This is a genomic window from Bacillus sp. LUNF1 (assembly GCF_011008975.1).
GTDB classification, from domain to species: Bacteria; Bacillota; Bacilli; order Bacillales; family Bacillaceae; genus Bacillus; species Bacillus velezensis.
On sequence record NZ_CP048876.1, the window covers coordinates 3318942 to 3376612 of the forward strand.

Here is a 57671-nt window from a genome sequence, read left to right on the forward strand (position 1 = left end):
ACATAAGGAAGATGCGTACGGGAGCTCCTTGTATTCGTCATATCCGCCGAGAAGAGGCGATAAGACGGCGCCGATCGGACCCGAATAGATGGACCCGTACGAGTGTCCGCCGACATGCCGGTACACGGGACAGACGTTGATGCAGGCGGCGCAGCGGATACATTGCAGCACCGATTGGAATTCCGTGCCGAGTATGCGGGAACGCCCGTTGTCCACAACCACGAGGTGGAATTCCTCAGGCCCGTCAGCTTCTCCTTGCTGACGAGGTCCCGTCAGCGCCGTAATGTAACTTGTAAGCCGCTGGCCGACGGCGCTTCTCGTCAGCATGCTGACAAGCACTTCAAACTCAGAAAATGAAGGAACGATCCGCTCCATTCCCATCACGGTGATCTGCGTCTTCGGCAGCGCGGACACAAGGCGGCCGTTTCCTTCGTTCGTCACGAGACTGACCGATCCGGTATCCGCGATTGCAAAGTTGCAGCCTGTAATGCCGACATCCGCTTCGAGAAATTTTTTCCGGAGAACGCTGCGCGCGTGCATAACGAGCTCTTCCGGTTTTTCCGTCTGTTTATATTCGAGTCTCTCTTTAAACACGTCACGGATCTGCTCTTTGTTTTTGTGAAGAGCGGGAGCAACGATATGTGACGGCGGATCGTGGTCGTCAATCTGGAGAATGTATTCGCCGAGATCCGTTTCTGTGACTTCACAGCCCTCTTCCTCAAGCACTTCGTTCATATTGATTTCTTCTGTCACCATGGATTTGGATTTTACGATTTTTTTGGCGTTTTTCTGCCGGATGACATCGCGGATATAGGAGGACGCTTCTTCCGCCGTTTCGGCGAAAAAGACATGTCCGCCTCTGTTGGCGACGTTTTCGGCGAGCTGTTCCAAATAGAAATCAAGATTGTCCAGCACATGCTGTCTGATTTCTTCCGCATGGGAACGCCAATCCTCCCAGTTTCCCAATTCTTCGGCCGCCTGAAGCCTTCTTGTCCTGAGCCGTTCCTGCGCTCCGGAGACGGCTCCTCTCATAAACTCATTATCTATTCCTTCTGATACCCGCTCTTTAAAAGCGGCGGTACCGATTTTCATCGCCATGATTTTCCCCCCTTGTTGTTTCTCGTCTTATCTGCTGTTCAGCACTTCGGCGATGTGCATGACTCTGACGTTTTTATCCTTACGGTCAAGACGCCCTCCGATATTCATCAGACATCCGCAATCCGCCCCGATCAGCACCTCGGCCTCCGTGTCTTCCACGCAGGCGACCTTCTCATCCACCATTTGTTCAGAGATTTGCGCCATTTTCACAGAAAACGTTCCTCCGAATCCGCAGCATTGATGTTTTCCGGGAAGCGCGGTCAGCTCGAGCCCCTTGACATGGCGCAAAAGCTTCATCGGCTCCTCCGACACGCCGAGCAGCCTCGTCATGTGGCACGATGTATGGACTGTCGCTTTTTTTTGCAGCACCGCCCCGACATCCTCCACCCCGAGAACGTTGACGATAAAATCTGTTAACTCATATGTTTTGTCCGCAAGCTGCTGCGCTTTTGCCGCCCACTTCGGATCGTCCTGAAACAGATGCGGATATTCACGGAACATCGTCGTACAGGAACCTGACGGACTGACGACGTACTCCGCTTCTTCAAACGCGGCAATCATCCGCTTCATCGCTTTTTTCGCATCCGTCACATACCCGCTGTTGTATGCGGGCTGCCCGCAGCAGATCTGCCCCTCGGGAAAATCCACCTCACACCCGAGCCGTTCCAGCACCTCAACCGTCGCCTTTCCGACATTGGTCTGGAACATATCCACAAGGCACGTGACAAATAATGAGACTTTCATGATGAACCCCTCTTTCATCCTCAATATGTGATCCGGTCATCTGATGACCTGTTTTTAGGAAAAGCTCTATGAATATCCTACACTATTCTGAATATGGATTGGAAGGTTTTTCTGAAAAATCCTTTCGTCCGATGCGCTGAAGGGGACAAAAAAAAGAGAAGCCCGAAAGCTCCTCAAGCTGCTCTACATCCCGTTTTCCAGCAGACGTCCCAGTTTTTGCACACCCTCTTTTATCGCGGCTTTACCGGCATAACTGAACGACAGGCGGAGATATTCCGCACCGTCTTCATGATGCAGAAAAAAATATTTACCGGGTACATAGGAAACGCCGTGAGAAAGAGCCCTCGCCAGCATTGCGGATGTATCCGCTCCCGGCGCTTTCACCCATACAAAGTAACCGCCTTCAGGCACGTGCCAGGATGCGGATTTCGGAAGATATCTCTCTGATGCGGCGAGCAAAACGTCACGTTTGCTTTGATATGCTTCCCGCAAGACGGCGAGCCGTTTTTCAACATTCGTTTGTTCCAGATAGACGGCGGTCACCGCTTGGGAAAACGGGTGGCCTAAGTCTTTTTTTAACCATGACAATGCCGTGATGAATGCGGCGTCCCCTGCAATCCAGCCGATCCTCATACCCGGGGCGATGACTTTTGATAATGAACCGGCGTACAGCACCCGGCCGTTTTGATCCATGGCTTTTAAGGGCGGCGGAATATCGGTGAATCCGAGCTCGCCGTATGCATCATCCTCCAAGATGAGAAAATCATACGCTTCGGCAAGCTGAAGCAGGCGGGTTCTCCGCTTCGCTGACATTACGGTTCCCGCAGGATTCTGAAAAGCGGGTATCGTGTAGAGAAGACGGGGAAGCAGAAGCCCTTTTCGTTTTCTTTCCTCAAGCATGAGCGCTAATGTTTCTGTTTGCAGGCCCTCTTGATCTGTCGGAATGCTCATGATATGCGGTGTGTAATTTTTAAAAATCTCGAGCGCTTCCATGTAGACCGGAGCTTCAACGGCAGCGGCGGTTTGTTCATCGAGGAAAACCCGTGCAGCCAGATCTATCGCCTGACAGGCGCCTGACGTCACGAGCAGCTCATCGTCCCGACAGTGAATGCCACGGGTGGCTGCCCGTTCTTGAATCTGCTTTTTTAAAACGGCCGTCCTCGGGCTTCCCATATAATGCAGCGGCAGATCGCGCTCCTCATCCAGAAGGCGGGCGGCGGCTTCTTTCAGCTCCTTATCAGGAACGAGTGCGGGATTGGGATAGCCGGAATGCAGGGGGATGCACGCTTTCGGAACTGCCGGCATCCATTCCCCGGGAGGATCGTTTGTCAGAGCTTTCTTTACATGGTCAGAAAAAAAAGATTCGGCCTGCATGTGATGTTATCCCCTTTCACAAGTCAGCTTCTATACATTTTCTTCAAAATAAGCCCCCAGCACTTCTTCCACATTCGTCAGGTGCGCGGTCATCGCGGCTTCCGCTTCATCCGCGTCTCCGGCGGCGACGGCGCTGTAAATGCGTTCATGCTCTTCATACAATCGCTGCACGCTCGTTCGTTTAGAAAACAGCCAAATTTTTCTCGTTTCTCTCATCGTTTCCAAAAGAAGCGCGGAGACATGATTCATGAGATGCTTGAGCAGCCCGTTTTGTGATGCTTCCGCCAGCGCCATGTGAAAGGAGAAATCAGCTTTTTCGCCCAATTCTTCGTCTCCGTCAATGTCTTTCATCTCCATGAGAGCTTGGCGGATTTTTTGTAAATCATCTTCGGTGCGTTTTTCAGCGGCCATGGCGGCGACGCCGAGTTCAAGCAGCTTTCTGACTTCGAGCAGCTGTTTGACATCCTCTTTTTTCATCAAGAGGGCGGAAGAAAGCGGCTGGGAAACATGAGACGGCTCAAATTCTCTTATGTATGTGCCTTCTCCCTGCTTCATGTCGACGAGCCCCATCGCTTTCAAAGCCGACAGCGCTTCTCTGACCGCCGAGCGGCTGACCTGAAAACTCTCAGAAAGCGCCTGAACGGAATCAAGCTTTTCACCCGGCTTAAGCTCGCCCGCTTTTATCTTCTCCAGCAATGCGTCAGCGACTTCCTCGTAGATTTTTTTCGTTTTAATTTGTTTATATTTCAACGCGATCACCCCGTCACTTGTGAATCTTGATGTTTATCGTCTATTATACTTCTTTTTTTGTATTGCCGACAGGTTCAGACAATTTGTTCAAGAAAAGTATTGTACTTTCAAAACTTTCAAAATATAATGCTAATTAACCCGGTCATCAGATGACCTTATCATAAAAAGTAATCGCTTACATGACATAAGGAGGGGTTTTTTAGGGATGCAATGGACACAGGGGTACGCTCCTTTAGGGGGAAATTTGCTTTTATCGGCAGCTTGCGCGCTCGTGCCGATTATCTTCTTTTTTTGGGCGCTTGCGGTGAAACGGATGAAGGGGTACATAGCGGGGCTTTTAACATTAGCCGTTTCACTTTTAATCGCTGTATTTGTTTACGGCATGCCGGCGGAAAAAGCGGTGATGTCGGCTTCTCAAGGAGCGGTGTACGGGCTGCTTCCGATCGGCTGGATTATCGTCACATCGGTCTTTCTGTATAAAATCACCGTGAAAACGGGACAGTTTGAGATTATCCGGAGTTCGGTGCTGTCAATTACAGATGACCGGCGTTTGCAGGCGCTGCTCATCGCCTTTTCATTCGGGGCGTTTTTAGAAGGCGCCGCCGGTTTCGGCGCTCCCGTCGCGATCTCGGCTGCTTTGCTCGTCGGACTTGGTTTTCAGCCGCTGTATGCGGCGGGAATTTGCCTGATTGCCAATACGGCGCCCGTTGCCTTCGGCGCGATCGGCATTCCGATTACCGCCGTCGAAGGTCCGACCGGGATACCGGCAATGGAAATTTCTCAAATGGTCGGCCGGCAGCTTCCGTTTTTATCCGTCTTTATTCCGCTGTACTTAATCATTTTGATGAGCGGGTTTAAAAAGGCTTTTGAGATATGGCCGGCCATTCTTGTTTCCGGCGTCTCCTTTGCGGCCGTGCAGTACGCAAGCTCGAATTTTTTAGGGCCTGAGCTTCCGGATGTGCTGTCGGCGCTAGTTTCCATGGCCGCGCTCGCTGTGTTTTTGAAATTTTGGAAACCGAAAACGGCCTTTCGTTTCGCGGCAGAACGGGAATCAGCAGCGGCCGCTGACCGGGCGCCGATCAAGTACGGGGGCGCCGCGGTGTTTAAAGCGTGGTCTCCTTTCCTTCTTCTGACGGCCATGATATCCGTCTGGGGGATTCCCGGCGTGAAGGCTGCCTTAACCGGTCATTACGAAGGAACGTCAATGTGGCTTTCCTGGCTGAATGCAGCCGGGCGTGCATTGACCTTCACGCCTCCCGTCCCATTTGTAAATCAGCAGATTCTTCAGGCGGACGGCACGCCTATTGAAGCCGTGTACAAACTTGAGCTTTTCGGTTCAGCGGGGACGGCGATTCTGATTGCCGCCGTCATCTCCAAGTTCGCCCTCGGCATGTCGTGGAAGACTTGGGGCGAAGCGTTTATAGAAACGGTGAAAGAATTAACGCTTCCGGTCGTGACCATTGTTTCTGTTGTCGGCTTTGCTTATGTGACGAATGCTTCCGGCATGAGCACGACACTCGGTCTTGCGCTTGCCATGACGGGCGCGATGTTTACCTTTTTTTCGCCGGTGCTCGGCTGGCTCGGCGTATTTATTACCGGCTCTGATACGTCGGCCAACCTATTGTTCGGCGGATTGCAAAAGGTAACGGCGCTCTCTGTCGGGATGGACCCGGTTCTCTCCGTCGCCGCCAATTCTTCAGGCGGTGTCACCGGAAAAATGATTTCTCCGCAATCCATTGCGGTTGCCTGTGCCGCTGTCGGTCTGGCGGGCAAGGAAGCCGACCTTTTCCGCTTTACGATTAAGCACAGTCTGTTTTTGCTTCTGCTCGTCTGTCTCATTACATTTTTACAGCATCATCTGTTTTCATGGATGATCCCGTAACACGGAGAACCTCCCCGGGGTTTGGCTCGGGGAGGTTTCAGCTGTACCGTTTTCTCGCCGATGACGGCGGAATATTTAATTGGTCACGGTACTTGGCGACGGTGCGCCTTGAGATTCGGATGTCATATTGTTCATGCAGCAGATCGGCAAGCTTTTGGTCTGAAAAAGGTTTCTTTTTATCTTCTTTACCGACCAATGCCTCCAGATGCGCTTTCACGGCATAATTGGAGGCACCGCCGTCCCCCGATGATTCAGCTTTCGCCGAGAAAAATGTTTTCATTTCATACAGTCCGTACGGCGTCTGAACGTACTTCCCTTTGATTGCCCGGCTGATCGTTGATTCGTGGAGCTCCAGCGTTTCCGCCACCTCTCTTAAGGTCAGCGGCTGCATTCCGCTTTTTCCTGTGAGAAAAAAGGATTCCTGCCGTTCAGTCAGGACGCCGATAATTCTCGTGATCGTTTGTTTTCTTTGCGACAAAGCCCGGTTCAGCCAGCGCCATTCCTGATATTTTGCCGACAGATAATTTTTCGTGTCACGGCACCCGGCAGCTGACAGCAGCGGCTGATAATGGGTATGAAGCTGGATGTCAGGAAACGAACGGCTGTTGAGCCGCGCTTGAATGATGCCGTTTTTCACTGTGATGAAAATATCCGGTTCCACGTAAAAACCCGGCTCCTCATGCGCATAACAGAGCCCCGGCCTCGGATCAAGCGCGCTGATCATGTCAGCGATGTCCTGAATGTCTTTAAGCGGAATGCCCGTTTTTAGTGTAAGCGCTTTCCAGTTCTTTCTTGCAAATAGCTCAAAATAGGCTTCGGCAATCCATTCCGCCTGTTCGTTCCGCTCGGGCAAGCGGCGGAGCTGAAGAAGGATGCATTCCTGCAAAGACCGGGCGCCGATTCCCGCGGGCTCAAGGGATTGAAGCTTTTTCAGAACCGCTTCCGTCTCCTCTTGTGAAGCGGATACATGGTCGGCGGCGGCTGGTATATCCTCTTTTAAATATCCGTTTGAATCCAATGAATGTATCAGATAATTGAAAATTTTTTTCTCATCATCGGACAGCTTCATGTCTAAGGCTTGCTGTTTGAGCGAATCCTGAAGCGTTTTGCGGGTAAGTCTGATCTGCTGGCTTCCGTCCCGTTCTTTCATCCTGTTTTTATTTGTTTTATGGTAAGATAGTAGCGGCGTGTCTGTTTCCTTTCGTTCAATCAGAGGGTTTTCCAGTGAGAGCTCATCAATATATCCGGCCAGTTCCGCGGAATTGTATCCGAGTAATGTGATAGCCTGTTTAAGCTCTTGCGTTAATTGAGGCTTTAACATTTGTGTTTGCTGAAGTTTGATATCCATCATGCTCACTCCCCTTTTTTCATTGTACATGATTGGTTTCATACCGTATATACTTATTAAAAGGAGTTGCTTTATAGATGTCAGAACTTTTTTCTGTTCCTTATTTTATTGAAAACTTTACACAGCACATTGAAATGAATCCGAATGAAGACCGAATTCATGCGATGAACAGCTATTACCGTTCCGTCGTTTCAACCCTTGTTCAGGATCAGCTGACAAAAAACTCGGTTGTGCTCAAAAGAATTCAGCATTTGGATGAGGCGTACAACAAAGTAAAACGCGGTGAAACAAAATAAACCTTCCGCTCATTCAAAGCGGAAGGTTTTCCTTCGTGCCGGCGGTTTCCCCGATCAGACGGACATCCGGCGCTTCGTGCATCCAGGTGTAATAATAGTTGGCGTTTTTCCCGTATGAATTATCAATGACGGTATTAGGTTTCCCGAGAAGCGAGGACAGAATGTGACCGTGAAGCCTTGACGTTTCCACCGATTCGTATCTGCTGAAAAACAGGACCGCTTTCTTCGTTAAGAAATCGGAATAGCGTTTCCAAAACCGCGCAATCGACAGCGGGTTTCCCGCTTTTTTATTCAAAACATTCAGTGTTTGGAAAAAAGCGATTCCCCTGCGGTCGCTTGCTGACAGCACATCCTGCCAGTCGCAGCTTTTAACGGAAGAATTGGTTTGCAGCTTCGGATTGATTTCCCCATCCGTGCGGATAAAATGAAGCCTGCCGCGTGACGGAGCCGCTGACGCCGCCATCGGATACAGCTGATGGGCCATATCAGGCATAAGCCCGATATGATTCGCCGAAAAAAAGCGTTTCGCGGTCTCGTATGACACATGATCCCTCGTAAACAGATGGAGATCCTTGTGCTCCGCAAAAAGCGCCGCTGTCTTTTGCAGCCGTGTCTCATCCTGATAATAAATGGATTGCGGCAGGATGACGATCCTGTTTTCCGGGAAGGATTTGACGATTTTTTCCCTGAACGTCTGATAGTACGGATAGAGATCCCCGAAATTCCCGCCACCCTGACAGACGATGATTGTCTTTTTGTCCGCCCGGCGCCCGAATGGAAAATTGTCGGGATTCCAGCGCTGTTTCACGCGGATGCCGTGCGCTTTAAAAAACGCCTCCGTCCCCTTCATAATCAATAAATCCCCTACATTTCCGTAGAGGGGATAGTCGGCATATATGATGTCAGATTGCGGCGGTATAACGCTGAGCAGCCCCGTCAACGTTTCTTTTAATCGGCTCATAACATGGCGGTTGTCCATGTTTTCTCCCCTTTCGTTTCAAACAGTTGCGCAAGTGCGTCAATGACACGCTGCTGCTCCTCAGAAGACAAGTCAGACCCGGACGGCAGACAGATGCCCCGGCTGAAAAGATTTTCAGAGACCCGTTCATGTTCGCTGTGAGGATAAAAGACGGAAGATGAGAAAAGCGGCTGCGTATGCAGCGGTTTCCACAGCGGCCGGGCCTCAATATTCTGTTCCGCAAGACAGGCGACTGCTTCTTCCGGCGTCACGCCGTTATCAAGCGTCAGAGCCGTCAGCCAGCGGTTTGAAACCGTTCCTTCAAGCTCCGGCATCATGCGGATGCCCGGATACGTTTCCAGCGCTTCCCGATACCTGTGAAAGATTTCTCTCCTCGCCCGGACGCGATCTTCGAGCACTTCCAGCTGCGATATCCCCACGCCCGCGAGAATGTTGCTGAGCCTGTAGTTATACCCGAGCTCGCTGTGCTGGTAATGAACGGCGGCATCTCTCGCCTGTGACGCAAGAAACCTCGCTTTTTCAATCGCGGCTTCATCGTCAGACACGAGCATGCCGCCTCCCGATGTTGTAATGATTTTGTTGCCGTTAAAGGAATAAATGCCGAAACGGCCGAACGTGCCGCTCTGCCTGCCTTTATATGTTGATCCTAAGGACTCGGCAGCGTCTTCAATCAGACAGACGCCGTATGCGTCACAAAGGCTCATTAATTCATCCATTTTCGCGCTTTGGCCGTAAAGATTGACGGCGATCACCGCTTTCGGGAGTCTGCCGCGCCGCTTTGCATCCCGCAGCGCCCGCTCAAGCGCATCGGGCGACATATTCCACGTCTCCCATTCCGAATCAATAAAAACGGGCTCAGCCTGCTCATACACAATCGGATTCGCCGTGGCGACAAACGTAAAGGAAGGACAAAATACAGCGTCTCCTTTTTTCACACCCGCAAGCCGCAGGGCAAGATGGATGGCGGCCGTTCCCGAGCTTACGGCCGCCGCGCTTTTCACTCCCGCATATTCCGCGAGCCGCGCTTCAAACGAATTGACGAGCGGACCGAGCGGGGCAATCCAATTGGAGCGGAAGGCTTCTGCAATGTATTCCTGTTCTTTTCCGCTCATATGAGGCGGAGACAAATAAATCCGTTTGTTTGTTTGCATGAAATCATCCTTTTTCATTATGGATAGGGGAGATGATGCGGGCCGGAACGCCGACCGCCGTCACATGGCCGGGAATCCGGCTGATGACGGCAGCCCCCGCGCCGATAACGGACCAAGGGCCGATGTCAATCTGCGGTATGACGGACGCGCCGATTCCGATGTGCGTTCCTTCCCCGACTTTCACTCCGCCGGCAAGCGCCGCGCGCGGTGAAAGATGGACGTAATCTCCGATTGCATTGTCATGATCGGCAACCGCCCCCGTATTGATGATGCAATGGGCGCCGATGTCAGCGCCCGCCTGAATGACGGCGCCCGCCATCACAACCGTTCCGTGTCCGACGGAAGCCGTTTCACTGACGATCGCTCCGGGGTGAATGAGTGCGGCATAATCATCATCTTCAAGCCCAAGCGTTTCAGCGAACTGCTTTCTGACGCCGTTGCGGCCGATGCATATCGTGAATACGGCCTCGGGGACGAGCTTCCGAAGCATGTGCACGTCTTCCGTCCGGCCCGTATATAAACCGTTCCGAACGGCAAAACCGCTGAATCCGTCATCCAATACGCCCGCAAGCTCCATATCGGAACGGGCCTGCACGATTTCTCTCACGACTTTTCCGTGTCCGCCGTTTCCGATCAGCACGACCTTTTTCACGATGACATATCTCCGCTGCCTGTGAAGCGCTTTGCCGTCACATGACCGGCTTGATGTATGCCTTCTGACACGAGAACTTTTTTCACTGTTAAAAGCAGAATCTTTAAGTCGAGAAGAAATGTGCGATTGTCGACGTACCACACGTCGAGCTTGAATTTTTCCTCCCATGAAATCGCGTTTCTCCCGTTAATCTGCGCCCAGCCCGTAATCCCCGGCTTCACCTCGTGGCGCCGCGCCTGCTCCGCCGTGTAAAGCGGCAGATAATCCATCAGCAGAGGGCGGGGGCCGACCAGACTGATATCTCCTTTGAGCACATTAAAAAGCTGGGGAAGCTCATCGATGCTCAGTTTTCTGATCAGCCTTCCCGTTTTGGTCAGGCGGAGATGATCCGGAAGCAGCACACCGTTTTCATCACGCGCATCCGTCATCGTTCTGAGTTTATACAACGTAAACGGACGCCCGTTATGCCCCGGTCTCGTCTGTTTGAACAATACCGGAGACCCGATGGCGCATCTGACGGCGGCCATGGCGAAGAGAAGGATGACGCTCGCGCCGCACAATAACAACGTCGCGGCCGCTATATCAAATACACGTTTCGCCTTCAAATCTGAACAGCTCCTTTCACTTTTCGGTATTTCTGTAAAGCAAGCCGCCTTTCTTCTTTCGTACAAATGAAGAAAAAAGCGAATGCGGCATAGCTTATGCATACGGCAAGCCCTGCGGCGATCAGGCCGGCCCAGCTGTCAAGCGGTGAAAACAGCCGGATACCCCGGCAAACAGCCCAGGCAAATACGGCCGCCGCCAACGGGCCGAACATGCCTTTATAAAACGCGGTTTTCTGAAAGCCCGTAATATGCGAAACATACAGCGGCGTGAAGACGGCATTTTTCAAAATGAGAGAGACTGCACCGGCAATGGTGATGCCGTACAGCCCGAGATGTGCCGGTCCGCTGAGAACCACGGCCAATATGACGTTCAGTCCGCCTAAACATAAAGTAACGACGGCGGGTGTTTTTTGTTTATTAAAAGCCGTCCATACGTAAAAAAGCGGCATGACAGAGAGACTGACCGCCAAATACGCGGCGTGAATGTATAAAAGCGGCGCCGTCTGCACAAACGACGGGCCCAGCCAAATCGCCAGAAACGGTTCGGCAAGCCCTCCTAATAATGCGGCGGGAAGCGCGAGCAGAAGCCCGTTCATCCGCACAGCCTTATTGGCGTAAGACAGGAGACCTTCCATATCGCCTTTTGAATAGTAGGAAGTCAAAACCGGCGCAAACAGTGAAGCAAGCGTCCCGGCAAGACTTCTGAGCAGGAGCGGGAATTGAATAATCGCCGCATAGACACCCGCTTCAGACGGCCCCAGCACAAGGTTGGCCGTCATGAGGTCAATCTGCAGAAACAGCAGCACGCCGATCTGGTTGACAGAGCTCCAGGCACCGGCCGAAAACAGCACTTTGCTCGTTTGTAATGACAAGGTTTTACGGCTGAAAGAAAACCACGGAATCAATTTCTTAAAGAAGAAAAAAGTCAGCACAGCCGCACAGACAGCTCCCGCTAATGCCGAAAGCTGGATCTGCCAGATTTTCGGCGGCAGGCACGTAAACAGAGCGAGCACACACAGCACCCTGACCAGCATTTGCACAGCCTGAATGGAACTTGTGATATAAAGCTTGTTGGCAAAAAACGGCCCCGTCGCGAATCCCGCCATAAAAAATGTCAGCATAAACAGCACGCTGCCGATTACGATGGACAGCCTCACATCCGTTAGCAGCCCGGCCGGCACATTCATAATCTTGTCAATAAAAAAAGCCGTCCCGGCGAGCGGCACAGCGAGTAATAGAGATATCACGACAGACGCGGCTAAATAATTGCTTACATACGCATTGGCCTCGTCCCTGTTCCCCCTGTGGGCGGCGACGGAGAAAAACCTCACAACGACAGAGCTCAGCGCAACGGTGATAATAGAGAAATAGTTAATGATATTCTGTGTCAGATGGACAAACCCAAAAGCCTCCACACCTAATGTTTTCACAATAAAGGGCGTCATCCACACTGATAAAAACACCGATAGTAAAAACGCCGTCACATTGGCGCCGAAATTAATGGCAAATTTCATGCTCCTTCCGCACTGCCTTTCTCTTTCGATTTCCGTTCGAAAAACGCATGCAGAAGAAGAGGAAGGCGCATTTTGCACAGGCCGAGCACCACGCGCTCCCCCGCCAGCAGCTGTTTATGGCGGCACGGCGTCCTGCGCACCGCCATTTTTACCATGTCATACGTTAAGATTCTGCCGATGTGCGCCGTAATCTGATGTGACAGCTGCGGGGCGGCGCATGCGTTGGCGATCAGCATCGGAATCTGATGCTTGCACAAATATGTATCGATATCGCTCCGGCAGGCGTCCGTCAGCCCGTTCGCCTCATAAAAAGCCATTTTCGCTGCATATTGCTTTTGCAGTTCTTGATCTAAGTGGGGCTTAAACGGTGTTTCTGTGAGACTTTGCGGATTTTCCCGGTAGATATACAGCCCTTCGTCTATCACTTTGACACGCGCGGCTTGGCGGAACGCTGCCAAGTTAAACGGAGAGTCCTCGGCAAACCGGATATCTTCATGGAACAACAGTCCTTGCAATGATTCCCGCCGGTATATATAGCGCCACACATACCAAATAAACCGATGTTCGTGCGCGCGGGTCAGCAATGCAGTCATTTCATCCGCTGTGAAGACGCGGCCCGGCGGAATGGACGGCGGCATATATGTTCTTTCTTTAGACGGCGTTTCCTTATAATAACCGCAGCCGGCGATATCCAGCCGGTTCTTCTCCGCTTCTTCATAAAGCCTTTCGAACATCGTTTCCGTCACATAGTCATCGCCGTCCGCAAAACCGATATAACGGCCGCGGGCGGCTTTTATTCCGGCATTGCGGGCCGAGCTGAGGCCGCCGTTTTCTTTATGAATCACCCGGATTCTCGCATCTTCTGCGGCGAATTGTTCAGCAATCCGGCCTGACTGATCCGGTGAGCCGTCATTGACGAAAATGATTTCGATGTCTCTCAGCGTCTGTTTTGTTAAAGAAACCGCGCATTCTTTAATAAAAGGCTCTGTCTTATACATCGGCACGATCACGCTCACAAGCGGCGCGGTCATTGGGCATCACCGCTGATTTTCGAGCGCAGCCCGGCAAAATAAACACTTCGCAAAGAACCGCCTTCCTCATGCTTGCCGCTGAGCAGCTGGTTTACGGCGGCCGTTACAGTTTCAGGGTCTGGACGTTCAAGCAATGTCATGTTCGGTATGTTTTTCAGCCATTGATAGCCTTCCATCACTTTATGATCAAACGAACGAATGACGACACAAGGCGTTTTCGTCAGCGCACAAAAAATCATCCCGTGAAGCCTGTCAGTGACGACGGTTTCCGCGCCTTTCAGCGTATTCCAAAGCGCCTCCAGCTCCTTTTCACGTGTATGGCGGCTGACCCTCCGGCCGACCGTCGTGGTAAAGGAATGCAGCTCGCCGTACTCTTTTGCCAAAGCTTCTTTTACCATCGTTCTGTCCTCAGCCGTCAGCGCACTCTCCTTATCCTCCCGTAAACAGAGGTAGATCCCTTCCCGCGGGATGTGCCGCTCGCTTTTATCCAAATATAAGACCATGTCAGGCTGTTTGAGCACTGTTTTTCCGGGAAAATGACGCTTCATCCATTGATACGTCGTCTCATCTCTCGCCATTAACAAAAGGTCGGGATGCGCATTGTACACTTTTCGGGCGCGCTTCAGCTCCTTCCGTCCCTTTTTTGATTCAGAAAAGTGAGCCGTCGCCGGAAGCTGAACGATCCGATATTCCCGGAATGTTTTGATGATAAAGCGGCGCGTCCATTCCTCATACCTGTACAAATCCCCCATGTTCCCGCCGCCGATGATGAATACCATATCATCGGGGTGGCGCTTTTTGATCAGCGCTTTTGCCGATCTGTAGATATCCTTCATATCCACTTCGACAATGTCAAAATCGGGATACTCCCGTTCAAGAAACGTTTTGCTTGCGTAGGCGATGGCGTGATCGCCGAGATTATCGTGGGACGGGAGCAGCGTCAGAATGATCTTTTTTCTTGCCGCTGTAAGCCCCGCCCCATCCGCTGCCGTTCCGAAGTGAAATTGGGACGGGTATTTGACCTTAAGCAATAGCCATTCCGCGAGATTGATTTTTAAAGATTGTATCGACATGTCTTCACCCTCTGATTTTCATTTTGTACTCGATTGCCCGCTGATACGCGGCTGATGCCAGCGACACGAACGGAATCAGCTTCAGCTTCGCCAAAAGCAGAAGGCATGAACGTTTGGCGTCAAACGGCGCCGTTCCGGTTTTGGAAAGGCTCAGGCGAAATACGGGATCAGCGCATATCCGGCTGATATTCTTCCACTTCTCAGAAAACCGGCCGCCGTTATTCCGCTTCCATTCATTCAGCAGGCAGACTGTTCCGTGCTGAACGATGAAAAAATCCAGCTCCTGCCGGTATTCCTGTAAGCAGCCGTTTTCACGCAAAAAAGCCTCGTTCAGCCGATAGAGAACGAGACCTGAGTCAAACAGCTTTTTCTGATAGCTTTGCACAATGGAAGTCAAGTGAATCCGATAATGATAGAGCGGCTGATCCACGTACGAGACCGCACCTGCGAAAACATGCGCCCGGAGGCTGAAGTACTGATCCTCCACGTGCTCCAGCTCATCACGAAGCGGAAAGCGCAGCTGATGATGCTCGATCATGGTTCTTTTGTACAGCTTGTTCCATGAAAAACCGCTGACTCTTCCTTCAAATAAATCTCTCAGGTACCGTTGTTTCGGGCGGCCCTCGTACGCTGAAGCAATCGTTGAAACGGCGGTTTTCCCCGTATCCGCAAACTCGGCCGCATATTCGCAAATCACGAGATCAGCCTGATCAGCCTTCGCTTTTTTATACATGCGCAGGCAATAATCAGGTTCAACCCAGTCGTCCGCATCAATAAAAGCGATAAATTCGCCGCGCGCCGCCTCGATTCCCCTGTTGCGGACGGCTCCGAGCCCCCGGTTTTGCTGATGAATGACCCTGATTCTCTCATCCCGCTTCTGATAGGTTTCAAGAATCGCCGGGCTTTGATCCGTTGACCCGTCATTAACGGCCACGATTTCGATATTGGCGAGCGACTGATTGAGCAATGAATCTAAGCATCTTTCTAAATAAGTTTCCGTATTATACACAGCAATTAATAAACTGACCGCGGGTGTTTCCATATAAACCTCCAGTGTCCATTACCGGGAAAAAATCGTTCTGTACGGAAGCACAGACGAATCGACCGGCATAAGCAAGTAACTGTAAAGAAAATAACAGACAATAATGGCGATATAAATCAGCGCATTTGATTTTTCATCAAAAATTCTCACAAAATAAGGGATCAGGATCATTTGGTACAGGCCGAAATATATATTAAACCGGGCAAAAATAACATCCTTTGTCGCCAAAAGACCGAAGAGCAGGCCGAGCAGACAGAAATTCACGATGACATCAATGTCAGGCCAGAGCTTCCGCAGCCGCTCCCGATAGCAGAAAGCCAAAAACAGCGGCAGAAGCAGCACCGCGATTTTTACGACGTTCATCCCATTCGTATTGGTCATCAGCCATTTCTCATAATGGCCGTACGAGCTGTTTTCCAGCACGACGACAAACAGCGAAATGAACTTCTGATACAGGAACGTCATAAGAAGAAACAATGCCGACAGTCCGAAAATCGCGGGCGACCAGGCTCTTTTTCTGACGAGAAAATAAACCGGAATCATAATCAGCGCTGAGGAATGAAAAAGCGAACACAGCAGCACGATTGACATATAACGCTTCCAGCTTCCGCTGATCACGTAGCGGACGGCCCAAAACAAAACGGCCGCCACCATATACTGCCTGATCCCGTTAAAGGAAGCGTAATAGTGATACGTGCCCAAAAACAAAAACACACTCAGCTCAAACGGACGGCCGAACTCAACGAGCCCCTTTAAAATAAAGCTGCACGTCACGACCCCCACGGTGAAATACATAATTTGCGGATCTTTCGTGATAAAATTCATGAGCCAGATGAGAGCCGTAAACCCCGGATCAACGGCTGCTTTTTTCGCTCCGAACCCGAAGATCTCCCAAATGCTGCCGTAATTTCCCGCCAGCTTGTACATCAGCGCGTACGTCTGAAAATCCGTCCCGACTCTGTAGCGCAAGCCGGAGACCAATACGAGCGATAGCAGCGGAACGATCATGACGAGCTGATTCGGCCGGTATCCGGTCGAAAGCGATTGATCACGCCCGCCGCACATTTTGGCGAACCATGACCAAATATACACAATTCCCATATTGACTACGTATACAATCATTCGTTACTGTTCCTTTTTCCAATTCATATTGTAAAGCTTCATAACAGCCCCCGCATTTTCTCCCGCGTCATATCCCTGCCGTCTGAGGGTTTCTTTAATGCGCGCCCCGTCAGGCTTTGCCGCCTCTGCTGCCCGTAAAACCGCGGATGCCCATTGTCCGGGCGGTTCTTTGAGGCTGAGCCTTTTGACCAGCCCGAGCCCGGCATCGGCTTCTTCCGTTATGCCGTCTGATATCACGCACGGCACCCCGGAGGCCTGCGCTTCAACGAGCGTGACGGGCAGCCCTTCATAAAGAGACGGCATGACAAATACATCCAGCGTTTTCAGCAGGGCATGAACGCGGTCTTCTATGCCGATAAAACGCACCTCATCATCAAGCCCCAGCTTCGCCGCCAGATTTTCCATGTCGGTGCGAAGCGGACCGTCTCCGGCGAGAATCAGCTGTAAACCGATGCCCCGCTCTTTCATATCAGCGGCCAGCCGGAGCAGAAATTCATGGTTTTTTTCTTCTGTAAAGCGGCCGATATGGCCGATCACCAAACGGCCGTCTGCAATGCCCCGCTTCCTTTTTTCAGCTTCTGTGTCCGCGCACCCGCCGGCAAATAAGTCGAGATCAATGCCGTTCGGCAAAAGATGCACGTCTTTTTCTTTCCCGAATAAGAAACGGCCCGCGTCTTCTCCGCAGGCGCACAGTGCCGTGGCGTTTGCCGTGATCAGCCGTCTGAAAACAAACAGCTGCATCCCGGCAAGCCGCGACGCCCGCCCCCGCCACGACGTACTGTGCGAATGGCAGATCCGCACCGGGACGCCGGCTAAACGAGCGGCCAATGCGATAAATCCAGACTGAAAATCGGTATGGGCGTGCACGGCGGCAAACGGGCCTTTTTCCTTAATCACCCGCTTGACCTGTTTCACAAATGTAACTGGGTTTGTGCTGCCGATGCTCGGCACATAAAAAAGCCGTCCGCCGAGAGCGAGAATTTCCTCATCATAAGCGCACGGATCGTTCCTATGGGTTAAAAAATCAAACTGCACCTTCGTTCTGTCCATCTTCCGGTACAAATTCATCATCATCGTTTCTGCGCCGCCCCTGTTCATACCGCTGAAGACGTGCAGCACCCGCATCGGTTTGTCAGTCATGTTCGGCAAGCCCTTCTTTTTGGCGGATGTCCCTGTTTTTATGATAACGGTTCATGACCGCGGGCGGCGTAATGGCGCGGATGAGCGGTTTTGCGATATACGCGTAATGGGAAAGCGGCAGCTTCAGCCGTCTGCATGCCTGAAAAACGAGGATCGCATTATCAATGGAATACGTAAACGATCTCCTTTTAAACGCATCACTGTCCTCTCTGACTTTATACAGCGTTTCTTGGAGATTGTACCCCCGGAAACCCGCTTCAAAAAAGCGCAGCCACAAATCGATATCCTCCATCCGCCGCGTCCGCCTGACTGACCGGTAGCCGCCAAGCGCTTTGTACGCTTCAGCCCGCATCATAATGGTGCCGTGGCAGAACGGTGTGCCTTTCGCCATAATTCCCGGTTTCGGCACGGGCGGCAAAAGGCGGGCGCCCCTTACACCGAATTCGTCAAATACGAGCATTCCCGTGCCTACGACTTGATAGTGGGCGTGCTTGTTTAAGAAAGCGGCCTGTTTTTCCAGTCTCCTCGGGTTGGAGATGTCATCACCGTCCTGCCTGGCGATATAATCCCCCGTTGCGTATGTCAGACAGCGGTTAAGCGAAGCGGCAAGCCGTTGATTTGTTTTATTTTGAATCAGCGTGATCCGGTCGCCGTAATGATCCGCGTAACGGCGCGCAATCTGATACGTTCCGTCAGTTGACGCGTCATCACACATAATCAGTTCCCAATTCTTATACGATTGGCTCAGGATGGATTCTATACTCTCCGCTAAAGTCTCTTCGCAATTATAAATTCCCATGATCACGGAAATTTTCGGTTGTGCTCCTGCATTCATACGCTTTTCTCCTTTTTATCCATATAACCGGCGTAAATGTGCGCCATTTCCTTTACCGTACGTGTTTCTGAAAAACATTCCGCCGTCCTGCGCCCTTCTTGCCCCATTGCTTTTCGCAGCCCCGGGGAGCGGTACAGCTTTTCAATCCGATCGGCAAACGCCGCGCTGTCCCCGGCCGGCACGAGAAAACCGTTCACACCGTCTTCGATGATCTCACGGTGCCCCCTGTTGTCCGCGGCAACGGCCGGCTTTTCGGCAGCCATTCCTTCAAGCAGATTCATGCCGAGTCCTTCGCGGATGCTTGAGGCGACAGACAGATCGGCAAGCTGAATCAGTTCATGAATATCGCGGCAAAAACCGTAAAACCGCACCATGTCGGATACACCGAGTGATTCAGCCTTTTTTCTGTACGGCGCTTCCATCGCGCCTTCTCCGGCAAATACGAGTTTCAGCTCCGGGATGCGGTTCTTCAGCAATGCCGCAGCCTCAATGAGAAGTCCCTGGTTTTTATTGCCGTTTAATTCAGCGGGGTATACGAGAATAAATTCCCCGGCGCTGAAGCCGTGTTTTTCTCTCAGACGTTCACTCTCTTCCCGGCTCACAGGGCGAAACCTGTCTGTATTCACCCCGATGCCGTGTATTTTTTTCGCGCCGCAAGCTGTTTTTTTCATTTGCTTGGCCCGTTCGTAATCCTCTTCATTAATCGTAATCAGACAATCCGTATAAGAAGAAAGAAATTTTTCGATCGGGTAATAAAGAAGCCAGTTTTTCAGAGGCGCTCCGTCGCAGAAGTGAAAACCGTGCGCGGTGTACAGCACCTTTGTCCCTTTTTGGCGCGCTTGTCTCGCAGCAAGGCGTGCGAGCACGCCGCCGACCGGCGTATGGCAGTGAATCATGTCGTAGCCGTTGTCCTGAATGAGCCGTTTCAGCCGCCTGTAAACAGAAAGATTTTCGGGATGAAACGGCGAGCGCCGGATTGGAATGGAAAACTTTTCATCAACGAACGGAAGATTCATATTGCCGCCTGCCGCGACGTGCACTTCCCACCCCATATCCTGAAACCATTGAAAATACGGAAGATGAAAGGCTTTAAAATGATAATCGACAGTGGCGCAGAATAATACTTTTTTCGTCATCTTTCTGTCCTCCCATCACACGCCTGCGGCCGCTTCTTCATGTACTGATTCGATCGCCTCAAACAGCCGTTTTCTCAGCTCATCTTCAGGCAGACGGCTGAATTCCTCCATAAAACGGATGAGCACGGCCCAATTCCCGTCCACCGCTTTCCCGATATGGATTTTCGGAAAAATCTGCTCCGTATGTACTTCATTATGATTCAGCAATTCTTCATACATCTTTTCTCCCGGACGGATGCCGGAGAATTCGATGGGAATCTGTTCTGTCGTATAGCCTGATAAATGAATCAGGTTTTTGGCCAGATCGACGATTTTGACGGGTTCTCCCATATCCAGAACGAAAATCTGCCGCCCTTTTGCAAGCGCCCCCGCCTGAATGACGAGTCTTGACGCTTCGGGAATCGTCATAAAATATCTTGTCATCGCCGGGTGCGTGACGGTGACAGGTCCGCCTTTTTCAATCTGCTTTTTGAAAATCGGGATTACGCTGCCGCGGCTTCCGAGCACATTTCCGAAACGGACGGCGGCGAATTTGGTGCGGCTGATCTTTCCGAGGTTCATGATGACCATTTCCGCAAACCGTTTCGTCGCGCCCATGACATTGGCCGGATTGACCGCTTTATCAGAAGAAATCAGCACGAATGTTTCCGTTCCGCACATGTCGGCGGCTTCGGCGACATTTTTCGTGCCGATAATGTTGTTTTTAACGGCTTCTTCCGGATTATGTTCCATTAACGGCACATGTTTATGGGCAGCCGCATGATAGACGACGTGCGGCTCGTATTTTTTCATCAAAGTAAAGATTTTATCTCTGTCCTGAATATCGGCGATCTCCGCGTGAAAGAGCACCTCTTTGCCGAAGCGTGCGGACAGCTCGGTATGTACGGAATGAATGCTGTTTTCTCCGTGGCCGAGAAGGACGATTTCCCGCGGAAGAAACGCGCTGATCTGGCGGCAGATCTCAGAACCGATTGAGCCGCCGGCGCCCGTGACCAGAATCGTTTTTCCCTTGATGCTGTCAGAAATTTTGCTCGTATCAAGGGTGACCGGCTTTCTGCCGAGCAGATCTTCGGCTTTTACATCTCTGATGTGTCCGGCAGCCTGCGTTCCGAGCAGGATCTCGTCAAATTGCGGCATGATTTTAATATGGGCGCCCGTCTGCACACATTCTTTGTATAACGTCTGAAGCTCATGGGTGCAAAGAGACGGAATGGCAATGATGATATGGTGAATTCTCAGCCTCTGCACCGCCGGCATAATGCTTTCTTTTCCGCCGATGACGGGCAGGCCCATGATTTCGAGCTTATGCTTCGTCTGATCATCATCAATAAAAGCCACAGGCATGATTCCGAGATCGTTTTTCTGGGTAAGCTGACGGACGAGCAGCGTCCCCCCCGAACCTGCGCCGATGATCAGCGCCCGGGAAGAGTCATTTTGCTTCCTGCCGATCGTTTCTTTCAGCACCCGTGAAATCATCCGGCTTCCTCCGATGAACAATAGCTGAACCATCCAGCTGACGGCCAACAGCCGGAACAAAATCGTGTGGAACACCCCGTATTGGACGGCCGCCGTTACGGCTGCTGACAGCGTGATCCCCTTCATCAAGGCAAGCAGCTCGCCTATTCCCGTGTACGTCCATACCTGCTTATACTGGTGAAACATAAAAGCGCATACATGATGGCTGATCAGCATGCTCACGGCAGTCAGCAGCAACGCTCCGGAGTCATAAAAGTGATAAGAATCCTCAAAAAATTGATATCCTATAACAACGGAAAGTAAAACGAGATACGTATCCAATGCAAAAATCATTGAAAGTCTTCTCCGGTAAGTCAATCTTTCCCCTCCTCATTTATCGGTTTAGCTGATACGGTTTTCGTAAAAACAGACATAACAGCTAAGCCGATAACAATGCATCATCTTAAGATAAATTGGGCATTTAACCCGTCCTCACACCCCGCCACCGACGACCAGCATCTAAGGCAGCGAAAAACGCCGCCCACAGCAGAGCCGAGTGCCTCCGTTGATAAAGGTAAGGAGACATCACCTGCACCGCTCAATACGAGTAGTGCTCCGTTTTTTTGATTTTCTTTTTATTCAGTAGCGCCCCCAAAAGCTTTGCCTTTGACTGCTGGAGCGCGTCTCTCGCCTTTTGGACGGTATCCATTTTCGTTTTTCCGCTCAAGACGACGAGAACGCTTCCATCTGTCTGATTCGCTAAAATCTGTCCGTCCGCCACAGCCAAAAGTGGAGGTGAATCGAAAATAACCAGACTGTACCGGCTGTACATCTCCTGAATCAGCTCTCCCATCGCCTTTGAAGATAAAAGCTCGGCCGGATTCGGCGGCGTCGGCCCGCTCGTTAAGACATAGAGGTTGTCAATCAGCGTTTTTTGCACCGTTTCGCCGAGGGAAGCGTTTCCGACTAATACATTCGTAAGGCCTTGTACATTTTCAAGCTGATAGGTCTCGTGTATCGTCGGTTTTCGTAAATCCGCATCGACGAGCAGCACCTTTTTTTCCTGCTGCGCAAATACCGCGGCAAGGTTGGCGGCGCTGAATGATTTTCCTTCTCCCGGAACGGAAGAAGTGACGAGAATAGAGCGCAAATGGGTCTGAACAGAGGAGAACTCAATATTTGTCCGAATGGTGCGGTATTGTTCAGCCACCAATGATTTGTGATGTAAAACGGATATTTGAGCCAGTCCCCTTCTTGATTTCTTTTTTCTGAATCCCAAACGCCTCACTCCCCGAAATGTTTTTCATCAGACCGTGTCTGCTGATTTTTGATGTCATACACAACCCCTAAAACAGGCAAGTCTGTTTTTTCGCTGAGCTGCCGCTCGCTTTTAACGGTTTCATCAAGAAAGTGGAGAAAAAACGCAAGCGTCACACCCGCCATGAGAGCCGCACCGAACGCCATCATGATATTTCGGATGCGCGAAGGCTTGACCATCGGGCTTTCCGATGCTTTTGCCTCAGACAAAACAATGACGCCTTTTATATTCATCCTGTCACGGACTTCTTTTTTAAATGTCTTCATCAGCGTGTTCGCTATAGCGGCGGCCTGTTTCGGATTCTCGTCCTGCACCGCTACGGTAATGATCTCTGAATCGGTTTCGCTGCTTGTCGTGATCTTTGCTTTTAAAGCGGATGCCGTCTCAGAAAGATGCAGCGTCTGCTTCACTTTCTCAAGCACAACCGGGCTTTTCATTATCGTTTGAAACGTATTGTTGTAATGAAGATTCAGCTGAACGTCGCTGAGATTCGAATTTTTTTCACCGCTTGTTTCATGAATGAGCACTTGGGTCGATGACTGATAAACGGGCGAAATCACCCGGAATTGGATGTATCCCGTCACCAGCGTTACAACTGCTGTCATGATAAAAATCAGTAAAAATCTGTGTTTAATAATGTCAAATAATTCTTTGAAACTCATATTCTCATTCATGTAATTACAGCCTCATCCTTATTGCATCAGGCTTAAACGCCCCCTTCTGTTAATGATTGGATTATAAAAGAAAAGGTCGAAATTTGAAAATTTCAAATTAAGCCATTTGGTTCTTTTTAGAGAACATTATCATGATTTTCCTCTTATTTACTGCACTTACCTTATAATTTTAAATTTTATAAAGAACGAAAGATTTCTTATAATGAACAAAAAAAGCCAGTATACAGGGGAGAATTCAGCACAATGATTGGAAGAATAATTCGTTTATACCGCAGAAGAAAAGGCTACTCTATTAATCAGCTAGCAGTTGAAGCAGGTGTCTCTAAATCTTATTTAAGCAAGATAGAACGGGGGGTTCACTCAAATCCGTCCATCCAATTTCTGAAAAAAGTATCCGCCACCCTGCAGGTCGATCTGACGGAGCTTTTTGATGCCGAAACGATGCTGCATCACATGGGAGACACGGAAGATGAGTGGCGCATCCATCTTGTGCAGGCCGTGCAGTCGGGCATGCCGAAAGAAGAACTGTTCACCTTTACGAACAAACTGACTGAAAAACGCTCGGAGCCCGCACCCTACCGCAACAGAAAACTGACTGAATCCAACATTGAGGAATGGAAAGCGCTGATGCAGGAAGCCAAAGAACTCGGCTTGTCCGTTCAGGAAGTCAGATCATTTTTAGAACGGAAGCGTTACTGATGATATGCTGATGAAAAGGCTTTTATTCGCTTCATGTCTTCATCTCTGTTTATAATGAAAAGAAAAAGGGGATGAAATGATGACAAAACTTACCGTTCAAACCCGCTCCGGCGCACTGAAAGGAACTGCCGGCCGCGGTGTCCGCACATGGAAGGGCATACCGTACGCGAAGCCGCCCGTCGGAGAGCTCAGATTTAAAGCGCCGGAACCTCCCGCACCTTGGGACGGCGTAAAACATGCCGACTCGTTCGGGCCGATTTGTCCGCAGCCGGATGATATGCTGTCTATATCGTTTTCCGGAGATATACCGGCTCAATCTGAAGATTGCCTTTACCTCAATGTTTTCGCCCCCGATTCAGAGGGCGAAAAAAAGCCTGTCATGGTATGGATACATGGCGGAGCATTTTATTTAGGTGCCGGAAGCGAACCGCTTTACGACGGATCTGCCCTTGCCGCTGACGGAGATGTCATTGTAGTGACACTCAATTACAGGCTCGGACCGTTAGGCTTTTTACATTTGTCTTCTATTCATGACGCGTATTCCGCCAATATCGGGCTGCTCGATCAGATCGCCGCCCTGCGCTGGGTGAAGGACAATATCTCCGAATTCGGAGGGGACCCGGATAACGTCACGATATTTGGTGAATCGGCAGGCGGCATGAGCATCGCCTCCCTTATGGCAATGCCTGACGCAAAAGGCCTGTTTCATAAAGCCATTTTAGAAAGCGGCGCCTCTCATACGATCCCGGCGGACATGGCAAAAGACATCGCGGCAGCATTTATTCATGAAGCCGGCACTGATCAATTGCAGGAGCTTTCCGTTAATGACCTGCTTAAGACTGCGGATAAAGTGCGGCGCTCACTAGATCAAAACATTTTTCAGCTTTTGTTTCAGCCCGCTATCGATCCGGCCACATTGCCTGCGGAACCGGTGAAAGCCATAGCAGACGGGGCCGCAGAAGGCATACCTATGATCATCGGAACCAATCGTGATGAAGCATATTTGTTTTTCACCCCTGATACAGACATTCATTCCGAGAAAAAGCAGCAAGATTATTTGCATTATCACCTCGGAGAGAACTGCACCGAGCAAGCGGCAGATTTATATCCGCATTCATTAAAGGGACAAATCGATATGATGACGGATCTGATTTTCTGGCGGCCGGCTGTCGCTTTCGCACAAGGACAGTCGCAGCACGCACCGGTCTGGATGTACCGCTTTGATTGGCATGGCGAAACACCGCCGTTTCATAAAGCCGTTCACGCTCTGGAATTGCCGTTTGTGTTCGGAAACTTTGATTCTTTGAGAAAGACGCTGCAAGAACCGCTCGGTGATGACGCAGAACAGCTTTCCAAACAAATCCAATCCGCATGGCTCGCTTTTGCAAAAACCGGAAACCCGAACACCTCTCACTTCAATTGGCCTGAATATGAAACCGATTCACGCGAAACTTTGCTTTTCAACACGGATACCGCTGTCGAAAGTGATCCCGATTCAGCAAAACGCCGCATCCTGTTTCAAGCATAAAAAACGCCAAGGGAGCTGGCTCCCTTGGCGTTTCGTTTTCATCTCACTTCATAATGCAACTCCGCAAATTGCTTATAGCGCCTGACATCAGTCAGCTTCAGCCCTGTCTCCCGGTCTCCTGGTTTGAACAAAGAAATTCCGCGGCCGAGCAGAACGGGGGCGATCTGAATGATAAACTCATCGACAAGTTTTTCCTCCAAAACCGGGTGCAGCAGATCACTCCCGCCGACAATCCAAATCCGCTTGCCTTCTTGGCGTTTCAATGCTTTTATAAAATCGGCAGGCTCTTCATGAATAAACCGCACATGTTCAGTACGCCCGGTCAATGTCCGCGAAAACACATAGCATTCTTTACCTTTGTACGGAAATTCCTCAGGCAATAAAACCAATATTTCTTCGTATGTTTTTCTGCCCATGATGATCGTATCGACAGATTCATAGAAAGCTTCATAATCGGTGCTGTCTTCACCTTCAGTTCCGATTAACCAATCTAAAGAATGATTTTCCCGCGCAAGATAACCATCTGCGCTGACAGCTCCGTAAAAAACGAGTTTTCTTTGACCGCTCATAAAAATCCCTCCCCCTTTTTTATTATACCTTGAACATACGGATGAAATGAAAAAATGATAGAATCGGGTAAAAACCCCCGTTACCGGGTTTTCGTTTCTTCCTGTTTTGGAGATGCTGTTAATATGCCGTCTATCCATCTTCCGGTAATCGGCATAAAGAAATGAAGGATGATCCCTCCTAAACAAACGGTTAATAACGTTCCGATGCCTACCGGACCTTTTAGCATCACGGCCAGTATGAAAAATATGAAGTAAATGACCGTTCTTGAAAAAAAGATGCTTCTCCCGGTTAAATCGCGGACAATTAGCGTTAACCGATCAACCGGGATCGGGGCGAAATTTGTATGCAGATAGGTTGCGGTTCCTATCCCTATCACAACTACACCGATTGCAAAACAGCCCGCTTTTCCGTACCACAGTTCAGGCGTTATGACTCGATGCAGAAAAAAAAGCCACATATCAATCCCGATTCCCGTTATAAACGCCGTAATCATCCCTGAAAATTCCGGCCTTTGCCTTTTTAACATTGAATTACAGCAAATTAACAGGAAAGCGATGATGATTTCCCAGCTTCCCACGGTAAGCCCTGCATGGACGGACAATCCCACAATAAGCGCATCAAAAGGCGACGTTCCAAGCCCTGATTGAATCGTGACAGAAACACCAAAGGTCAAGATCATGATTCCTAAAACATAAAAAACATATTTCACTTTATCGTCCTCATTTTCTTATTTATGTTGCAAATACAACAAAAATACGATATGTTTACTATACGGTATTTTCATTGCAAATACAACAAAAAATCAGCTGATATGATAAATGAAGAAAGGAGCTGTATGACCATGAGTATTCAATTAAAAAAGTGCAGCCTTAACGATATAACAGAGCTCCGGGAGATAAGCATTGAAACATTCAATGATACATTTAAGGATCAAAATTCACCTGAAAATATGAAAGCTTATTTGGAAAATGCATTTCGCTCTGAACAGCTGAAAAAGGAATTATCCAATCTGTCTTCTCAATTCTATTTTGTTTATTATCATGATGACCTTGCGGGGTATGTAAAAGTCAACATGAACGAAGCACAGTCAGAAAAAATGGGGGAAGATTCTCTTGAGATTGAGAGAATTTATATAAGAAAAAACCATCAGAAACACGGGCTTGGCAAATATCTGCTGAATGAAGCTGTGAAAATCGCAACAGCACACAATAAAAAGAACATCTGGCTGGGCGTATGGGAAAAAAACGAAAATGCAATTGCCTTTTATCAAAAAATGGGGTTTGTCCAAACTGGAGAACACTCTTTTTATATGGGGGATGATAAACAAGTCGACATTATCATGACCAAAACCCTGTCGTAAAAGGATACAAAAAAACCCGGCCAAGCTGCCGGGTTTTTTCTCTTATTTTAATTTTCCCGCACGGATATCATCGGTCATTCCTTCGTACGGCGCTTCTGAAATCAGTGTTTCGTTATTGATTCCCGCATTGTTGAGATACGTAATATCCGCAAACTCGGGAACGACATATTTCGGGTATGTTTCATATTTCTCACGTGACTCTTTCATCACGTCAATGTAATCATTTTGGTAGCACACCGTGATTTCCGGATGCTCATGCACCCATTTCGGGAAGAAAATAATTCCGTGCATCCGTTTTTCATTCGGCATAAAGTTTAAGGAAACGTCTGTGCCTGTCGGTTCAGTCCATGACACTTTGTATACGCCTTCTGTCAGCTTGACGATATTCACTTCCTGGTCGCGCACCCAGCGGCCGCCTACCATTCCGCTATGAATCCGATAGTCGATCGTATGATCATTTTTAATATAGATTTCATACTCCCAGCCGTTTTCATACGTGTAAATCATATGGCTTCCGATAAAGTTTTCCATGTTGACTCACTCTCCATATTATTATTGAACTTCATAAATATCTAACCGAATGTCATCCGGCAATCGGACCGCAGCCCCCGATAAACAGTCGGTCCTGCAGATGCTGATATGCCTCGCTGCTTGTTTCAAACACAGGCACAGTACGGAAATAAACATGCTCGGGATCAATGATGCGGTTCACTGACTCATAAATGACTTTTTTAAAGAAGGTTCATTCAAGGACGTATCACCTCCCGAGTTATTATGTTTACTTAAACATGTAACTATTTACACGTTTAATTGTAACGCTGTTAAAATGGACTGTCAAATAATGAGCTGTTTCTGATTATGTTCTCCAATGTTCAATGAAAAAAGACAAGGGCGGCAAATGCCGGCCCCTTGTCTTTTCGTTTAGTGTATGCTCCTATCAAAAAACGCCAGACGAGCGTCTTCTTAGTAATCGCAATCTCTATCTCTGCATTCTTTCTTTCTCACAGCATCTATAGTGTGTCCCATAATCTTGTCATTTGCCTTATCATAAATACCGTCAAATTTATTCGATGTATCATCGTTGTAATAGCCAAATATCTCTATCCCGCCCATTGGATCTATCTCGTATTTATCTTTAAATGTAACGTTATGTATTCCGTCGTAGTTCGCTTTGATAAATTTCTCCATTCGTTCCTGAGCAATCTTTATCTCTTCAGCCTGAACATTTTTATCATTCATACTCTTCATTATAAAACCTCCGGCTGCTATTAAGATAATGAAGATCATAATGTATTTTTTCACAGAATCATCCGTTTCATAAGTTATGATGAAGCTCGCGGACTAGAAAAATGGTGATGACATCCGGTGCATTTAGGCGTCTTAAGATTTTTCTTCCGCATCCACAGAGGAGCTCCCTATTTTGTCACCTACAGGATCATATAAACCGTCAAATTCCTTAGTTTTATCGCCGTTTAGATACCCCTCAACTGTAATTCCGCCAGTTGGATCAATAAAATAATCATCATAAGAAATTTTCTCTATTCCCTTGTACTCGTGATGCAAGTATTCGGTCATTTTACTTTTGGCTTTTTCAAAAAGAGCCTTTTCTTCCTTTTTCACATCATATTGATGCTTCATAATCAACCCTCCAACGGTTATAATTAACACCAGTACAATAATAAGGTATTTATTCAAAAAAAATCATCCCTTTCCCTACCCTATTTTACATGAAGAAAGGCGCTATATATCTTGAGCAAGAAAAATTGGACTTCAAGCCTGACAGATGAAACATATTACAGGATGAGTCAACGTGCTTATAACTATGACTATCTTAAAAGGAAATTAGAGAAGAACGATTATATACGCATTAATTCTTCCATTTCAAAAACTACTCACTGGTACGTCGATCAAATAAAATCAGACGATAATACAGGACTTGATGCGGTTGTATTAGTACAAGCAGTGAAGAAAAACGGAAAATGGGTAAAATCAAAAAATCCCGAAAACGTGGTCGTCGCCTTTGCGGGAACCGATATTACAAATGGCCCGATCTTTGACTGCGGGAATATTGTTTTCGGAAATGATCCGAAAAAAGAAGTGTATTATTTTGTAAAAGAAGATACGGAGGATACATCGAACGGTCGGAACCTACAATAGTAATTTGCTCACCTAAATATTTGATAGCTTAATATTGCAGTGCTTCTTGGACTTCCCCTCATGGATTAAGTAAACGCAACTACTGAAAACTTGATATGAATATACTTTCAGCATGTCAAAAGCAAAGCTAACCAATTCAGAATTCATCGCGATTGTTGCTGACAAGTTAAGATTGGAACTTAAAGCGAGTGAAATGCTGATCTGACGTTTTTCCTATCGTTGAGTTGTCATGATATTTGTACCATTAATATCGGGGATACCTCGACAAATGAGACGGTTGAGGCGATTGGTCTCAGGAATAGGTTTGAACTGTATGAGAAACATATCACGAATTTTGTAAGATAATTAAACAAAATAAATACCCACTCATCCCTGAGGTGGGTATTTTACCTTTCTTCGGCATTGACCACTGAAATACCTATCTCCTTGTTCGTTGGATCATATATACCGGAAAATTCTTTTTCTTTATTATTATTTATGTAGCCTGAAACTTCAACTCCGCCTGTCGGATCGATATTGTAGTCTTTTGAAAAATGAACTTCCTGCACATTTTTATAGTCTTTTTTTAAGTAATTCTTCATGTGCTCTTGCGCCTCAATCACAAGTTTTTCTTCGTTTTTATGTTTATCATATTGACGCTTCACGAAAAACCCTCCCACTGCTATAATTATAACAATTAGGATAATAATGTATTTTCTCATGCGTATCATCCTTTCGGAACTATTTTACAATATAAGAAAGGTGATGTATATATGCCAAAAGGAAAAGAAATAACCGTCTCTAATGTCACAGATAAAGAATATTACCGTTTGAGTCAAGCAGCTTACAATTATAAAATGTTAGCCCTGCATATGAAATATAAAACTCCTTATAAAATAAGTAAGACGTCATATTGGTACGTTGAGAAAGTGAAGCAGGATTCTGGTACGGGTCTTGATGCCTTTGTATTCTCAAAAGGCATCAAGTCCAAAAACGGAAAATGGATAAAATCAAAAAACCCCGAAAACGTGGTCGTCGCCTTTGCGGGAACCGATATCGGAAAAGACCCGATCAATGACGGCGTAAAAGCGGACGGCGGCAATATTGTTTTCGGAAATGATCCGAAAAAAGAAGTACATTATATTGTAAAAAAAGACGCAAAGGATACCTCGAAAACACTCGGAAAATACAATGGAACGCCCTCTCAAGACGCCATGCTCACAACCGGAAAGTATAAGCTGATGACGAAAACATCGCAAATTGATCAAGCCGATCAGCTGGTACGCAGCGTAAAGAAAAAGTATGCCGGAACGTCAACGATTATTTCAACAACCGGCCATTCACTCGGCGGCGCTGAGGCCGAATACAGCGCGGTGAATAATGATGTGTACGCCGTCGCGTTTAACAGTCCTTCCGTCGTAAAACTGCACGATGAAGAAACACAGAAAGACATCAACAGCGGCATATATGATCCTTACATCCGGTCAATTATCAATCCGGACGACATGGTCGGGGCAGGTTATTGGAACGAATATGACCGCCACAACGGGACAACGATTTATACGAAAAACCCCTCGCTCTCACAGTTCAGCCGGAAGCAGCGGCTTGATGGGAAATTGAGCGAGCAGATCGGAAAAAATCTCGCTTATTTCTTCACTACCGTCATTCTGAGAAATCCGGATACACACGGCTTAAACGAAGCAAATTTCGTGTTCGATAGAAACGGCACTATTGCAAATCCGAACGGAGATGAGTTAGTCTTCGATAAAAACCTCGGCGCTCTTCTGCCGGCCGGTGCGATCGGAAGCGCAGATACAATAAAAGTAACGCCGAAAAACGCAAAGAAGCTGGCTGAAAAGGTGCAGGCTATGACTGAGGATTTGCGGACGATGAAAAAAGAAGCGCAAAACGCCTATCAGGAGCACGATGAAAAAGTCGCCGAGCTGAAAACAGAATTTTACGGCCAAGTCGGACACGGCTTGTTTGATCAGCTTCAAGCACAGGACGTGACCAATACCATTGAAGATATTGCGCAATCCTACGATAAAGGCCCGATTTTTTATGACACTCAGGCTGAGCAGGCGTTTATTGATTCCTTGCAGGCGGCGATTACGGACCTTGAAGAGATTGGCGGATTCTTACATAAAATAGCGGATGAATTTCAGGAAAAAGACCAGATGCTCGCAAACTGGTTAAGATGATAGAGGTGGATACATAATGCCGACATTAGACGAACTTTTAGAACACAAGGACGACCCGATGAAGAAAAGGCTACAGCGGCAGATGCTGAAAACCGTCATGACACAGGCAGCGGGGACAAAACTGGAGACAGTGCGCCGAACGCTGAAACCGACATTCGAAATGGATACGTTGAAAGATGAATTATATGAAGTGTATTCAGCACTATTGAACAGCTTTGAAGGTAAGGCGCAAAAAGCTCTCGCACAGCGGATCAGTGAAAGTGCGCGGCTGATTGCCGGAACCGAACATAACAGAGACACATTCGTTAACAGTTTCAAAACAAGATAAAATAAAAAAACCCCGCAGATTTATCATCTGCGAGGTTTTTTCTATCGTCTTAACTGAGACGCGCTCGGAGGGATTCGAACCCCCGACAGACGTGGTACCGGAAACCACCGCTCTATCCAACTGAGCTACGAGCGCACATTTTTTCAATCAGATACCTTTATATTATAATAAAGAAACGCACAGAAAGCAACTCTTTTTTGATAATACACAACAGGATTATGCAGCGTCCTCATGCAGCATAATCCTGCATCGTTTACCGGCATTGATTTTCACAAAAAACTCATTTCAGGCGGACTGCCCCCGGATCGGTACATTTCCAGTCACTTCAGAAAAAACACGTTTCAGCTTCTTTTCCAAATGTCCTTTAACGTCCAATAGGTGAATTCCTCAACCTTTACGGCGCCTTTCTCAGAAAACAGCTCAATCCCCAATCTGCCTTCATTCGGATAGATACGGCTTGTCATCGTTGTTTCTCCATGATTGGCGAATACTTCAATCGAGGATCTGTCAATAAAGATACGCAGTGCCAGCTTGCCGTTTGTATCCGTCTGCACCCTTCTCACACCGTCTTTCGCTTTCCCCATCTTGGAGCAATCAAGTGTCAGCTTTTTATCCGTTAGATTGTATGTCAGCACAAGTTCTTCTTCGTCAAGGCCGCGAATCTTAAAACCTGCCGTTTCGGCATCAGAATCGTTTATATCAAACACGACTCGGACTTCAAGCAGGTCTTCCGACGTCTTTGCCAAGTAACTCCCTGAAAGCGATCGTCCGGCACATTCCCGATATTCTATTTTCCGCAGTTGCTTGGTTTCTTCCACGGGATTCATCAAAAGTTTATGATCATCACGCAAAGTCAGTTCTCGCGGCAAAGTCAGTGCACCGCACCATCCGTCCGCTTTTGTCGGCATCTCAGATTCCCACATATCCATCCAGCCGATAGCAATTCTGCGTCCTTTATCATCTAATAATGTTTGCACGGCGTAAAAGTCATGGCCGTGATCCAGTTCTTTAAAAGCGCCGTGTGTAAATTTGTTTGTTTCATCATGATAGTCACCGATTAAATAACCGGTTTGATGTAAATTTTGATAGGAATCACCGTCCGCCTCGATCCCCTGGGGCGAAATCAGCAGGACATGCTTGCCGCCTAATTCAAAGAAATCAGGACATTCCCACATATAGCCGAGATTCCCGTCACTTTGGGCGAGAACCCCCGCGTATTCCCAATCACGCAAATCAGGTGAACGGTATAAAACGACCCGTCCGACGTTTTCTTTTGAAGAGTTGCCGATGACCATATACCAAACATCGCGATGCTTCCATACTTTCGGATCGCGGAAATGACGGGCGCTGTCTTCCGGCGGTTCCGCAATAACGGGGTTTTCCTGAAGCTTTTCAAACACGGTTCCATCTTGGCTGACAGCGATATTTTGAGTTTGATAGAATAGGTCTTTCTCTTGATCAATTATATTATGGCCTGTATAGATGAGGGCCAATCTTCCATGATCATCGACCGCGCTTCCCGAAAAACAGCCGCTTTGGTCGAATTCATCCCCCGGAGCTAAGGCAACCGGCAGGTGCTCCCAATGAATGAGATCTTTACTTTTTACATGTCCCCAATGCATCGGCCCCCAATGCTCATCATACGGATGATGCTGAAAAAAGACGTGGTATTCTCCTTTAAACTGAATAAGCCCGTTCGGATCATTGATCCAATTCGCCCGGGGCATAATATGGTACCCCAATCGATATCTTTGTTTCACTTTACCCTCGGCTTCCTTCAAAGCTTCTTCCGCCTGCTGAATTCTATCCATTTGTAACATCCTCTCTATCCGATTTTTTGCAGACGCTGGACACGCCTGCTGTTTTGTTTCGGGCCCAATAAAGTAAATATGGAGATGACGGTAAAACCAAAGACGACGATTCCCATGATGAGATAGGTTTGACGGAACCCCGCACTGTCATATAATCCTCCCGCAAGCGGCGACAGAATCGACGCGCCTGCCTGAGATGCGAATTGAAAACCGACGAGATAAAGGACGGACGACAGACGCGTATCAAAATTGGCAGCCAAATATTTAAAAACGGCGATCAGCATAATCGGCAATTCCAGTGCGTGGATGAGTTTCATTGATGAAATGCCTACAGGCTCAACTGCAATTCCGGACCCGACGATGCGGAAAGCCATTAAAAACCCCGCTAAAATCAAACTGTTTTTCGCCCCGAACTTATTGACGATAAAAGGCGCAAGAAACATCATGCCGGCCTCCAAAAACACCTGGAATGAATTCAGATAGCCGAATACTTGGTTACCCGTCGACACTGAAGGAAACAAAGACGCATAATAGATCGGGAACTGCTGATCATATACACCGTAAATGCAAGTCACCCCGATAATGTACATCATAAAAAACCAGAAATCTCTTAGTAAAAAGAGCCGCCCCACATCTTTTAACCGGACCGAATCCGCTCTGTTTTTCTCATGATCGGTCATTTCTATTTTCACAGACATGATAATGGCCGTTAATATGACGGCTGAAACAGACGCGATCCAGAAGTTGATATTGGGATTGATATTGAAAAGCTGCCCTGCAAAAAATGCAGCCGCCGCCCAGCCCAGCGAGCCCCACATTCTTGATTTTCCATACTCGAAATCATACTTACGGCTGACCTTTTCAATGTACGTTTCAATCGCGCCTATCCCCGCCAAAAAAGCGGCTCCCAAATATAAGCCTCCGACAACGGCGCCAAGAAAGACGTTGTATTGTAAAAGCGGCCCATAGACGAAGATATAAAACGGACCCGTGAATATGAGAAGACAGCTGATCATAAACAATATCTTTTTCTTCAGCCCCAATTTGTCAGAGATAAAACCGTAAAGAGGCTGCATGCACAGGGCAAATACGGCGTTTACAGAAAAGATAATGCCTGTCGCTGATCCGTTTAAATTGATTTCCTGCCCTAACCAAATCGCAAATAAAGAATAGCTGGAAGACCAAGTAAAAAAGAAAAAGAAGAAATAAGCACTCAGTTTCCAATACAGACTTTTTGAGCTTTTCATTTGCACCGCTCCTTTTAGAGGACCTTTTAATAGCCGTTTTAGAGCCGCATACTTCCTTCTTCATTTTCATCACATACATGCGAGCTCCGAGTAAGCGCTTACTTTCTATCGCTGCTTAATTCTTTCACTTTATTGCCGCCAGCCATCTCTCCATACCCGTCACTTCCCTTCACTCCGCAAATAAAGCGCTTTCAAAAAGAATTGTATGTCAACCGGTTTCATATGTCAATCGGTTGACATACAATTTTCTGATTATTTCAATCAAACAAAACGCACCCTCTTTATATGAAAACAGAAACATGGAATGTCCTTGCACATGTCAGCCTGATTCTCTAAAATAAGTGCGTGACGGAAATTGTAAGCCATTTCAGTAAGCAGGAGGGCACGGGAATGAAGCCTAACATTCATGATGTTGCGAAAATAGCGGGAGTTTCATCCACAACCGTTTCGCGGGTATTAAATAACCGCGGCTATATCAGCGAAAAAACAAAAGAAAAAGTGTACAAGGCGATGGAAGAAATCAATTACTTTCCAAACGATCTGGCCCGCTCTTTATTCCGAAAACGAACCAATTTAATAGGACTTATCATCCCAAACTCCAGCAATCCGTTTTTCGGCGAACTCGCCTTTCATATTGAAAGCATTTGTACGTCCATGGGCTACAAACTGCTGCTTTGCAACAGTTTACATCGAAAGGATAAGGAAGAAAAATATTTGGAGATGCTGATAAGAAACCAAGTGGACGGCGTGATCGCCGTGACTTACAACCGGGGAATTCTCAATTATCACAAGCAAAATCTGCCGATTGTCGCCATTGATCATTACTTATCGGACACGATTCCCGTCGTCGGCTCAGACAACTATAACGGCGGAAAAAAGGCGGCAGAACTGCTGATTGAAAAAGGGTGCCGGCACATCGTCCATGTCAACGGCCCGCTTGAACTCGAGACACCGGCAAACCTCAGAAGAAAAGCATACGAAGACGTCATGCATGAACACGGACAAAAGCCTATTACATATGAAGTACCCTTTTATCAGCATTACCATGACATTATTTCAACATTATTCGATGAACAGCCTGACACCGACGGAATTTTTGCCAGCGATGATATCATGGCGGCTGCCGTGATGACCGAGGCCAAAAAACGGGGAATAGACATCCCGAATCAATTAAAAGTGATCGGTTATGACGGCACTGAAACCGTTCAATCGGTTCTGCCGGACTTGGCAACCATCCAGCAGCCGATTGAATTGATTTCCAAAACAGCCATCGAGATTTTAGCAAAAGAAATTGAAGGCGAATTTGATGATTTGCCGCTGGAAACGTATTTGCCGGTACGGCTTTTGGAAGGGCGGACAACGTAGTCAGACCCTTCAGTACGTAGCGACGCGATTGCGGTCTATTTTGAGCGCTCCCGCCATATCATTTTCTCAAGCGCCGGTGCTGATCATCCTCATTTCCACTTTGCTGTTTGAACTTTTTGTTTTATGGGAAAAATGGTGTTAGAAGAAAAGGTTGGCATTTTGGTCAGCGTTTTGTTTGACCTTTATTGACCAAAAATGTATCATGTAAATACATACTTACCTAAAAGGTGAAGGAGGAGCATTATGAATTTAATACCTACAGTCATTGAACAAACGAACCGCGGAGAAAGAGCTTATGATATTTACTCCCGTCTTTTGAAGGACCGTATTATCATGCTTGGATCTGCGATTGATGACAACGTTGCGAACTCCATCGTGTCACAGCTTTTATTCCTTGAAGCGGAAGACCCTGAAAAAGATATTTCCATTTACATTAACAGCCCTGGCGGATCAATCACTGCCGGTATGGCAATCTATGATACAATGCAGTTCATTAAACCGAAAGTATCCACGATCTGCATCGGTATGGCCGCTTCTATGGGAGCATTTTTACTTGCAGCCGGAGAAAAAGGCAAACGTTACGCGCTTCCTAACAGTGAAGTTATGATTCACCAGCCGCTTGGCGGAGCGCAAGGACAGGCGACAGAAATTGAAATCGCTGCAAAACGCATTCTCTTGCTTCGCGACAAATTAAACAAAGTGCTTGCTGAACGTACCGGCCAGCCGCTTGAAGTCATTGAGCGCGATACAGACCGCGACAACTTCAAATCAGCTGATGAAGCCTTAGAATACGGCTTAATCGATAAAGTGCTGACACGCAATACAGAAGACCAGAAGTAATGCCCAAAAAACCTGCAAGAGATGATGTCTCTTGCAGGTTTTTTTCACTCTCTGGTGCTTTTTAAAACCTTTCCCCTATACTGCTTCCATTCTTCCTTCAACAGCTCAAACGACAATTCACCGGTTTGCCTCACAACCAGATCAGCACCAAGCATCGACTGTTCACGCCCGACACCGACCGCGAACATCCCAGCAGATTTGATTGCAGCTATTCCTGCTTCAGCATCTTCTATTGCCGCGCATTCAGCCGTGGAAACACCGAGCAGCGCTGCAGCTGTTAAAAAGATTTCGGGATCAGGCTTCCCCTTCGCAAGAGCCGCCGGGTCAACAATGGCTTGAAAATCATCGATAATCGCCAAACGTTTTAAGATCGCGCGGGCATTGCGACTAGAAGATGCTAACCCGATTTTTATATTTTCATTTTTTAATTCACAAAGAAGCCTGCCGATTCCCGGCAAGAGATCTTCCGGCGTCAATCTGCTGATCAACGTTTGATAATATTGGTTTTTTTGATGCAGCAGTTCTTGTTTCTCCGCATGTGTAAACCTTTTTTCCGCTCCGCCAAAAATAAGGATCCTTTCAAGTGACGCTTCCCGGCTGATTCCTTTCAGGCTTTCATTCACACTTCTGTCAAGGGGAATATCGATTTGTTCCGCCGTATATTTCCAAGCGAGAAAATGATATTCAGCAGTATCTGTTATCACTCCGTCTAAATCAAAAATAACCGCTTTCATATGCTGATGCCCATCACAGCTTCATATGGTTTGAGGCTGATACGCTTCAAGTCAGCCCGCTCCTCCGGATAGTTCGAAATCAGCACTTTCCAACGCTCATGAATCAGTTCCGGAGGCGCTTCGAACTGGGCCTTGTCTTCCGATAAATTCACAACGACGAGAAGCTTTTTCCCTTGATATTTACGGATATAACAATAGATTTGCGGATCATCTTCCAGCAGCAGCTGATAATCTCCGTATACCATGATCTTATATTGCTTTCGTAATTGAATGAGCTTCTGATAGTAATAGAAAATTGAATCTTGATCTTCCAGGGATTCTTTCACATTGATTTCTTGAAAGCGGGAATTGAGCGCTAACCAAGGGTCTCCGGCTGTGAATCCGGCATGTTTTCCTGCATCCCATTGCATCGGCGTCCTCGCGTGATCCCGCCCTTTCTTCGCCGCGGCTTTCCGGAAGTCTTCCTTCGTCATCGTCTTGTTTTCGATGACTAGTTCACGGTATGCGTTTTTGATCTCGAGATCGTCATACATCTCCAGCGGCATATCACTGTTGACCATGCCGATTTCTTCTCCCTGGTAAATAAACGGCGTTCCTTTCATCCCGTGGAGAACCGTTGCAAATGCTTTCGCACACTGTTTTCGCAGCTCACCGTCATTGCCCCAGCGGGAAATCACCCGCGGCTGATCATGATTCTCAAAATACAAGGTATTCCAGCCGCTATTCATCAACCCGGTCTGCCACCTTGTCATCGTTTGTTTTAAAGCAATCACATCAAACGGCTTGATCTGCCATTTCCCATTTGGCGAGTTTTGTTCTGTATCGATATCCATATGTTCAAATGTAAAGATCATATTCAGCTCTTGCCTGCCTGCATCCGTATATTTTTTCGCCTCTTCAATATCAGAACCGTTTGCCTCTCCGACTGTCATGCAGTCGTAATGAGAAAGCACTTCCCTGTTCATTTCTTGAATAAATTCATGCAGACGGGGGCCGTTAGAGTGATAACGGCCGACAATATGGGGGCGGCTGGCATCTGTTTCATAGTCCGGAAAATCGGTATGTTTGGAAATGGAGCCGATCACATCCATCCGCCAGCCGTCAACGCCTTTATCCATCCAGAACTTCATCAGATCATACACTTCCCGGCGAACGGCTTCATTTTCCCAATTTAAATCAGGCTGTTTTTTCGAAAAGTAGTGCAAATAATACTGTCCCGTCCCTTCATCGAACGTCCACGCCGAGCCTGAAAAAATCGATCCCCAATTATTAGGCTCAGAACCGTCCGGTTTCGGGTCTTTCCAAAAATAATAGTTCCGGTAAGGATTATCCTTCGACTTGTGGCTTTCAACAAACCAGGTATGCTCATCCGACGTGTGGTTCACGACCAGATCCATGATGATTTTCATTCCGCGCTGATGCACTTCATCAATTAACTGAAACATATCTTCATTTGTTCCGAATTTTTCGTACATGTTTTTGTAGTCACTGATGTCATAGCCGTTGTCATCCTGCGGAGAATCAAACACGGGCGACAGCCAGATCACATCCGCGCCAAGTCTTTTGATATAATCAAGCTTTTTGATAATGCCTTGTAAATCCCCAAATCCATCTCCATTGGAATCATAAAAACTGCGCGGATAAATTTGATACACGACAGCTTCTTTCCACCACTCACTCATCAGGCATTCTCCTTTCACATCGTTCATTCAGCACCATTGGCTCTCCATAAACTGTGATGGACACCGGTTCGCCTTTGACAAGCTCAAAAATGGCGCGCCTTTCTTCGACCGTCACCTTGATCAAGCGGTTTTGATAATTGATATGGAACGAGTAACCGTCCCATTCATTCGGCAAAAATGGGGTGAATGAGAGCGTTCCTTTTAAAGTACGCATACCGGCAAACCCTTGGACGATCGCCAGCCAGCTTCCCGTCATTGAAGTAATGTGAAGGCCTTCCTCCGTATCACGATTGTAATTGTCGAGATCAAGCCTTGCTGTACGCTTATATAATTCAAGCGCCTTTTTTTCCATCCTCAATTCGGCAGCGAGCACCGCGTGAATGGAGGGCGATAAGCTTGATTCATGAACCGTCATCGGTTCATAAAATTCATAGTTGCGGCGTTTTTCGTCTATAGAGAAACGGTCAGGAAATAAATAAATGCCTTGCAGCACATCGGCTTGTTTAATAAAGCTGGAGCGGAGGATTTTGTCCCATGACCAATTTTGATAAAGAGGCCGTTCAGCTGGATCTAATTCGTCAACTGATTGCAGGTCTTTGTCCAAAAATGTGTCATGCTGAACGAAAATTTGCAGTTCTTCACTATACGGATAGTACATGTGCTGGATGATTTCTCTCCAGACTTTCAATTCTTCTTCCTGCACATCCAGAAGGCGGCGTTTCTCCGCTGAGATACTTTCGAGACTTTGTAGAGTATAATCCAAAGTCCAAGCCGCAATGACATTCGTATACCAATTGTTGTTGACATTGTTTTCATATTCATTCGGCCCTGTGACGCCGTGAATCATATACTTATTTTTTCGTTTCGAGAAGTGAACACGGTCGGCCCAAAACCTGCTGACTGCCACAAGAACGTCTATCCCGTATTGTTCCATATAGTTACGGTCGCCTGTATATTGGACATAATTGCAGATCGCATAGCAAATCGCGCCGTTGCGGTGAATTTCTTCAAACGTAATCTCCCACTCATTGTGGCATTCATCTCCGGTAAACGTCACCATCGGATAAAGCGCCCCCTTCATCCCCAGCTTGGCGGCGTTCCGTTTGGCAGCCTCCAAATGGTGATAGCGGTACAAAAGCAGGTTTTTCGTGACTTCCGGCTCGGCTGTCGCCAAATACATCGGAACGGCATACGCCTCAGTGTCCCAATAGGCGGCACCGTCGTATTTTTCGCCTGTAAATCCTTTCGGTCCGATGTTCAAACGGGCATCTGCCCCGTAGTATGTCGAGAATAACTGAAAGATATTGTAGCGAATGCCTTGCTGAAGTTCCTCATCTCCCTTTATCTCTATATCCGCTTTTGCCCATCTTTCCTTCCACTTGGCAATATGCTGCTGTCTCGCTTCTTCATAACCTTGCTTAAGAATAGCCGCCAAAAGCTCCTCCCCTTTCGAAGTAAGCTCTGCTTCTTGAACATCGCGTGAAGTCGTGACAACAATAAACTTTTTCAATGAAGCTTTGTTTTGATAGCTGAAGCGATTTTCAGCATACATGCCGGAAGTTTGAAAGCTTTGACTGACATAGCCTTCTGTCAAATTTTCCATTAAGGCGGAGACGGTGAAACGCGGCGTTCCGAACGGATTGTCGAGCGTTTTTGCCGTTATGTGACCGCGGCGGTAGTCCGCTCCTGTCTCTTTTTCCTGCCAAAACAGCTCTTGATAGTTTGAATCTTCGTTTACAACATTGCCATCAAGATAAGGGACAAGCGTAATAACGGCGTCCCCTGTCAGACACTCCGCTTCATAATGAATCGCACATAGCTCTTTTACGGCCAGGCTGAGAAATCGTTCTGATTTGATTCGCACGGTTTTATCCTGAATACGGACAACAGCGCTCCTCCTCAGAATTCCTTCTTTCATATGAAGCTCTAACTCAAATGATTCGAGTCGGTTTTGATAGAGATCGACTTTTTCACCGTCAACATACACATCTATACCAATAAAATTCATCGCATTGATCACTTTTCCGAAATAGTCCGGATACCCGTTTTTCCACCAGCCTACCCGCGTTTTGTCAGGGAACCACACGCCCGCAATATATGTGCCTTGATGGCTGCCGCCTGAATACCCCTCTTCGAAATTCCCTCTGATGCCCATATAGCCGTTGGCAAGAGAAGTCAGGCTTTCCTGCAGCCGTATATACTCTTTTTGAAATGTATTGGTTTTGATTTTCCATTCATCAATCTCAAACAACCGCTGATTTATCATGTCTTCCTCCCGAATGAACATTTTCATAATGACGGCGGGTTTTGGCCATATATCTGAATAAAAAAGCAATCATCAACGTGACGCCGCATGTATGAACCATTAATACAGTAATCAAATCAAAGCGGATCAGCCCGATAGCAGCTGCCGCGAATGCAGGCAGAGCCGATGCGCAAATCGCTGCAGAAGCTGCTTCCTTACATGACGCGATATCGATCATTTTTGATAATTTTGCCATCCAGATGCCTCCCGCAAGCACAGCTGTAAAAAACAGCTGGATCAAAAAAATCACTGCGCACCCCAGCATCATGATCATCGGCTTATACTGTGCCAGCCACAATTGCCCGATAACAGCCTCCGTCTCATATACGCCCGGGTCCGTAAGCCTGGCGTCCGCTTTCCCATAGCGAACTGAAAACCCCATTCCGTTTTGGTCGGTCATAATCAGCCGGTCAGGCTGGAATATGATCGCGTTGTCATATCCTTTTACACGCAAACGTCCATTTTCACCGTTTGGTTTCCATTCATGCTCCATATCGACTGCCAGCAGATGTTTGCCCTCTTCAATTTGATCAAAACGCTGTCCGCCTGTCAGTTTTCCGTTCCTGATTTGAATACCGTTTAATTGTTCGGCAAAACGATCATTCACTGCAGAAAGCGCCGCAGGCATAACCAATTTGAGGCTGAAGCGATCCATTTTCAAAAACGACATCGTAAACGGCGCCATAAGGCAGGACGTCAAAAACATAAAGAGAAAGGAAAGCTGAAGCCAGCTGAATGTTTTCCCGTAACGGCAAATACCTGACGGAGACACCGATGCTTTAAGACTGCGGATCATAAAGCTTTCATTTTGCACATTCTTCATTGAACTACCCCTTTGTTCCGCCCGCCGCCAGCCCGGATACAAAGTTCTTTTGGAGAAAAAAGAACAAGATGCATATCGGCAGTGCGGCAAGTATAGCCCCCGCCGCAAACAGGGCGACTTTTTGCTGCTGCGGATTTGAAATGAACGACTGCAATCCTACTGCAATGGTCAGCCTTTCCGGCGAGCGAAGCAAAAACTTCGCCAGTAAATAGTCCCCGAACGGCGCCATAAACGCCCAAAGCGCTTGAACGGCAAGCATCGGCTTCACAAGCGGCAGCACAATGGAGGCAAATATCCTGAAGTGCCCCGCTCCATCCATTCGCGCAGCCTCATCAATTTCTCTCGGAACTGTATCAAAATAACCTTTCATCAGCCACGTGTTCATCGGAATTCCGCCGCCGATATAGATCGCTGTCAAAAACCAGTATTGATCAAGAGCGCCTATCAGCATGGCCAATACATAAAAAGCAGTCAGCGCTGCCATTGTGGGCACCATTTGAATGATTAAAAAGAAGACAAGACTCTTTTTTCGCCCCGCAAACCGATAGCGGCTGTACGTATACCCGGCAAGCGTTACAATCGTGACCTGCAATACCATGACTGACACCGCGATAATCAGCGTATTGCTGTACCAATGAAGATAGAGCGTCTCTTCAAACAGCCGCTTAAAATGATCAAAAGTCCAGGGACCTGAGAAATCGAGCTGAAAAGCCGTCACATTTCCAGCACGGAAAGCGGAGGAAGCCGTAATCAGCAGCGGATATAAAATGACAATGCTTAAAACCAGCAAAAACAAATAGGTGCAGATTTTCGTAAGCATTCCGGCCGTTCTGGAACCCATCTACATCACCTCCTCATTACCGAAAGCATTTGACTTTTTAAAAGCAATCAGGGAAATTCCAATGACCACGAAAGAAATTAACAATGTCACGGCCGCTGCCACAGCATATTGCGGAGAAGTGCCGGTTGTCAGTTTATAGATCCAGGATATTAAAATATCGGTCGACCCGGCACCGGCTCCCGCGCTTCCCGGACCGCCTTCATTAAACAAATAAATGATCGAAAAATTATTAAAGTTAAATGTGTATTGTGTAATCATCACCGGTGCTGTCGCAAATAAAATCATCGGTAATGTAATATTGCGAAAGCGCTGCATAAAAGAAGCCCCGTCAATCTTTGCGGCTTCATACAATTCACCCGGAATCGACTGCAAGACCCCCGTTACCATGACATAAATATAAGGAAAGCCAAGCCAGGTCTGAATCATAATCAGAGCGGTCTTCGTCCAGAAAGCATCAGTCTTCCACGCGATCGCCGGCAGTTCCACAAACGGCAGGTGGTTTATTAATGGAATCACCTGCGTGTTCATCGCCCCTATACTGTCATTAAAAATATTGGAAAAGCTCATAATTGTGATAAAGGCCGGAACAGCCCATGGAAATAAGAAAATCATTCGGAATATCCGTCGGCCTTTAATAAAATCTTGGTTCACGAAAAGTGCCGTCACGATCCCCAAAATGATTTGCAGCGTTGTTGCACAGATTGTCCATATCATGGTCCAGCCCAGCACATTCACAAATGTTTCCCGGTAAGAACCGACAAAAAAGATATTCAAGAAATTTTTAAAGCCGACCCAGTCAATCAGACTGTTAGGCGGTATATGATAAAAATCATAGTTTGTTAAAGCAACAAACAGAGTCACCAGAACAGGAAAAATAATCACAAACACCATCATGAGATATGCCGGCAGTGTAAATAAATAAGGAAACCCTTTATCTCCCGCATGGCGGATGATATCCTTGGCCGCTGTATTCACCTTCAAACCCGCCGCTTTCATAGCGGCGGTATGACGGAAATCATAAACTGAAAAGATATAGAACATGAGAAAAATCAGCGTCAAGATCAATTGCAGCGTGCCTTCAATCAGCATAAACAGTGAGTGATCTTCACCGGGAACACTTCCCAAGGTAATCAATCCGGTCAGCGCCTCAATACCGAAGACGCATAATTCAACAGCAAACAAACTCGTAATGACCAGAAATAAGATCCCCTTTGATATCTGCTGATTCGCGATCTGTCCAATTCCCGGAATGATCGATAAAAACCATGGCGCCTTCCGTTTTTGGTGTAAAAGTGTACCATCTTTATTCATTTTTCGCCCTCTATTCTTACGGACACTTCCCCTCCGATTTTATTTCACATACTTTTCTTTGATGTTTTCTTTTATGACGTTTACCGCATCATCCGCCGATTTTTTTGCTGTTTTTTTCCCCGAAGCCGCATCAAACATTAAACTTTCAGCGCCAGTCCATACCTCGGCCATTTCAGGAATATTCGGCGCAGGTGCCGCTGACTCATATTGTTTAATAACAGCAGACGCCAGCTCATTTTTTTGCTCCCCCGCTTTCTTCCTTGCGGCTGTGTTGGCCGGAACTTCATTTGTATCCTCATAAAAAGCGAACGCATTGTCATTATTTGCAGCATACTCAAGCCATTTTTCAGCCAGCTCGGGTTCCTTTGTATATTTTGAAGCAACCCAGCCTTTGCCGCCCGCAAACGGAGCATATTCTTTTCCGTTTGGCAATGTCGGAATAGGAGCGGCTCCATAGTTCAGGCCGGCCTCTTGAAAATTGGCAGCCGACCAAGGCCCGCCGATGATTGCAGCCGCTTTCTTATCCAAAAACATTTGCTGAATAAAATCGTCTGCGCTTGAGTTATCCTGCATGCCTTTTGGCCAATACGTTTTAAACCATTTCTCCGCATATTTCACCGCTTCTGCAGCCCCTTTATTGTTCAGGCCGATATCCCCGGGATCTGTGCCGTTTTTCCCGAATACATATCCGCCGTAACCGGATAGCAAACCGTACGACATATAAAAGTCAGTCCACTTTGCTAAAAATCCCGTTGACTTTCCTTTTTCAGAAGCAAATGAAAAGCGGGGATCCTCTGTTAATGCTTCAAGGTCTTTAAATGTTGCCGGCGCTTTTTTTATAAGATCTTTGTTGTAATACAGAACAAGCGTCTCAATCACCAGCGGCATTCCGTACACCTTTCCGTTAAACGTTACCTGCTGCATCTCTTTATCTCCAAAGCTTTTTGTATCGGCAGGTTTTAGATCAAGCAAATGACCTTGCTGCGCCAAACTGCCGATCCGGTCATATGCGGCAAGCATAACGTCAGGCGCATTGCCGGCCGGGCCGTCCAAAGGAAGCGCCTCCAGCTGATCGAACATTTGCTTTTCTGCAATGTTGATTGTGACGTGATTCTCTTTTTCAAACTCTCCTTTAATGCTTTCAATATATTTTTTATAGGTTTCTTCAACGGACACGGTCAGTACCTTTTTGCCGTCAGCGCCGGCCGATTCCTTTGAATTTGAACAGGCGCCGAGACAGAATGCCAAAACTGATGCCGTCAATAAAGCCAATCCCTTTTTGACGAACCCCGCCATATCTTTTCCCCCTTTTATTATGAATCTATTACAATTCTACTCTGTTAGAGAAAGCGGTTTCAAAGCCTTTCAGCCTGTTACCGATAACAGAATTCAGACAGGGGCGTCAGCGCTCAAAATCAAAAATTCTCCCGGCTGAACAGTAATAGCATCATCATGTTGAAGGATCTGATCCGTCCACGCATCGTAAACTTTTCTGCTTCTCTCCATATTAAAATCTTGCAAACGGATTTCCCCGGCCCGGTTCCCCTGATTAAAATAGAAAATCAATTGCCTGCCATTGAAAACCCTAGAAAAACTGATACAATCGTTTTGATCATCAAGCAGATGCCACTCAAGACTCCCGTACGTCAATAAAGCGTTTTCTTTTTTGCGCAAGGTGATTAAGCGTTTCATACAGCTGAGCATTTCCCGGTTTTGCTTTTCCTTTTCCCAAATCATACACTTCCGGCATAATGGATCTCTCCCGCCGTCCAGACCGATTTCCGTTCCGTAGTAGATGCAGGGCGCTCCTGTCTGGGCAAACATAAAGGCCAGCAGAGCGCGGGCTGTTTTCTCATCATTTCCGCACCTTGTCAGAAGACGTTCTGTATCATGGCTGTCCAGTAAATTAAACATCACCTCGTTGGCCTGCCGCATCCCATTCATCAAGTGCGCGTTTAATCGATAGGCCATGGATGAAGCAGAAATCTCCCGGTCAGCAAAATAAGCAATCATCGGCTCTGTGAAAGGATAATTCATCACGGCGTGAAACTCATCTCCTCTGAGCCAAGGTTCCGATGAATGCCATATCTCTCCCAAAATATAAAGATCGGGCTTCTCGGCCGTTACAGCCTGCCTGAATGCCTTCCAAAAAGCGTGATCCACTTCATTTGCCACATCTAAACGCCAGCCGTCAATGTCAAATTCACGAATCCAGTACAAAGCAATCTCAAACAAATACCTTTGTACTTCCGGATTAGCCGTATTCAGCTTCGGCATATCAGGCGTAAACGCAAACCTGTCATAATTGTCTTCTTTCACAGGAAAAGAGTGAATATGGAACCAGTCTTTGTAGCGGGACCGGGCCCCGTGTTTTACAACATCCTGCCACTGCGGAGAAGCGCTGCCTATATGATTAAAAACAGCATCAAGCATAATTTTCATTCCCCGCTCATGAAGCCGGCTGACCAATGTCCGGAAAAGCTCCCGATCCCCAAAATGCGGATCGATGGAATAGTAATCCAGCGTGTCATATTTATGGTTGGATGGAGAGGAGAAGATCGGAGTCAAATAAATTCCGTTCACCCCTAATTCTTCTAAATAGTCGAGCTTGTCAATAATCCCCTGCAAATCTCCGCCAAAAAAATCATTAACGTCCGGGTCCTTGCTCCCCCAAGGCAGTGCAGCTTCCGGTGACAGGTCTTCTCTTCCATTCGCAAAACGTTCCGGAAAAATTTGATACCAAACCGTTGATTTCGCCCATTCAGGCGCTTGAAATGTATCCGCCTCATGAACAAACGGAAGCTTAAAATAATAATGAATCGTTTCCAGCGTTTTTTTATTTACAGGACAGACCCCTGACGCTCCGAAAAAGATGTTTTCATGCTGGTCTGAGACAATAAATGCATATTGCAAACGCCTGAATGGCGGCGACACTTCAGCAAACCAATAATCATGGTTTTGGGTTGCGGCTGTTTTTCTCATTGGCTGCTCGGCTGCCGACCATCTGCCGCCGCTGTATTCATAAGGATCGCCCCACACCAATCGAATCTGATCAGCATCACCTTTTTTCGTCCGGATTTTGATATGCACCGTTCGCCCGTCATAAGAATAAGCATCAGCACTGAACGGCTGATGGTGTATTGCGGCATATTCCATCATGTTTCCCCCTTTTTATAGGCTGGCTTATGCTTTGAAGGTAGCATGATGAAATCGGGAGAGGCAATCGTTTTTCTCTTGTTACCGATAACAGAATCAAGCTTTCACAAAGTTGATTCCCGCACAATTAACTCCGGTTCAAAAAACAAATGACCTTGAGCTGCGCCGCCTTCATTCATTTTTTTCAGCAGCATTTTCGCACAGGCCTCTCCCATTTCCACAACCGGCTGTCTGACCGTAGTCAGCCGCGGGGAGGAAATGCGGTCAAGAAAAACACCGTCATTTCCAGTAACGGCCACATCTTCGGGAATTCGTTTTCCGAGTGACTGCACCGCACGAATGACCCCGAGCGCGATTCGGTCGGTGGCGCAGACAAACGCGGCTTGCCGGCCGAGCGTTTTCAAAACTTCTCTTGCCAGGCTTTCGCTTTTTTTTGAACTGTTAGCGATCCGAAACAGCTTCGTTTCTCTGCAGCTCTCTTTCATCGCCCGAATATACCCCTGTTCTCTTGAGCGTTCGAATGGCTCATCCAAATCAATGCCGAAAAAGACAACCTCACGCTCCCCCAGCCCCATGACTTGGCGGGTTGCCATAAAAGTCCCTTTTTCGTTATTCACATCGACAAAATCATAGCCCATTTCATTTTCTCCAAATACGACTAACGGCTTTTCAAAAGCTTTGATGACAAATTCAAAATCGGCCTTTCTTAAGCCGGTGGCAATAATGCCGTCGCATTGCCCGATATTGAGTGAATTTCTTGTCACAAGCTGCAAAGCATAATGATGGCGATCCAGCTCCCGGCTGATTCCGGTCAGCAAGTTCATGTAATAGGGTTCGGTCGTATCCATTTCCTCAAGAATCAGCAATTTGACAACCTGTGTTCTGTTTTGCACAAGCGCTCTTGCCGCATAATTAGGGATGTAATTCAGCTCTTTCATTGCGGAATGAACGAGCTTTTTCAGTTCATCTGTTACCGTATCAGGGTGATTAATCACACGTGACACCGTCATTTTCGAAACATTCGCTCTCTTAGCCACATCTGACAACGTCGCCATTTTCCGTCTCCTTCCGCTTTTGCTTAGATAGCCAATCCGAATTAGTTAAATTATACTACGATGGTAATCTGGACATAAAAAAAGATTTCCCTAAGGAAATCTCACATTGTCAAATACACTCGATTTTAATGAAGTCCGCCCGGCACTCACACACATGCCAGATGGCTCTTTTTTATATTTCCGTCCATTTTTTCTGAAGGATCGGGTACGAGTAATTGTTCATCTGCTCAATCAGCTCATCCGGCCGGGAGGAACTGTGTATCAGTTTTAAATGAGACTCATTCGAAAATCCTTCCTGAATGCTGTACTTGACCATCTTCATCATTGGCTCAAAATACCCGTTCACATTGTACAGTCCGATCGGTTTTTGATGAATGCCGATTTGCGCCCAGCACAGCACTTCAAATAACTCTTCATATGTTCCGAAGCCGCCGGGCATGGCAATGTACCCGTCGGCAAGTTCACTCATTTTCGCTTTCCGCTCATGCATGCCGCTGACTTCAATCAGCTCCGTCAGATTCTGATGAACAACCTCTCCGCTGAACAGCCCGCTCGGCATGACGCCGACAGCTTTTCCGCCGCCTGCCATTAACGCGTCGGCGACGGTTCCCATCAGACCGACCCGTGAGCCGCCGTAAACAAGGCCGATTCCCTGCTCCGCCATATATTCACCCAGTTCGGCCGCTTTGCGTTTGTACTCTTCATTTACCCCCGGGTTTGACCCCGCAAATACACAAATGGTTTTCATTTTTTCATCTCCGTATCTATATATGTACATCAATAAATCAAAATACACTATATATTGTCCCATCTCTATATGATAATATCAATAAGAATCATACAGGACATAAGGAGTGTTTCACATGCAGATGGCTGAAGCAGAACAATGGACGAAAGATTTTTATGAAAAACGAGGATGGACGGCGTACGGACCATTTATCAGAATCGGCTTTTTAATGGAAGAGGCGGGTGAGCTCGCCCGGGCGGTAAGAGCATATGAAATCGGCAGAGACCGGCCGGATGAAAAGGACGCAACCCAGGCTGAACGCAGGCAGGAGCTGATTGAAGAAATGGGTGACGTCCTCGGAAATCTGGCTATCCTTGCCGATAAGTACGGAATCACGTTAGAAGATGCGATGAAAGCCCATCAGGAAAAACTGATCAAGCGCTTTGAAACCGAATAAAAACACGGCCTGTCCGCATTTTCATGGACAGGCCGTATCTGAATTTATCCTGTTATCTCGTCCTGATGCTCAAAGAAATGCTGTTTCCCGATTTTATGAAACAGCCCCGTCTTTCGGATCAGCTCTCTCGGCTGTGATTGCAATCCGACGATCATCAATCTCCCGTTATGCCGTTTGATCCGGTTCATCACATTCCCCAGCACCGCTTCTGCGGAGGTATCCATGTAATGCACATTATTCATCAGCAGAATAAGCGTCTTCGGCTTTTCCTGAAGCCTCTCCAGCAGCGATGATTCCAGTGAATCAATTGAACCGAAAAACAGCGGCCCTTCAATGGAATATGTGCTGACGGATGAATCATTTTTAACCGATTTGACAGCGGCATGCGGTGTTTTGATGCTTGTTGATTCGCTCATTTTTCTGATAAAGAAAACAAAAGCGAGCACGAGACCGGCAGAAACGCCGATGATTAAATCAAACAGAACCGTCAGTAAAAAGGTTGCCGCCAGTACGAATGAATCAGTGTTTTTCAGCCGCATCATATTGGCGACTTCCCTCCGCTCACTCATGTTCCAAGCCACAACCATCAATACCGGCGCCATGCTTGCCAGCGGTACGTGAACGGCAAGCGGGGCGAAGACGAGCAGGACGAGGAGGACGGTGACTCCGTGGACAACACCGGAAATCGGAGAAACTGCGCCGTTTTTAATATTTGTTGCGGTCCGCGCAATCGCTCCCGTTGCCGGTATGCCGCCGAAAAGCGGCGCTGCCATATTGGCGATGCCCTGCCCGACAAGCTCCCTATTGCTGTCATGCCGTGATCCTTTCATATTGTCCGCGACCATCGCCGATAATATGGACTCAAGTCCGCCGAGAAGCGCAATGATCAGAGCCGACGGAAACATCATGATCATGTTATCGATTGAGAAATCCGGAAGCTGGAAAGCCGGAAGCTGCCGCGGGATTTCCCCGTAAGCAGAACCGATTGTCGCCATTTTGTCAGGGAAAAACACCACCGCCGCGGCTGTAGAGACAAGCAGCGCCACAAGCGCGCCCGGAATCTTCGGCATCAGCCTGGCTGATAACAGCAAAATGGCCAAAGCAATTCCCGCGATGAGGATGCTGTACAAATTAAAGGTTCCGAGCTTCTTGCCGATTTCTGCAATGTTGAGGATAAAGCTTTCATGCTTTTGAATATCGCGCAGACCGAGAAAATGGGCAATCTGCTCCGAGAAAATCAGCACCGCGATTCCGGCCGTAAATCCGACGATCACCGGCTTCGGCACGAATTTCATAATCTTTCCGAGCTTAAATACGCCAAACAGGACGAGCATGACGCCTGCCATAAAACCGGCTACAAGTAAATTCTCAAAACCATACTGCATCACAATGGCAAATAAAATGGGAACAAACGCCCCCGTAGGCCCGCCGATCTGATATTTAGAGCCGCCCAACAGCGAAATCAGAATTCCGGCCACAATAACGGTGTAAAGCCCGTATTCCGGACCGACCCCCGAAGCGATGGCAAAGGCCATTCCCAATGGAATCGCTACAATTCCGACCACAATTCCTGCGATTAGGTCTTTCTGAAATTTCTGCAAATTGTATCCCTGATATCTGCCGGTAAATTGCATCGTCAGCTGCATCCTCCTTTGACTGTTTCATAACCGTCAACGACAACATCCAGCGTCCCCGTCCCCGGATCGATCACCAGCCCGTGCACCGGCACCTCTTCAGGCAAGAGCGGATGATGCCTGACCATATTCACGCTGTGAGCCACGCTTTCTTCGACGCTGTGAAAACCGGTCAGCCATGTTTCCAAATCGACTCCCGCATGCTGCAGAAGGCTGAGACATTTGTCCTCAACGCCGCGCTCTTTTGCTTTATTTAATATGGAAGCCGCATTCAATCCCGACATTCCGCACTCGCGGTGACCTATGATGCAGACTTCCTCTGCCTGCAGTTCATAAACGGCAACCAAAATGCTCCTCATCACACTTCCAAATGGGTGAGAAACAATGGCTCCCGCGTTTTTTATGATTTTGGCATCGCCGTTTCTGAGTCCCATCGCCTGCGGCAGAAGCTCCGTCAGCCTTGTATCCATACAGGATACGATGACAAGCTTTTTTTTCGGGAATTTTGTCGTTTGGTAAGGTTCATATTTCCTTTCTTGGACAAACTGCTGGTTGTGCTCCAAAATGCTTGATAAAGAAACCATTTTTCTATTCATCTCCCATCCGATTGTATTGCAAGCCTTCTTACCCAGCTTACAGTAAGGAATTATAGCACAGAAAAAGGCCTCAAAAGCGCTTTCAACAAAAGACACGATAATTTGACTGTAAATTCAGATTATGTTCATTTATATCTTTCAAAAATAATAAAATTTATCTTTACACCAACCTATAAAGCTTTTGAAAACAGCGGTTCCGCTCATTTTGCCTTCAGAAATATAGGCGGATTCTGTTATTGTTTGGAGAAATCAAGCATGTACATTTCTTTTTCTTTCATTTTAAGTTCAAAAGAACCAGAAATTTATCGTAATGCGTTTGAATATTTCTCACGTTACCGCTTCTCTTATATAATAAAATAGAGAAGAAAGACAAAGGAGGAGAAGCCCGTTGAAACCCTATGTATTCATCGCGAAACCGATACCGCCGGAAGTCGAACAAATGATAGGCGAGCATTGCCGATATGACATCTGGAAAGAAGATACCATTCCAAAAGAGGAACTGTACGAAAAAATGAAAGATGCTGAAGGGCTGCTGACATCCGGAACGGCGATTGACAGTGATTTGCTGGATCACGCGCCGAAGCTGAAGGTCGTCAGCAATAATTCAGTCGGCTATGATAATTTTAATATTGAAGAAATGAAAAGACGCGGGGTTGTCGGCACGCATACGCCGTACACCTTAGATGACACTGTCGCTGATCTGGCTTTTTCATTAATCCTGTCTTCCGCCAGACGGGTTGCCGAATTGGATCGATTCGTCCGCGCCGGCAAATGGGGAACCGTTGAGGAAGAATCTCTTTTCGGTATGGATGTCCACCATCAGACATTAGGAATTATCGGCATGGGCAGAATCGGTGAACAAGCTGCCAAACGGGCAAAATTCGGCTTCGATATGGACGTGCTGTATTATAACCGCAGCAGAAAACCGGATGCTGAGAAGGAACTCGGGGTTACATATGGCGACTTAGATACACTGCTGAAAACATCAGACTTTGTGCTTTTAATTACGCCGCTTACTGACGAAACGTATCATATGATGGGAGAGCGGGAATTTAAATTGATGAAAGATACGGCATATTTCGTCAATATTTCCCGGGGAAAGACGGTTGATGAGAAAGCGCTCATCCGCGCATTGCAGGAGGGCTGGATAAAAGGCGCCGGTTTAGATGTGTTTGAAAAAGAGCCGATCGCCGAAGACAATCCGCTCCTGCAGCTGGAAAACGTCACATTGCTTCCGCATATTGGGTCAGCAACGGCAAAAATCCGCTTGAATATGTTCAAGCAAGCCGCACAAAACATGATTGACGCCGTATACGGAAAAACGCCGAAAAACCTCACGAAGGAATTTCAATGAGATGAAAAATCCCGGCCTTTCAGCCGGGGTTTATTTTTCGCTAGATCAAAAGTACTATTTTTAAATTCTTTCTATTCCTTTCTCTCGATGCTGATACAATGAAAAGGAATCAGCTTCACATGATAAAAATGGGAGGTATTGCTTTGAAAAAACGATTATCGTGGATTTCCGTTTGTTTGCTGGTGCTGTTCTCCGCGGCGGGGATGCTGTTTTCCACGGCTGCCAAGACGGATACATCTTCTCACAAGGCGCACACTGAAGCACAGGTTATCAACACGTTTGACGGGGTTGCGGATTATCTTCAGACCTATCATAAGCTTCCTGATAATTACATTACAAAGTCAGAAGCGCAGGCCCTCGGCTGGGTTGCATCAAAGGGGAATCTTGCAGACGTCGCTCCGGGGAAAAGCATCGGCGGAGACATCTTCTCAAACAGGGAAGGCAAACTCCCTGCCAAAAGCGGACGGACGTGGCGTGAAGCGGATATTAACTATACATCAGGCTTCAGAAATTCAGACCGGATTCTTTACTCAAGCGACTGGCTGATTTATAAGACGACAGATCATTATAAAACCTTTACAAAAATGAGATAAACATATACAAAAAACGGCTTCCCTGCGGAGGCCGTTTTTTTTTGCAGAGAACCTGCGAGCTTCATATAAAATGAGCAGTAAATTTTTCTTCAAACTCTGACCGGTCTATTCTGCTGTTTTCCGCCGTGCCATCGTGTTTTTTTATTGTTATATTGCGTTCAGACAGAACCATGTGGCCTTCCGGTGTCCGCTTAGAAGCAAGCAGGCGTTTGTTGAAAGGAGAGCGTTCATGTTCAAAGATTGTTTGTTTCATAGACTTGAGGTCCTTTTCATCGATTTCTTCAAGCGAAAATGCGTAACCTGTCTGCCAGCCGTCCCCTTTGTTCATTTCAAGCAGGTATGTTCCGAATTCCGTCTCTTCTATCCTCACGCGGAACGCTCCGGCCGCTGATACCGTCTCGTCTCCCGACATCGGCACAGGCTGCATGGCGAGATTGAGGCCGAAGCCTGCATCAGCGATGTACTCATTCTCCCCGGCGGAAAGAAGTACGGCCGCATGTGTGCCGGGCAGCGCCCAGCCGTTTTTCCAGACCGTTCCGCGGATCAATTTGACATCCAATCCGGCATCTTTCAGGATGAAATAAAGCAGTCCGTTCAAGTCATAGCAAAGGCCGCCATGAGGTTCCTTCACCATGTGCCGCCACAGTCCTTCTTTCGTGACGTCATATTCTTTTTTGGACAAAACCGCGCGATTTTCAAACGGAAACCGATACGCGAGCGCCTTTAAAAACTCCGGCAGGTTGCTGAAATCGAGGGAATCCTTTTCCCAGCCTATCGTTTGATAACAATCTTTCAGAAACTCATTCATCGTTCCGTCCCCCTTACAAAGTGTTTACACTTCTTCCTGCACATAAGCGGACAACTTTTCCAGCGCTTCCTTTTCATCATCGCCTTCAGCGATCAGAGTGACTTCCGTCCCCGTGCTGACAGCCAGACTCATTAATCCCATAATGCTTTTGGCATTCACTTTCTTGCCGTTTTTCTCAAGAAACACATCTGATGCAAAACGATTTGCCTCCTGTACAAACAATGCAGCGGGGCGCGCCTGCAATCCCGTCTTTAAACGCACTTCCACTTTCCCCTGAACCATAAGATCTCCCCTTTTCTGTACGGTTATTTCAAAGTGATGCTTTGTCCTGTACGCAGCTGTTCTGCGATTTCATCGAGCTTTCTCAGCCTGTGATTGATGCCGGATTTGCTGATTTTCCCGCTTGCAACCATTTCCCCCAGTTCTTTCAGCGTGACCTCCTGATAATCAATCCGCAGCTGCGCAATTTCGCGAAGCTTTTCCGGCAGCGCTTCAAGACCGATCCGTTCATCAATGTATTTAATATTTTCCACCTGTCTGAGCGAAGCCCCGATGGTTTTGTTTAAGTTTGCTGTTTCACAATTGACGAGGCGGTTCACTGAGTTTCTCATATCTCTGACAATCCGCACATCTTCAAAACGCAGCAGTGAATTGTGAGCGCCGATGACATTCAGAAATTCAGTGATTTTTTCCGCCTCTTTTAAATACGTAATATAGCCTTTTTTCCGTTCAAGCGTTTTGCTGTTCAGATGAAATTCATTCAGCAGCGCGCATAATGAATCGTTATGTTCCTTATAAAGCGAGAAGATTTCCAAGTGGTACGACGATGTTTCGGGATTATTCACAGACCCCCCCGCCAAAAACGCCCCTCTCATATAAGAACGTTTGCAGCACCGTTTCGCCACCAGTTCCTCAGAAATATTCCGTTCAAATATAAAGTTCTCCCCGAGGATTTTCAATTCCTCTAAAATCAGCTTTGCATTTTCAGAAAAGCGCACAATATAAACATTGTTTTTTTTCAGCCGCATTTTTTTTCTGACTAACAGTTCGACCGATACATCATATTGTTTCTTCAGCAATGTATAAATGCGGCGGGCAATCGCCGCATTTTCGGTTTGAACGTCAAGCACGAGATGGCGGTTTGAAAATGACAGGGAACCGTTCATCCGAATCAGCGCGGACAGCTCCGCCTTGGCGCAGCAGTCCTTCACTTCCAGATTCGTCAGTTCTTTTTTTGTTTCCGATGCAAATGACATATTAGCCACCTCATTTCAAAAGGCCTCTAGTCCCTTAATAAATCGACAAGAAGAGAAGCCACTTTATGTGTATCGTGACGGATTACGCCATTTTTATACGTGATAATCTGATCCCTGATGACCTCAAGCCCCATGGATTTCAGCTTTTCAACATTGAAGTCGACGGGCCGGGCCAGCTCTTTCGCATATTTGTTTTTGATTTCGTCAGGGATCTCCTCATTGTTGATTAAGATCGTGTCGATAAACGGCTGCTCCATATGATCGTTCAGCGCCTTGACATGGTCGGCCGCACTGTATTGCAGCGTCTCTCCGGGCTGTGTCATGACGTTGCATATATATACTTTTTTGGCCGCAGCCTTGACGACTTCCTCTCCGATTTTCGGTACGAGCAGATTCGGAAGAATGCTTGTGTACAGGCTTCCCGGACCGATAATGATTAAATCGGCCTGACGGATGACGTCAATCGTTTCCGGGAGCGGATCAATTTTTTCAGGCGTAAGAAACACCCGTTTAATCCGCTGGCCGTAAGAAGGGATTGTCGATTCTCCGGAGACGACCTGCCCGTCCTCCATTTCAGCGTGAAGAACGACACTGGTGTTGGCAGCCGGCAGCACTCTGCCGCGGACATTCAGCACCTTGCTCATTTCGGTGACAGCGTGAAAGAAATCACCGGTTATATTTGTCATCGCTGCCAAAATCAAATTGCCGAGCGAATGTCCGGTTAAGTCGCTTCCTTTGTTGAAACGGTGCTGAAACAGATTTTCAACGAGCGGCTCAACATCTGACAAAGCGGCCAGTACGTTACGAATGTCACCCGGCGGCGGAATTTGAAGTTCATCCCGCAGACGGCCTGAACTTCCGCCGTCATCAGCAACTGTCACAATCGCCGTAATATCAACGGGCTTATGCTTTAACCCCCGAAGCAGCACGGACAGACCCGTTCCGCCGCCGAAGATTGCGATTTTCGGCTTCTTATTCATTTCCGGCTTCTCTTTTCAATGTCCCGGTGAGTGACATGAGTATAGAAATCTTTTT

General features: G+C 47.5%; 57 protein-coding genes, 1 tRNA gene and 3 pseudogenes (2 of these 61 cut by a window edge). 14 read left to right on the forward strand and 47 right to left on the reverse strand.

All coding sequences use genetic code 11. The features are described 5' to 3' along the window. The 4 genes from G4O42_RS16460 to lutR form a co-directional block, all read right to left on the reverse strand. Positions 1-1098, reverse strand: partial view of a LutB/LldF family L-lactate oxidation iron-sulfur protein gene (locus G4O42_RS16460; protein ID WP_007407375.1) — the 5' portion only. Its footprint begins 333 nt before the window's first position; only the first 1098 of its 1431 coding nucleotides appear in the window; the start codon lies at positions 1096-1098; its stop codon lies beyond the left edge, outside the window. Between the two features lie 27 nt (positions 1099-1125). Continuing rightward, entirely contained in the window at positions 1126-1842 is a 717-nt protein-coding gene (locus G4O42_RS16465) for a (Fe-S)-binding protein (protein WP_014418920.1), read from the reverse strand. A gap of 183 nt (positions 1843-2025) precedes the next feature. Beyond that, complete coding sequence (locus G4O42_RS16470) at positions 2026-3216, reverse strand: aminotransferase-like domain-containing protein (protein ID WP_032876346.1); 1191 nt, start codon at positions 3214-3216, stop codon at positions 2026-2028. Positions 3217-3246: 30 nt separating this feature from the next. Next, complete coding sequence (lutR, locus tag G4O42_RS16475) at positions 3247-3966, reverse strand: L-lactate utilization/bacilysin biosynthesis transcriptional regulator LutR (protein ID WP_024085825.1); 720 nt, start codon at positions 3964-3966, stop codon at positions 3247-3249. 205 nt (positions 3967-4171) lie between these two features. Here lutR and lutP point away from each other — a divergent pair, with 205 nt between their 5' ends. Beyond that, the gene (lutP, locus tag G4O42_RS16480) at positions 4172-5848 is read left to right on the forward strand and encodes an L-lactate permease LutP (RefSeq protein WP_007613900.1); all 1677 of its coding nucleotides are present in this window, start codon (positions 4172-4174) and stop codon (positions 5846-5848) included. Between the two features lie 37 nt (positions 5849-5885). Here the strand turns inward: lutP and rpoN are convergent, their stop codons facing one another. Next, positions 5886-7196, reverse strand: a complete 1311-nt coding sequence (rpoN, locus tag G4O42_RS16485; protein WP_032876964.1) for an RNA polymerase factor sigma-54 — start codon at positions 7194-7196, stop codon at positions 5886-5888. A 77-nt stretch (positions 7197-7273) separates the two neighbouring features. On the opposite strand from rpoN, the gene yvfG reads away from it, so the two are divergent. Next, a complete protein-coding gene (gene yvfG / locus G4O42_RS16490; protein ID WP_003151570.1) occupies positions 7274-7492 on the forward strand; it encodes a protein YvfG in 219 nt (72 codons plus the stop codon). 13 nt (positions 7493-7505) lie between these two features. Here yvfG and G4O42_RS16495 read toward each other — a convergent pair whose 3' ends face one another. From G4O42_RS16495 to G4O42_RS16565, 15 genes are all read right to left on the reverse strand, one after another. Then, on the reverse strand, positions 7506-8471 hold the full coding sequence (locus G4O42_RS16495) for a polysaccharide pyruvyl transferase family protein (protein ID WP_032876344.1): 966 nt from the start codon (positions 8469-8471) through the stop codon (positions 7506-7508). Next, positions 8450-9622, reverse strand: coding sequence for a DegT/DnrJ/EryC1/StrS family aminotransferase (locus tag G4O42_RS16500; protein ID WP_032876341.1), 1173 nt, complete (start codon positions 9620-9622; stop codon positions 8450-8452). Before G4O42_RS16500 ends, G4O42_RS16495 begins: the two co-directional genes overlap by 22 nt. A gap of 4 nt (positions 9623-9626) precedes the next feature. Continuing rightward, positions 9627-10274, reverse strand: coding sequence for an acetyltransferase (locus G4O42_RS16505; RefSeq protein ID WP_032876338.1), 648 nt, complete (start codon positions 10272-10274; stop codon positions 9627-9629). Further along, complete coding sequence (locus G4O42_RS16510; protein WP_032876336.1) at positions 10271-10879, reverse strand: sugar transferase; 609 nt, start codon at positions 10877-10879, stop codon at positions 10271-10273. The genes G4O42_RS16505 and G4O42_RS16510 overlap by 4 nt, the downstream gene beginning before the upstream one ends. Beyond that, positions 10876-12393 carry an MATE family efflux transporter gene (locus tag G4O42_RS16515; protein ID WP_032876333.1) on the reverse strand — a complete coding sequence of 506 codons (1518 nt, stop codon included), beginning with the start codon at positions 12391-12393 and terminating at the stop codon, positions 10876-10878. The genes G4O42_RS16510 and G4O42_RS16515 overlap by 4 nt, the downstream gene beginning before the upstream one ends. Continuing rightward, on the reverse strand, positions 12390-13424 hold the full coding sequence (locus tag G4O42_RS16520) for a glycosyltransferase (RefSeq protein WP_032876329.1): 1035 nt from the start codon (positions 13422-13424) through the stop codon (positions 12390-12392). Before G4O42_RS16520 ends, G4O42_RS16515 begins: the two co-directional genes overlap by 4 nt. Then, entirely contained in the window at positions 13421-14497 is a 1077-nt protein-coding gene (locus G4O42_RS16525; RefSeq protein WP_032876326.1) for a polysaccharide pyruvyl transferase family protein, read from the reverse strand. The genes G4O42_RS16520 and G4O42_RS16525 overlap by 4 nt, the downstream gene beginning before the upstream one ends. Before the next feature lie 4 nt (positions 14498-14501). Beyond that, the gene (locus G4O42_RS16530) at positions 14502-15539 is read right to left on the reverse strand and encodes a glycosyltransferase family 2 protein (protein WP_032876323.1); all 1038 of its coding nucleotides are present in this window, start codon (positions 15537-15539) and stop codon (positions 14502-14504) included. Positions 15540-15557: 18 nt separating this feature from the next. Then, entirely contained in the window at positions 15558-16661 is a 1104-nt protein-coding gene (locus G4O42_RS16535; RefSeq protein WP_032876320.1) for a biofilm exopolysaccharide biosynthesis protein EpsG, read from the reverse strand. Between the two features lie 3 nt (positions 16662-16664). Beyond that, the gene (locus G4O42_RS16540; protein ID WP_032876317.1) at positions 16665-17801 is read right to left on the reverse strand and encodes a glycosyltransferase family 1 protein; all 1137 of its coding nucleotides are present in this window, start codon (positions 17799-17801) and stop codon (positions 16665-16667) included. After that, the gene (gene epsE, locus G4O42_RS16545) at positions 17794-18636 is read right to left on the reverse strand and encodes a glycosyltransferase EpsE (protein WP_032876314.1); all 843 of its coding nucleotides are present in this window, start codon (positions 18634-18636) and stop codon (positions 17794-17796) included. Before epsE ends, G4O42_RS16540 begins: the two co-directional genes overlap by 8 nt. Further along, entirely contained in the window at positions 18633-19772 is a 1140-nt protein-coding gene (locus G4O42_RS16550; protein ID WP_032876311.1) for a glycosyltransferase family 4 protein, read from the reverse strand. Before G4O42_RS16550 ends, epsE begins: the two co-directional genes overlap by 4 nt. Before the next feature lie 15 nt (positions 19773-19787). Further along, complete coding sequence (locus tag G4O42_RS16555) at positions 19788-21605, reverse strand: polysaccharide biosynthesis protein (RefSeq protein ID WP_171006736.1); 1818 nt, start codon at positions 21603-21605, stop codon at positions 19788-19790. Positions 21606-21825: 220 nt separating this feature from the next. Then, the gene (locus G4O42_RS16560) at positions 21826-22506 is read right to left on the reverse strand and encodes a protein tyrosine kinase EpsB (protein WP_007407393.1); all 681 of its coding nucleotides are present in this window, start codon (positions 22504-22506) and stop codon (positions 21826-21828) included. 5 nt (positions 22507-22511) lie between these two features. Next, positions 22512-23219, reverse strand: coding sequence for a YveK family protein (locus G4O42_RS16565; protein WP_031378299.1), 708 nt, complete (start codon positions 23217-23219; stop codon positions 22512-22514). Between the two features lie 243 nt (positions 23220-23462). On the opposite strand from G4O42_RS16565, the gene slrR reads away from it, so the two are divergent. Both slrR and G4O42_RS16575 read left to right on the forward strand, forming a co-directional pair. Then, positions 23463-23918 (forward strand): HTH-type transcriptional regulator SlrR, encoded by a 456-nt coding sequence (gene slrR, locus G4O42_RS16570; RefSeq protein WP_032876308.1) that lies wholly within the window; start codon positions 23463-23465, stop codon positions 23916-23918. A gap of 79 nt (positions 23919-23997) precedes the next feature. Continuing rightward, entirely contained in the window at positions 23998-25446 is a 1449-nt protein-coding gene (locus G4O42_RS16575; protein ID WP_032876305.1) for a carboxylesterase/lipase family protein, read from the forward strand. 38 nt (positions 25447-25484) lie between these two features. On the opposite strand, the gene G4O42_RS16580 is transcribed toward G4O42_RS16575, so the two are convergent. Next, positions 25485-26015 (reverse strand): dihydrofolate reductase family protein, encoded by a 531-nt coding sequence (locus G4O42_RS16580; protein ID WP_025853511.1) that lies wholly within the window; start codon positions 26013-26015, stop codon positions 25485-25487. Between the two features lie 80 nt (positions 26016-26095). Continuing rightward, a complete protein-coding gene (locus tag G4O42_RS16585; protein ID WP_032876301.1) occupies positions 26096-26725 on the reverse strand; it encodes a YczE/YyaS/YitT family protein in 630 nt (209 codons plus the stop codon). Between the two features lie 132 nt (positions 26726-26857). On the opposite strand from G4O42_RS16585, the gene paiA reads away from it, so the two are divergent. Continuing rightward, the gene (paiA, locus tag G4O42_RS16590; RefSeq protein ID WP_029325823.1) at positions 26858-27376 is read left to right on the forward strand and encodes a spermidine/spermine N(1)-acetyltransferase; all 519 of its coding nucleotides are present in this window, start codon (positions 26858-26860) and stop codon (positions 27374-27376) included. A gap of 42 nt (positions 27377-27418) precedes the next feature. On the opposite strand, the gene G4O42_RS16595 is transcribed toward paiA, so the two are convergent. From G4O42_RS16595 to G4O42_RS16610, 4 genes and pseudogenes are all read right to left on the reverse strand, one after another. Then, positions 27419-27907, reverse strand: coding sequence for a phenolic acid decarboxylase (locus G4O42_RS16595; protein ID WP_014305882.1), 489 nt, complete (start codon positions 27905-27907; stop codon positions 27419-27421). A gap of 21 nt (positions 27908-27928) precedes the next feature. Further along, positions 27929-28091, reverse strand: a pseudogene (locus tag G4O42_RS16600) (DUF3237 family protein); the annotation flags it as partial. Positions 28092-28339: 248 nt separating this feature from the next. Next, on the reverse strand, positions 28340-28624 hold the full coding sequence (locus G4O42_RS16605; RefSeq protein WP_045555104.1) for a DUF1433 domain-containing protein: 285 nt from the start codon (positions 28622-28624) through the stop codon (positions 28340-28342). A gap of 132 nt (positions 28625-28756) precedes the next feature. After that, positions 28757-29071: a DUF1433 domain-containing protein gene (locus G4O42_RS16610; RefSeq protein ID WP_032876294.1), complete on the reverse strand. Its 315-nt coding sequence runs from the start codon at positions 29069-29071 to the stop codon at positions 28757-28759. A gap of 54 nt (positions 29072-29125) precedes the next feature. Between G4O42_RS16610 and G4O42_RS16615 the strand changes: the two are divergent. Continuing rightward, positions 29126-29531 (forward strand): annotated as a pseudogene (locus G4O42_RS16615) (lipase); the annotation flags it as partial. Between the two features lie 96 nt (positions 29532-29627). Next, positions 29628-29738, forward strand: a pseudogene (locus tag G4O42_RS20035) (sporulation transcription factor Spo0A); the annotation flags it as partial. A gap of 181 nt (positions 29739-29919) precedes the next feature. Here the strand turns inward: G4O42_RS20035 and G4O42_RS16620 are convergent. Continuing rightward, positions 29920-30234 (reverse strand): DUF1433 domain-containing protein, encoded by a 315-nt coding sequence (locus tag G4O42_RS16620; RefSeq protein ID WP_012118522.1) that lies wholly within the window; start codon positions 30232-30234, stop codon positions 29920-29922. 51 nt (positions 30235-30285) lie between these two features. Here G4O42_RS16620 and G4O42_RS16625 point away from each other — a divergent pair, with 51 nt between their 5' ends. Next, on the forward strand, positions 30286-31713 hold the full coding sequence (locus tag G4O42_RS16625; protein WP_032876288.1) for a lipase: 1428 nt from the start codon (positions 30286-30288) through the stop codon (positions 31711-31713). A gap of 16 nt (positions 31714-31729) precedes the next feature. Then, positions 31730-32041 (forward strand): hypothetical protein, encoded by a 312-nt coding sequence (locus G4O42_RS16630; protein ID WP_007613966.1) that lies wholly within the window; start codon positions 31730-31732, stop codon positions 32039-32041. 59 nt (positions 32042-32100) lie between these two features. Here G4O42_RS16630 and G4O42_RS16635 read toward each other — a convergent pair. From G4O42_RS16635 to G4O42_RS16645, 3 genes are all read right to left on the reverse strand, one after another. Beyond that, positions 32101-32176 (reverse strand) — tRNA-Arg (locus tag G4O42_RS16635). 206 nt (positions 32177-32382) lie between these two features. Beyond that, positions 32383-33852, reverse strand: a complete 1470-nt coding sequence (locus G4O42_RS16640) for a glycoside hydrolase family 32 protein (protein WP_032876285.1) — start codon at positions 33850-33852, stop codon at positions 32383-32385. Positions 33853-33866: 14 nt separating this feature from the next. Further along, positions 33867-35099, reverse strand: coding sequence for an MFS transporter (locus G4O42_RS16645; protein ID WP_007613980.1), 1233 nt, complete (start codon positions 35097-35099; stop codon positions 33867-33869). A gap of 390 nt (positions 35100-35489) precedes the next feature. Here G4O42_RS16645 and G4O42_RS16650 point away from each other — a divergent pair, with 390 nt between their 5' ends. Then, the gene (locus G4O42_RS16650) at positions 35490-36464 is read left to right on the forward strand and encodes a LacI family DNA-binding transcriptional regulator (RefSeq protein WP_032876282.1); all 975 of its coding nucleotides are present in this window, start codon (positions 35490-35492) and stop codon (positions 36462-36464) included. A 243-nt stretch (positions 36465-36707) separates the two neighbouring features. Further along, positions 36708-37304, forward strand: coding sequence for an ATP-dependent Clp endopeptidase proteolytic subunit ClpP (gene clpP / locus G4O42_RS16655; protein ID WP_003151513.1), 597 nt, complete (start codon positions 36708-36710; stop codon positions 37302-37304). Between the two features lie 44 nt (positions 37305-37348). Here the strand turns inward: clpP and pgmB are convergent, their stop codons facing one another. From pgmB to G4O42_RS16705, 10 genes are all read right to left on the reverse strand, one after another. Continuing rightward, on the reverse strand, positions 37349-38038 hold the full coding sequence (gene pgmB, locus G4O42_RS16660) for a beta-phosphoglucomutase (RefSeq protein ID WP_032876279.1): 690 nt from the start codon (positions 38036-38038) through the stop codon (positions 37349-37351). Next, entirely contained in the window at positions 38035-39720 is a 1686-nt protein-coding gene (locus G4O42_RS16665) for a glycoside hydrolase family 13 protein (protein ID WP_032876276.1), read from the reverse strand. Before G4O42_RS16665 ends, pgmB begins: the two co-directional genes overlap by 4 nt. Continuing rightward, entirely contained in the window at positions 39713-41986 is a 2274-nt protein-coding gene (locus G4O42_RS16670; RefSeq protein WP_119516448.1) for a glycoside hydrolase family 65 protein, read from the reverse strand. The genes G4O42_RS16665 and G4O42_RS16670 overlap by 8 nt, the downstream gene beginning before the upstream one ends. Continuing rightward, positions 41964-42848 carry a DUF1189 family protein gene (locus G4O42_RS16675; RefSeq protein WP_032876269.1) on the reverse strand — a complete coding sequence of 295 codons (885 nt, stop codon included), beginning with the start codon at positions 42846-42848 and terminating at the stop codon, positions 41964-41966. Before G4O42_RS16675 ends, G4O42_RS16670 begins: the two co-directional genes overlap by 23 nt. A gap of 4 nt (positions 42849-42852) precedes the next feature. Continuing rightward, complete coding sequence (locus G4O42_RS16680; RefSeq protein WP_032876267.1) at positions 42853-43689, reverse strand: sugar ABC transporter permease; 837 nt, start codon at positions 43687-43689, stop codon at positions 42853-42855. Next, complete coding sequence (locus G4O42_RS16685) at positions 43690-45000, reverse strand: carbohydrate ABC transporter permease (RefSeq protein ID WP_032876264.1); 1311 nt, start codon at positions 44998-45000, stop codon at positions 43690-43692. Between the two features lie 39 nt (positions 45001-45039). Further along, positions 45040-46296, reverse strand: coding sequence for an extracellular solute-binding protein (locus tag G4O42_RS16690; RefSeq protein ID WP_032876261.1), 1257 nt, complete (start codon positions 46294-46296; stop codon positions 45040-45042). Between the two features lie 93 nt (positions 46297-46389). Further along, positions 46390-48159 carry a glycoside hydrolase family 13 protein gene (locus G4O42_RS16695; RefSeq protein ID WP_032876258.1) on the reverse strand — a complete coding sequence of 590 codons (1770 nt, stop codon included), beginning with the start codon at positions 48157-48159 and terminating at the stop codon, positions 46390-46392. Positions 48160-48260: 101 nt separating this feature from the next. Then, positions 48261-49211 (reverse strand): LacI family DNA-binding transcriptional regulator, encoded by a 951-nt coding sequence (locus G4O42_RS16700; protein ID WP_032876255.1) that lies wholly within the window; start codon positions 49209-49211, stop codon positions 48261-48263. Between the two features lie 172 nt (positions 49212-49383). Further along, positions 49384-49959, reverse strand: coding sequence for an LOG family protein (locus G4O42_RS16705; protein ID WP_014418959.1), 576 nt, complete (start codon positions 49957-49959; stop codon positions 49384-49386). A 115-nt stretch (positions 49960-50074) separates the two neighbouring features. Here G4O42_RS16705 and G4O42_RS16710 point away from each other — a divergent pair, with 115 nt between their 5' ends. Next, positions 50075-50395, forward strand: coding sequence for a MazG nucleotide pyrophosphohydrolase domain-containing protein (locus G4O42_RS16710; protein WP_003151506.1), 321 nt, complete (start codon positions 50075-50077; stop codon positions 50393-50395). A gap of 44 nt (positions 50396-50439) precedes the next feature. Here the strand turns inward: G4O42_RS16710 and G4O42_RS16715 are convergent, their stop codons facing one another. Further along, a complete protein-coding gene (locus G4O42_RS16715; protein ID WP_029325817.1) occupies positions 50440-52029 on the reverse strand; it encodes a SulP family inorganic anion transporter in 1590 nt (529 codons plus the stop codon). A gap of 2 nt (positions 52030-52031) precedes the next feature. After that, positions 52032-52613, reverse strand: coding sequence for a beta-class carbonic anhydrase (locus G4O42_RS16720; protein WP_003151503.1), 582 nt, complete (start codon positions 52611-52613; stop codon positions 52032-52034). 400 nt (positions 52614-53013) lie between these two features. Between G4O42_RS16720 and G4O42_RS16730 the strand changes: the two genes are divergently transcribed. Both G4O42_RS16730 and G4O42_RS16735 read left to right on the forward strand, forming a co-directional pair. Further along, positions 53014-53979, forward strand: coding sequence for a 2-hydroxyacid dehydrogenase (locus tag G4O42_RS16730; protein WP_032876252.1), 966 nt, complete (start codon positions 53014-53016; stop codon positions 53977-53979). 203 nt (positions 53980-54182) lie between these two features. Further along, positions 54183-54572: a ribonuclease gene (locus G4O42_RS16735; protein WP_223204413.1), complete on the forward strand. Its 390-nt coding sequence runs from the start codon at positions 54183-54185 to the stop codon at positions 54570-54572. 61 nt (positions 54573-54633) lie between these two features. Here G4O42_RS16735 and G4O42_RS16740 read toward each other — a convergent pair whose 3' ends face one another. The 5 genes in view from G4O42_RS16740 to rapZ are tightly spaced (at most 26 nt apart) and all read right to left on the reverse strand, a layout consistent with a single transcriptional unit that may run on beyond the window. Further along, complete coding sequence (locus tag G4O42_RS16740) at positions 54634-55380, reverse strand: arylamine N-acetyltransferase family protein (RefSeq protein WP_032876249.1); 747 nt, start codon at positions 55378-55380, stop codon at positions 54634-54636. Between the two features lie 24 nt (positions 55381-55404). Beyond that, complete coding sequence (locus G4O42_RS16745) at positions 55405-55662, reverse strand: HPr family phosphocarrier protein (protein WP_003151495.1); 258 nt, start codon at positions 55660-55662, stop codon at positions 55405-55407. A 23-nt stretch (positions 55663-55685) separates the two neighbouring features. Next, positions 55686-56636 carry a DNA-binding protein WhiA gene (gene whiA / locus G4O42_RS16750; protein WP_017418846.1) on the reverse strand — a complete coding sequence of 317 codons (951 nt, stop codon included), beginning with the start codon at positions 56634-56636 and terminating at the stop codon, positions 55686-55688. 26 nt (positions 56637-56662) lie between these two features. Continuing rightward, positions 56663-57616 carry a gluconeogenesis factor YvcK family protein gene (locus G4O42_RS16755; protein ID WP_032876246.1) on the reverse strand — a complete coding sequence of 318 codons (954 nt, stop codon included), beginning with the start codon at positions 57614-57616 and terminating at the stop codon, positions 56663-56665. Further along, on the reverse strand, positions 57613-57671 hold the final stretch of the coding sequence (rapZ, locus tag G4O42_RS16760; protein ID WP_012118535.1) for an RNase adapter RapZ. Its footprint extends 829 nt past the window's final position; the window shows 59 of its 888 coding nt (coding positions 830-888); its start codon lies off the right edge, out of view; it ends in the stop codon at positions 57613-57615. Before rapZ ends, G4O42_RS16755 begins: the two co-directional genes overlap by 4 nt.

Coding starts and splice junctions, on each gene's coding strand:
- G4O42_RS16465 (WP_014418920.1), bottom strand. CDS start 1,842: ATGAAAGTCTCATTATTTGTCACGTGCCTTGTGGATATGTTCCAGACC.
- G4O42_RS16470 (WP_032876346.1), bottom strand. CDS start 3,216: ATGCAGGCCGAATCTTTTTTTTCTGACCATGTAAAGAAAGCTCTGACA.
- lutP (WP_007613900.1), top strand. CDS start 4,172: ATGCAATGGACACAGGGGTACGCTCCTTTAGGGGGAAATTTGCTTTTA.
- rpoN (WP_032876964.1), bottom strand. CDS start 7,196: ATGGATATCAAACTTCAGCAAACACAAATGTTAAAGCCTCAATTAACG.
- yvfG (WP_003151570.1), top strand. CDS start 7,274: ATGTCAGAACTTTTTTCTGTTCCTTATTTTATTGAAAACTTTACACAG.
- G4O42_RS16495 (WP_032876344.1), bottom strand. CDS start 8,471: ATGGACAACCGCCATGTTATGAGCCGATTAAAAGAAACGTTGACGGGG.
- G4O42_RS16500 (WP_032876341.1), bottom strand. CDS start 9,622: ATGCAAACAAACAAACGGATTTATTTGTCTCCGCCTCATATGAGCGGA.
- G4O42_RS16515 (WP_032876333.1), bottom strand. CDS start 12,393: ATGAAATTTGCCATTAATTTCGGCGCCAATGTGACGGCGTTTTTACTA.
- G4O42_RS16520 (WP_032876329.1), bottom strand. CDS start 13,424: ATGACCGCGCCGCTTGTGAGCGTGATCGTGCCGATGTATAAGACAGAG.
- G4O42_RS16525 (WP_032876326.1), bottom strand. CDS start 14,497: ATGTCGATACAATCTTTAAAAATCAATCTCGCGGAATGGCTATTGCTT.
- G4O42_RS16530 (WP_032876323.1), bottom strand. CDS start 15,539: ATGGAAACACCCGCGGTCAGTTTATTAATTGCTGTGTATAATACGGAA.
- G4O42_RS16535 (WP_032876320.1), bottom strand. CDS start 16,661: ATGATTGTATACGTAGTCAATATGGGAATTGTGTATATTTGGTCATGG.
- G4O42_RS16540 (WP_032876317.1), bottom strand. CDS start 17,801: ATGACTGACAAACCGATGCGGGTGCTGCACGTCTTCAGCGGTATGAAC.
- epsE (WP_032876314.1), bottom strand. CDS start 18,636: ATGAATGCAGGAGCACAACCGAAAATTTCCGTGATCATGGGAATTTAT.
- G4O42_RS16550 (WP_032876311.1), bottom strand. CDS start 19,772: ATGACGAAAAAAGTATTATTCTGCGCCACTGTCGATTATCATTTTAAA.
- G4O42_RS16565 (WP_031378299.1), bottom strand. CDS start 23,219: ATGAATGAGAATATGAGTTTCAAAGAATTATTTGACATTATTAAACAC.
- slrR (WP_032876308.1), top strand. CDS start 23,463: ATGATTGGAAGAATAATTCGTTTATACCGCAGAAGAAAAGGCTACTCT.
- G4O42_RS16575 (WP_032876305.1), top strand. CDS start 23,998: ATGACAAAACTTACCGTTCAAACCCGCTCCGGCGCACTGAAAGGAACT.
- G4O42_RS16580 (WP_025853511.1), bottom strand. CDS start 26,015: ATGAGCGGTCAAAGAAAACTCGTTTTTTACGGAGCTGTCAGCGCAGAT.
- paiA (WP_029325823.1), top strand. CDS start 26,858: ATGAGTATTCAATTAAAAAAGTGCAGCCTTAACGATATAACAGAGCTC.
- G4O42_RS16595 (WP_014305882.1), bottom strand. CDS start 27,907: ATGGAAAACTTTATCGGAAGCCATATGATTTACACGTATGAAAACGGC.
- G4O42_RS16605 (WP_045555104.1), bottom strand. CDS start 28,624: ATGAAGAGTATGAATGATAAAAATGTTCAGGCTGAAGAGATAAAGATT.
- G4O42_RS16620 (WP_012118522.1), bottom strand. CDS start 30,234: ATGAGAAAATACATTATTATCCTAATTGTTATAATTATAGCAGTGGGA.
- G4O42_RS16625 (WP_032876288.1), top strand. CDS start 30,286: ATGCCAAAAGGAAAAGAAATAACCGTCTCTAATGTCACAGATAAAGAA.
- G4O42_RS16630 (WP_007613966.1), top strand. CDS start 31,730: ATGCCGACATTAGACGAACTTTTAGAACACAAGGACGACCCGATGAAG.
- G4O42_RS16640 (WP_032876285.1), bottom strand. CDS start 33,852: ATGGATAGAATTCAGCAGGCGGAAGAAGCTTTGAAGGAAGCCGAGGGT.
- G4O42_RS16645 (WP_007613980.1), bottom strand. CDS start 35,099: ATGAAAAGCTCAAAAAGTCTGTATTGGAAACTGAGTGCTTATTTCTTC.
- G4O42_RS16650 (WP_032876282.1), top strand. CDS start 35,490: ATGAAGCCTAACATTCATGATGTTGCGAAAATAGCGGGAGTTTCATCC.
- clpP (WP_003151513.1), top strand. CDS start 36,708: ATGAATTTAATACCTACAGTCATTGAACAAACGAACCGCGGAGAAAGA.
- pgmB (WP_032876279.1), bottom strand. CDS start 38,038: ATGAAAGCGGTTATTTTTGATTTAGACGGAGTGATAACAGATACTGCT.
- G4O42_RS16665 (WP_032876276.1), bottom strand. CDS start 39,720: ATGAGTGAGTGGTGGAAAGAAGCTGTCGTGTATCAAATTTATCCGCGC.
- G4O42_RS16670 (WP_119516448.1), bottom strand. CDS start 41,986: ATGATAAATCAGCGGTTGTTTGAGATTGATGAATGGAAAATCAAAACC.
- G4O42_RS16675 (WP_032876269.1), bottom strand. CDS start 42,848: ATGAAGAATGTGCAAAATGAAAGCTTTATGATCCGCAGTCTTAAAGCA.
- G4O42_RS16680 (WP_032876267.1), bottom strand. CDS start 43,689: ATGGGTTCCAGAACGGCCGGAATGCTTACGAAAATCTGCACCTATTTG.
- G4O42_RS16685 (WP_032876264.1), bottom strand. CDS start 45,000: ATGAATAAAGATGGTACACTTTTACACCAAAAACGGAAGGCGCCATGG.
- G4O42_RS16690 (WP_032876261.1), bottom strand. CDS start 46,296: ATGGCGGGGTTCGTCAAAAAGGGATTGGCTTTATTGACGGCATCAGTT.
- G4O42_RS16695 (WP_032876258.1), bottom strand. CDS start 48,159: ATGATGGAATATGCCGCAATACACCATCAGCCGTTCAGTGCTGATGCT.
- G4O42_RS16700 (WP_032876255.1), bottom strand. CDS start 49,211: ATGGCGACGTTGTCAGATGTGGCTAAGAGAGCGAATGTTTCGAAAATG.
- G4O42_RS16705 (WP_014418959.1), bottom strand. CDS start 49,959: ATGAAAACCATTTGTGTATTTGCGGGGTCAAACCCGGGGGTAAATGAA.
- G4O42_RS16710 (WP_003151506.1), top strand. CDS start 50,075: ATGCAGATGGCTGAAGCAGAACAATGGACGAAAGATTTTTATGAAAAA.
- G4O42_RS16715 (WP_029325817.1), bottom strand. CDS start 52,029: ATGCAATTTACCGGCAGATATCAGGGATACAATTTGCAGAAATTTCAG.
- G4O42_RS16720 (WP_003151503.1), bottom strand. CDS start 52,613: ATGGTTTCTTTATCAAGCATTTTGGAGCACAACCAGCAGTTTGTCCAA.
- G4O42_RS16735 (WP_223204413.1), top strand. CDS start 54,183: ATGCTGTTTTCCACGGCTGCCAAGACGGATACATCTTCTCACAAGGCG.
- G4O42_RS16740 (WP_032876249.1), bottom strand. CDS start 55,380: ATGAATGAGTTTCTGAAAGATTGTTATCAAACGATAGGCTGGGAAAAG.
- G4O42_RS16745 (WP_003151495.1), bottom strand. CDS start 55,662: ATGGTTCAGGGGAAAGTGGAAGTGCGTTTAAAGACGGGATTGCAGGCG.
- whiA (WP_017418846.1), bottom strand. CDS start 56,636: ATGTCATTTGCATCGGAAACAAAAAAAGAACTGACGAATCTGGAAGTG.
- G4O42_RS16755 (WP_032876246.1), bottom strand. CDS start 57,616: ATGAATAAGAAGCCGAAAATCGCAATCTTCGGCGGCGGAACGGGTCTG.